This is a genomic window from Rhodococcus zopfii NBRC 100606 = JCM 9919 (genome assembly GCF_001895025.1).
Lineage (GTDB): Bacteria > Actinomycetota > Actinomycetes > Mycobacteriales > Mycobacteriaceae > Rhodococcus > Rhodococcus zopfii.
The window spans coordinates 56,452-113,417 of record NZ_BCXI01000018.1 but is presented as its reverse complement, the minus strand read 5'-3'; the positions used below and the strand labels follow the sequence as shown (position 1 = coordinate 113,417).

The 56,966-nt window shown below is 68.9% G+C and carries 56 protein-coding genes (2 of these 56 only partly in view); 10 read left to right on the top strand and 46 right to left on the bottom strand.

The window, feature by feature from the left end; translation table 11 throughout:
* Positions 1-263 carry the 3' portion of a polyphosphate kinase 2 gene (gene ppk2 / locus RZ1_RS13990; RefSeq protein WP_072812730.1) on the top strand. It extends 628 nt beyond the left edge of the window, so only the last 263 of its 891 coding nucleotides appear in the window; its start codon lies beyond the left edge, outside the window; the stop codon is at positions 261-263.
* A 78-nt stretch (positions 264-341) separates the two neighbouring features.
* Entirely contained in the window at positions 342-1,193 is an 852-nt protein-coding gene (locus tag RZ1_RS13985; RefSeq protein ID WP_072812728.1) for a universal stress protein, read from the top strand.
* 31 nt (positions 1,194-1,224) lie between these two features.
* Here the strand turns inward: RZ1_RS13985 and RZ1_RS13980 are convergent, their stop codons facing one another.
* The 6 genes from RZ1_RS13980 to RZ1_RS13960 all read right to left on the bottom strand — a co-directional run bounded on the left by RZ1_RS13980 (position 1,225) and on the right by RZ1_RS13960 (position 5,595).
* A complete protein-coding gene (locus tag RZ1_RS13980) occupies positions 1,225-2,238 on the bottom strand; it encodes a sulfate/molybdate ABC transporter ATP-binding protein (RefSeq protein WP_072812726.1) in 1,014 nt (337 codons plus the stop codon).
* Positions 2,235-3,044 carry a sulfate ABC transporter permease subunit CysW gene (cysW, locus tag RZ1_RS13975; protein WP_072812725.1) on the bottom strand — a complete coding sequence of 270 codons (810 nt, stop codon included), beginning with the start codon at positions 3,042-3,044 and terminating at the stop codon, positions 2,235-2,237. The genes RZ1_RS13980 and cysW overlap by 4 nt, the downstream gene beginning before the upstream one ends.
* On the bottom strand, positions 3,041-3,916 hold the full coding sequence (cysT, locus tag RZ1_RS13970) for a sulfate ABC transporter permease subunit CysT (RefSeq protein WP_072812723.1): 876 nt from the start codon (positions 3,914-3,916) through the stop codon (positions 3,041-3,043). Before cysT ends, cysW begins: the two co-directional genes overlap by 4 nt.
* Before the next feature lie 10 nt (positions 3,917-3,926).
* A complete protein-coding gene (locus RZ1_RS13965) occupies positions 3,927-4,958 on the bottom strand; it encodes a sulfate ABC transporter substrate-binding protein (protein WP_072812721.1) in 1,032 nt (343 codons plus the stop codon).
* Between the two features lie 180 nt (positions 4,959-5,138).
* Positions 5,139-5,231: an Ms4533A family Cys-rich leader peptide gene (locus RZ1_RS31865; protein ID WP_371306323.1), complete on the bottom strand. Its 93-nt coding sequence runs from the start codon at positions 5,229-5,231 to the stop codon at positions 5,139-5,141.
* 142 nt (positions 5,232-5,373) lie between these two features.
* Entirely contained in the window at positions 5,374-5,595 is a 222-nt protein-coding gene (locus RZ1_RS13960) for a hypothetical protein (protein ID WP_072812719.1), read from the bottom strand.
* Positions 5,596-5,682: 87 nt separating this feature from the next.
* Between RZ1_RS13960 and RZ1_RS13955 the strand changes: the two genes are divergently transcribed.
* Positions 5,683-7,650 carry a glycoside hydrolase family 15 protein gene (locus tag RZ1_RS13955; protein WP_072812718.1) on the top strand — a complete coding sequence of 656 codons (1,968 nt, stop codon included), beginning with the start codon at positions 5,683-5,685 and terminating at the stop codon, positions 7,648-7,650.
* Between the two features lie 19 nt (positions 7,651-7,669).
* Here the strand turns inward: RZ1_RS13955 and RZ1_RS13950 are convergent, their stop codons facing one another.
* The 3 genes from RZ1_RS13950 to RZ1_RS13940 all read right to left on the bottom strand — a co-directional run bounded on the left by RZ1_RS13950 (position 7,670) and on the right by RZ1_RS13940 (position 11,141).
* A complete protein-coding gene (locus tag RZ1_RS13950; RefSeq protein WP_072812717.1) occupies positions 7,670-8,602 on the bottom strand; it encodes an NAD(P)H-dependent flavin oxidoreductase in 933 nt (310 codons plus the stop codon).
* Between the two features lie 23 nt (positions 8,603-8,625).
* Positions 8,626-10,470: a translation elongation factor 4 gene (lepA, locus tag RZ1_RS13945; RefSeq protein ID WP_072812715.1), complete on the bottom strand. Its 1,845-nt coding sequence runs from the start codon at positions 10,468-10,470 to the stop codon at positions 8,626-8,628.
* A 161-nt stretch (positions 10,471-10,631) separates the two neighbouring features.
* Positions 10,632-11,141, bottom strand: a complete 510-nt coding sequence (locus RZ1_RS13940) for a winged helix-turn-helix transcriptional regulator (RefSeq protein WP_072812714.1) — start codon at positions 11,139-11,141, stop codon at positions 10,632-10,634.
* Between the two features lie 137 nt (positions 11,142-11,278).
* On the opposite strand from RZ1_RS13940, the gene RZ1_RS13935 reads away from it, so the two are divergent.
* Entirely contained in the window at positions 11,279-12,448 is a 1,170-nt protein-coding gene (locus tag RZ1_RS13935; RefSeq protein ID WP_072812713.1) for an acetyl-CoA C-acyltransferase, read from the top strand.
* Positions 12,449-12,526: 78 nt separating this feature from the next.
* On the opposite strand, the gene RZ1_RS13930 is transcribed toward RZ1_RS13935, so the two are convergent.
* Positions 12,527-12,820 carry an antibiotic biosynthesis monooxygenase family protein gene (locus tag RZ1_RS13930; RefSeq protein WP_072812711.1) on the bottom strand — a complete coding sequence of 98 codons (294 nt, stop codon included), beginning with the start codon at positions 12,818-12,820 and terminating at the stop codon, positions 12,527-12,529.
* A 68-nt stretch (positions 12,821-12,888) separates the two neighbouring features.
* On the opposite strand from RZ1_RS13930, the gene RZ1_RS13925 reads away from it, so the two are divergent.
* Complete coding sequence (locus RZ1_RS13925) at positions 12,889-13,458, top strand: type II toxin-antitoxin system PemK/MazF family toxin (RefSeq protein ID WP_072812710.1); 570 nt, start codon at positions 12,889-12,891, stop codon at positions 13,456-13,458.
* Between the two features lie 37 nt (positions 13,459-13,495).
* On the opposite strand, the gene RZ1_RS13920 is transcribed toward RZ1_RS13925, so the two are convergent.
* The 4 genes from RZ1_RS13920 to RZ1_RS13905 form a co-directional block, all read right to left on the bottom strand.
* Complete coding sequence (locus RZ1_RS13920; protein WP_072812709.1) at positions 13,496-14,278, bottom strand: aquaporin; 783 nt, start codon at positions 14,276-14,278, stop codon at positions 13,496-13,498.
* Between the two features lie 73 nt (positions 14,279-14,351).
* On the bottom strand, positions 14,352-15,182 hold the full coding sequence (locus tag RZ1_RS13915; protein WP_072812708.1) for a transglutaminase family protein: 831 nt from the start codon (positions 15,180-15,182) through the stop codon (positions 14,352-14,354).
* Between the two features lie 8 nt (positions 15,183-15,190).
* Entirely contained in the window at positions 15,191-16,165 is a 975-nt protein-coding gene (locus RZ1_RS13910) for an alpha-E domain-containing protein (RefSeq protein WP_072812706.1), read from the bottom strand.
* Entirely contained in the window at positions 16,165-17,814 is a 1,650-nt protein-coding gene (locus RZ1_RS13905; RefSeq protein ID WP_072812705.1) for a circularly permuted type 2 ATP-grasp protein, read from the bottom strand. Before RZ1_RS13905 ends, RZ1_RS13910 begins: the two co-directional genes overlap by 1 nt.
* Positions 17,815-18,005: 191 nt before the next feature.
* On the opposite strand from RZ1_RS13905, the gene rpsT reads away from it, so the two are divergent.
* On the top strand, positions 18,006-18,266 hold the full coding sequence (gene rpsT / locus RZ1_RS13900; RefSeq protein ID WP_072812704.1) for a 30S ribosomal protein S20: 261 nt from the start codon (positions 18,006-18,008) through the stop codon (positions 18,264-18,266).
* Positions 18,267-18,347: 81 nt separating this feature from the next.
* Here rpsT and holA read toward each other — a convergent pair whose 3' ends face one another.
* The 23 genes from holA to nadD form a co-directional block, all read right to left on the bottom strand.
* The gene (holA, locus tag RZ1_RS13895; RefSeq protein WP_072812703.1) at positions 18,348-19,310 is read right to left on the bottom strand and encodes a DNA polymerase III subunit delta; all 963 of its coding nucleotides are present in this window, start codon (positions 19,308-19,310) and stop codon (positions 18,348-18,350) included.
* Positions 19,307-21,655 (bottom strand): ComEC/Rec2 family competence protein, encoded by a 2,349-nt coding sequence (locus RZ1_RS13890; protein WP_083583683.1) that lies wholly within the window; start codon positions 21,653-21,655, stop codon positions 19,307-19,309. The genes holA and RZ1_RS13890 overlap by 4 nt, the downstream gene beginning before the upstream one ends.
* A complete protein-coding gene (locus RZ1_RS13885; protein WP_072812700.1) occupies positions 21,652-22,515 on the bottom strand; it encodes a ComEA family DNA-binding protein in 864 nt (287 codons plus the stop codon). The genes RZ1_RS13890 and RZ1_RS13885 overlap by 4 nt, the downstream gene beginning before the upstream one ends.
* A gap of 139 nt (positions 22,516-22,654) precedes the next feature.
* Complete coding sequence (gene nuoN, locus RZ1_RS13880; protein WP_238071750.1) at positions 22,655-24,178, bottom strand: NADH-quinone oxidoreductase subunit NuoN; 1,524 nt, start codon at positions 24,176-24,178, stop codon at positions 22,655-22,657.
* 44 nt (positions 24,179-24,222) lie between these two features.
* A complete protein-coding gene (locus tag RZ1_RS13875; protein ID WP_072812697.1) occupies positions 24,223-25,860 on the bottom strand; it encodes an NADH-quinone oxidoreductase subunit M in 1,638 nt (545 codons plus the stop codon).
* Between the two features lie 7 nt (positions 25,861-25,867).
* Complete coding sequence (nuoL, locus tag RZ1_RS13870) at positions 25,868-27,781, bottom strand: NADH-quinone oxidoreductase subunit L (RefSeq protein WP_072812695.1); 1,914 nt, start codon at positions 27,779-27,781, stop codon at positions 25,868-25,870.
* 48 nt (positions 27,782-27,829) lie between these two features.
* The gene (nuoK, locus tag RZ1_RS13865; RefSeq protein ID WP_072812694.1) at positions 27,830-28,129 is read right to left on the bottom strand and encodes an NADH-quinone oxidoreductase subunit NuoK; all 300 of its coding nucleotides are present in this window, start codon (positions 28,127-28,129) and stop codon (positions 27,830-27,832) included.
* Positions 28,126-28,935, bottom strand: a complete 810-nt coding sequence (locus RZ1_RS13860; RefSeq protein WP_072812787.1) for an NADH-quinone oxidoreductase subunit J — start codon at positions 28,933-28,935, stop codon at positions 28,126-28,128. Before RZ1_RS13860 ends, nuoK begins: the two co-directional genes overlap by 4 nt.
* Positions 28,936-28,937: 2 nt before the next feature.
* Positions 28,938-29,471: an NADH-quinone oxidoreductase subunit NuoI gene (gene nuoI, locus RZ1_RS13855; protein ID WP_169917956.1), complete on the bottom strand. Its 534-nt coding sequence runs from the start codon at positions 29,469-29,471 to the stop codon at positions 28,938-28,940.
* Positions 29,472-29,473: 2 nt separating this feature from the next.
* Positions 29,474-30,736, bottom strand: coding sequence for an NADH-quinone oxidoreductase subunit NuoH (gene nuoH, locus RZ1_RS13850; RefSeq protein WP_072812691.1), 1,263 nt, complete (start codon positions 30,734-30,736; stop codon positions 29,474-29,476).
* Positions 30,736-33,150: an NADH-quinone oxidoreductase subunit G gene (locus tag RZ1_RS13845; protein WP_072812689.1), complete on the bottom strand. Its 2,415-nt coding sequence runs from the start codon at positions 33,148-33,150 to the stop codon at positions 30,736-30,738. The genes nuoH and RZ1_RS13845 overlap by 1 nt, the downstream gene beginning before the upstream one ends.
* Complete coding sequence (gene nuoF, locus RZ1_RS13840; RefSeq protein ID WP_072812687.1) at positions 33,147-34,460, bottom strand: NADH-quinone oxidoreductase subunit NuoF; 1,314 nt, start codon at positions 34,458-34,460, stop codon at positions 33,147-33,149. The genes RZ1_RS13845 and nuoF overlap by 4 nt, the downstream gene beginning before the upstream one ends.
* Before the next feature lies 1 nt (position 34,461).
* The gene (gene nuoE, locus RZ1_RS13835; RefSeq protein ID WP_072812685.1) at positions 34,462-35,283 is read right to left on the bottom strand and encodes an NADH-quinone oxidoreductase subunit NuoE; all 822 of its coding nucleotides are present in this window, start codon (positions 35,281-35,283) and stop codon (positions 34,462-34,464) included.
* Positions 35,280-36,620, bottom strand: coding sequence for an NADH dehydrogenase (quinone) subunit D (gene nuoD / locus RZ1_RS13830; protein ID WP_072812684.1), 1,341 nt, complete (start codon positions 36,618-36,620; stop codon positions 35,280-35,282). Before nuoD ends, nuoE begins: the two co-directional genes overlap by 4 nt.
* Positions 36,620-37,318, bottom strand: a complete 699-nt coding sequence (locus RZ1_RS13825; RefSeq protein ID WP_072812682.1) for an NADH-quinone oxidoreductase subunit C — start codon at positions 37,316-37,318, stop codon at positions 36,620-36,622. The genes nuoD and RZ1_RS13825 overlap by 1 nt, the downstream gene beginning before the upstream one ends.
* Positions 37,315-37,869 carry a NuoB/complex I 20 kDa subunit family protein gene (locus RZ1_RS13820; protein ID WP_072812681.1) on the bottom strand — a complete coding sequence of 185 codons (555 nt, stop codon included), beginning with the start codon at positions 37,867-37,869 and terminating at the stop codon, positions 37,315-37,317. The genes RZ1_RS13825 and RZ1_RS13820 overlap by 4 nt, the downstream gene beginning before the upstream one ends.
* A gap of 69 nt (positions 37,870-37,938) precedes the next feature.
* Positions 37,939-38,298 (bottom strand): NADH-quinone oxidoreductase subunit A, encoded by a 360-nt coding sequence (locus tag RZ1_RS13815; protein WP_072812680.1) that lies wholly within the window; start codon positions 38,296-38,298, stop codon positions 37,939-37,941.
* Positions 38,299-38,544: 246 nt separating this feature from the next.
* The gene (locus tag RZ1_RS13810; protein ID WP_072812678.1) at positions 38,545-38,949 is read right to left on the bottom strand and encodes an Rv3143 family two-component system response regulator; all 405 of its coding nucleotides are present in this window, start codon (positions 38,947-38,949) and stop codon (positions 38,545-38,547) included.
* A 101-nt stretch (positions 38,950-39,050) separates the two neighbouring features.
* Positions 39,051-39,884, bottom strand: coding sequence for a DegV family protein (locus RZ1_RS13805; protein WP_072812677.1), 834 nt, complete (start codon positions 39,882-39,884; stop codon positions 39,051-39,053).
* Positions 39,885-39,889: 5 nt separating this feature from the next.
* The gene (octT, locus tag RZ1_RS13800) at positions 39,890-40,675 is read right to left on the bottom strand and encodes a diglucosylglycerate octanoyltransferase (RefSeq protein ID WP_072812676.1); all 786 of its coding nucleotides are present in this window, start codon (positions 40,673-40,675) and stop codon (positions 39,890-39,892) included.
* Positions 40,662-41,309 carry a histidine phosphatase family protein gene (locus tag RZ1_RS13795; RefSeq protein ID WP_072812674.1) on the bottom strand — a complete coding sequence of 216 codons (648 nt, stop codon included), beginning with the start codon at positions 41,307-41,309 and terminating at the stop codon, positions 40,662-40,664. Before RZ1_RS13795 ends, octT begins: the two co-directional genes overlap by 14 nt.
* Positions 41,306-41,731: a ribosome silencing factor gene (rsfS, locus tag RZ1_RS13790; RefSeq protein WP_072812673.1), complete on the bottom strand. Its 426-nt coding sequence runs from the start codon at positions 41,729-41,731 to the stop codon at positions 41,306-41,308. The genes RZ1_RS13795 and rsfS overlap by 4 nt, the downstream gene beginning before the upstream one ends.
* The gene (nadD, locus tag RZ1_RS13785; protein ID WP_083583682.1) at positions 41,728-42,423 is read right to left on the bottom strand and encodes a nicotinate-nucleotide adenylyltransferase; all 696 of its coding nucleotides are present in this window, start codon (positions 42,421-42,423) and stop codon (positions 41,728-41,730) included. The genes rsfS and nadD overlap by 4 nt, the downstream gene beginning before the upstream one ends.
* 145 nt (positions 42,424-42,568) lie before the next feature.
* Here nadD and RZ1_RS13780 point away from each other — a divergent pair, with 145 nt between their 5' ends.
* Complete coding sequence (locus RZ1_RS13780) at positions 42,569-43,042, top strand: hotdog fold domain-containing protein (RefSeq protein WP_072812670.1); 474 nt, start codon at positions 42,569-42,571, stop codon at positions 43,040-43,042.
* A 43-nt stretch (positions 43,043-43,085) separates the two neighbouring features.
* On the opposite strand, the gene RZ1_RS13775 is transcribed toward RZ1_RS13780, so the two are convergent.
* From RZ1_RS13775 to RZ1_RS13750, 6 genes are read right to left on the bottom strand one after another with little or no spacing between them, the layout of a single operon-like run.
* Positions 43,086-44,567: a vWA domain-containing protein gene (locus RZ1_RS13775; RefSeq protein ID WP_072812669.1), complete on the bottom strand. Its 1,482-nt coding sequence runs from the start codon at positions 44,565-44,567 to the stop codon at positions 43,086-43,088.
* A gap of 1 nt (position 44,568) precedes the next feature.
* Positions 44,569-45,471 carry an AAA family ATPase gene (locus RZ1_RS13770; protein WP_072812667.1) on the bottom strand — a complete coding sequence of 301 codons (903 nt, stop codon included), beginning with the start codon at positions 45,469-45,471 and terminating at the stop codon, positions 44,569-44,571.
* Positions 45,472-45,486: 15 nt separating this feature from the next.
* A complete protein-coding gene (locus RZ1_RS13765) occupies positions 45,487-46,782 on the bottom strand; it encodes a glutamate-5-semialdehyde dehydrogenase (RefSeq protein ID WP_072812666.1) in 1,296 nt (431 codons plus the stop codon).
* Positions 46,783-46,834: 52 nt separating this feature from the next.
* Positions 46,835-47,941 (bottom strand): D-alanine--D-alanine ligase family protein, encoded by a 1,107-nt coding sequence (locus tag RZ1_RS13760; RefSeq protein ID WP_072812664.1) that lies wholly within the window; start codon positions 47,939-47,941, stop codon positions 46,835-46,837.
* Positions 47,942-47,989: 48 nt separating this feature from the next.
* Positions 47,990-49,114, bottom strand: a complete 1,125-nt coding sequence (locus RZ1_RS13755) for a cystathionine gamma-lyase (RefSeq protein WP_072812785.1) — start codon at positions 49,112-49,114, stop codon at positions 47,990-47,992.
* Positions 49,115-49,174: 60 nt separating this feature from the next.
* The gene (locus RZ1_RS13750; protein ID WP_072812663.1) at positions 49,175-50,173 is read right to left on the bottom strand and encodes an NAD(P)H-dependent glycerol-3-phosphate dehydrogenase; all 999 of its coding nucleotides are present in this window, start codon (positions 50,171-50,173) and stop codon (positions 49,175-49,177) included.
* Positions 50,174-50,335: 162 nt separating this feature from the next.
* Between RZ1_RS13750 and cofC the strand changes: the two genes are divergently transcribed.
* Genes cofC through RZ1_RS13735 form a run of 3 tightly spaced genes read left to right on the top strand, consistent with a single transcriptional unit; the run spans position 50,336 to position 54,173 of the window.
* Positions 50,336-51,031 carry a 2-phospho-L-lactate guanylyltransferase gene (gene cofC / locus RZ1_RS13745; RefSeq protein WP_072812662.1) on the top strand — a complete coding sequence of 232 codons (696 nt, stop codon included), beginning with the start codon at positions 50,336-50,338 and terminating at the stop codon, positions 51,029-51,031.
* Positions 51,032-51,090: 59 nt separating this feature from the next.
* The gene (locus tag RZ1_RS13740; RefSeq protein WP_238071945.1) at positions 51,091-53,226 is read left to right on the top strand and encodes an RNA degradosome polyphosphate kinase; all 2,136 of its coding nucleotides are present in this window, start codon (positions 51,091-51,093) and stop codon (positions 53,224-53,226) included.
* A gap of 17 nt (positions 53,227-53,243) precedes the next feature.
* Complete coding sequence (locus RZ1_RS13735) at positions 53,244-54,173, top strand: NUDIX hydrolase (protein ID WP_280522825.1); 930 nt, start codon at positions 53,244-53,246, stop codon at positions 54,171-54,173.
* 99 nt (positions 54,174-54,272) lie between these two features.
* On the opposite strand, the gene RZ1_RS13730 is transcribed toward RZ1_RS13735, so the two are convergent.
* The 3 genes from RZ1_RS13730 to leuC all read right to left on the bottom strand — a co-directional run.
* Positions 54,273-54,995 carry an HU family DNA-binding protein gene (locus RZ1_RS13730; protein WP_072812657.1) on the bottom strand — a complete coding sequence of 241 codons (723 nt, stop codon included), beginning with the start codon at positions 54,993-54,995 and terminating at the stop codon, positions 54,273-54,275.
* A 171-nt stretch (positions 54,996-55,166) separates the two neighbouring features.
* A complete protein-coding gene (leuD, locus tag RZ1_RS13725) occupies positions 55,167-55,763 on the bottom strand; it encodes a 3-isopropylmalate dehydratase small subunit (RefSeq protein WP_072812655.1) in 597 nt (198 codons plus the stop codon).
* Positions 55,764-55,789: 26 nt separating this feature from the next.
* Positions 55,790-56,966 carry the 3' portion of a 3-isopropylmalate dehydratase large subunit gene (leuC, locus tag RZ1_RS13720; protein WP_072812653.1) on the bottom strand. The gene runs 251 nt beyond the window's last position, so only the last 1,177 of its 1,428 coding nucleotides appear in the window; the start codon falls outside the window, past its right edge; its stop codon occupies positions 55,790-55,792.

Here is a 56,966-nt window from a genome sequence, read left to right as displayed (position 1 = left end):
GCCGCTGGAAACTGTCGAGCATGGACCTCGAGTCGCTGGACAAGTGGGACCGGTACACCGAGGCGAAGGAAGAGATGTTCCGCCGTACCGACACCGACCACGCGCCGTGGACGACGATCAAGTCCAACGACAAGAAGCGCGCTCGCATCAACGCGATGCGGCATTTCCTGAACCGGTTCGACTACGACGACAAGGACACACAGGTGGTGTTCGATCCCGACCCGAAGATCGTGCGACGCGGCAAGGAGGCCGTCGGCGACTGAGCGGACCTCCGCCGCGCGAATGCTGACAAGATCGTGAGATCTGGCTCACACTGAATGGGAGGCCAAGGAGTCACCACCATGAGCACAGCATCGAACGGACGCGGAATCGTGGCGGGCATCGACGGGTCGGCCAGCGCGCTGGGGGCAGCACGCTGGGCCGCATCCGTCGCGCAACGGTTCGGCGAACCTCTCCACCTGCTCCACGTGCAGACGAACGGACGATCCGGGGACCGAAACGGCGACGCCGAAGGACTCCTCGACGCCGCCGAGACCGCGGTCCGGGCCGGACCGAGCGGAGTCGAGATCGAGCGCAGCATCGAACACGGCGATCCCCAGAAGGTGCTCGTCGAGAAGTCCGGAGCGGCACGGATGATCGTCCTCGGACACTTGACGACGAGCGAGATGCAGTCGATGTTCCGCGGCTCCGACGTCGTGTACACGTCCAATCACGCGAAGTGCCCGGTCGTGTCGTGGCGGGGCGAGCCGGCCCCCGAAGCCGTCAACGGCCGTCCCGTCGCCGTCGGGGTGGACGGCAGCGAACTCAGCAACAAGGCGATCGAGCACGCCTTCGAGTTCGCCTCGTTCGTCGGCGCTCCCCTGGTTGCGGTTCACAGCTGGACCGAGCAGTCCACCCTGACGTACGGAGAGGGTTCCCGGTTCATCGAGTGGGACGACCACGTGAAACAGCAGACCGCGCTGGTGAGCGAAAGCCTCGCCGGATGGCAGAGCCGCTACCCCGATGTCGAGGTCACGCACAGTGTCGAGCGCGGCAAACCGGAGGAGGCGCTGCTCGAGCATTCGTCGCGGGCGCAACTGGTCGTCGTCGGCAGTCACGGCCGCAGCCCGATGACCGCCGCGGTGCTGGGATCCACCAGCCAGTCGTTGCTGCATCATGCGCTGTGCCCGGTCCTGATCGCCCGGGCGGTCTGAGGACGATCACCGCGCCGGCGGGCGGCGCGCGTCAGACACCGGACACGACGACCTCTTCCGGTAAGGCGGGTGCTCGGGTGGCGCGGGCGTAGACGGTTTCGCCTGCGCGCAGGCCCAGCGCCTGCGCGTCGCCACGGGTGACCTGCGCGGTGAACGATTCGCCGGTGGCCTCGTTGTGCAACTCCACCCGCACCTCGAATCCGAGGTGCACGACCCGTTCGACTGTCGCGCGGGTGATCCCGAGCCACTCGGCGGTGCCCTCGGTGCGGGCCTCCGCGAGTTCGGGGGTTCGCCCGAGCCGGATGTCGTGCGGTCGCACCAGCTGCCCGTTGAGCTTGGACACGTTGCCGAGGAACGACATCACGAAGTCGTTGTCGGGACGGTCGTAAAGATCCTCGGGCGTTCCGATCTGCTCGATCCGGCCGCGGTTCAGCACGGCGATGCGGTCGGCGATGTCGAGCGCTTCCTCCTGGTCGTGGGTGACCAGCACGGTCGTCACGTGCACCTCGTCGTGCAGCCGGCGCAGCCACGTCCGCAGGTCGGCGCGGACCTTCGCATCGAGCGCACCGAACGGCTCGTCGAGCAGCAGCACCTGCGGATCGACGGCGAGCGCGCGGGCAAGGGCCATGCGCTGACGCTGACCACCCGACAGCTGCGCCGGGTACCGCTGCTGGAATCCGTCGAGCCCGACGATCTCGAGCAGTTCCCCGACCTTCTTGTCGATCTCGGCCTTCGGGCGCTTGCGGATCTTCAGGCCGAACGCGACGTTCTCACGCACCGTCATGTGCTTGAACGCCGCGTAGTGCTGAAACACGAACCCGATGTCGCGCTTCTGCGGCGTCACCTCGGTCACGTCCTTGCCCGCGATGTGCACGGTGCCGGCATCGAGGGTCTCGAGACCGGCGATCGAGCGCAGCAGCGTCGATTTGCCGGAGCCCGACGGGCCGAGCAGCGCGGTCAGTGAGCCGGAGGGAATCTCGATGTCGACGTTGTCGAGCGCCGCGAAATCCCCGTAGTTCTTGTGGGCCCCGGTGACGGTGATCATTGGTCGGCACTCCTCTTGCGGTCGAGCAGGGTCATCAGCAGCAGCACGAGCACCGCGATGGCCATGAGCAGGGTCGCGGCACTGTAGGCGCCGAAGGTGTTGTGGTCGTCGATGTACCGGGCGTGAACCAGCAGCGTCAGCGTCTGGGAGACACCGGGGAACCCGGATGACACCATGATGACCGCACCGAATTCGCCGAGGGCACGAGCGACGGTGAGCACGATGCCGTAGGTCAGACCCCAGCGGATGGCCGGCAGCGTGATCCTCCAGAACGTCTGCCACGCATTCGCGCCGAGGGTCGCGGCGGCCTGTTCCTGTTCCTCACCGATCTCGTGGAGAACCGGTTCGACCTCGCGCACGACGAACGGCAGCGTCACGAAGATCGTGGCGAACACCATGCCGGGCAAACCGAAGATCACCGTGAAACCGAGGGACTCGAGGCCGCCGAACCAGCCGCCGGCACCCCACAACATGATCAGGGCAACACCGACGACGATCGGTGACACCGCGAACGGGAGGTCCACGACCGACTGAAGCAGGCTGCGACCCGGGAAACGGCCGCGCACGAGCGCGAGCGCGACGGCGATCCCGAACACGACATTCAGCGGCACCACGATCGCGACGATGAGCAGCGACAGGTTCAGTGCCGAGATCGCGGCCGGCGTGCTGATCGACTCGACGAACGCCATGATGCCGTTCTCGAACGTGCGGTACAGGATGACGCCGATCGGCACGAGCAGCAGGAGGAAGAGGTAACCCAACGCGACGGTGCGCAGCGAGATCCGGGTGAACGCGGAGAGTTTCACGCGTCGTTCTCCTCTCGGCGCCGGCCACGGCTCGCGGCCACCCGCAACACGAACAGTGCGACGAACGCGATCAGCAGCAGAGCGACCGACACGGCCGCCGCGTTGACGGGGCGGTCCATCTCGATCTGCTGCTGGATGTACTGCGATGCCACCTGCGTCTCGTACGGAATGTTGCCGCCGATGAGCACGATCGACCCGTATTCACCGATGGCGCGGGCGAACGCGAGGCCGGCACCGCCGAGGATCGCGGGCCGGAGCGTCGGCAGGACGACGGAACGGAAGATGGTGACGTTGTCGGCACCGAGCGACGCCGCGGCCTCCTCTACCTCCCGGTCGGTTTCGATCAGCACGGGTTGCACGGCACGCACCACGAACGGCAGCGTCACGAACGCCAGGGCAATGATCAGGCCGGGCTGAGTTGCGTTCAGGTGCAGGCCGATCGGGCTCATCGGCCCGTACAGCGACAGCAGCACGATGCTCGCAACGATCGTGGGCAGCGCGAACGGCAGGTCGATCAGAGCGTTGACGACCTTCTTGCCCGGGAAGTCGTCGCGGACCAGCACCCAGGCGATGAGGGTTCCCATCACCGCGTTGATCAATGCGACGATCACCGACACGACGACGGTGACCCGCAGGGTGGCGATCGCGGCCGGCGCCGTGACGGCGTCGACGAAGCCGGACAACCCGTCGTCGAACGCGTGGGTGGTCAGCGCCGCGAGGGGCAGCAGGACGATGATGCTCAGCCAGAGGGTAGCCACGCCGATGCCGAGAGGCCCAGCCGTTCCGGTGAAGGCGAACAGCGGCTTCCGGCGGCGCGCCCCCGGGGCGGGAGCCGCTGCTCCAGCCCCGGGGCGTGTCTCGGTGGTGCTCACGGGACGAGGCCTACTTCGTGGCGTTGTCGTAGATCACGGCGATGGAGCCGGTGCCCTGCTTGAACAGGTCGGCATCGACGGTGGACCAGCCGCCCAGGTCGGCGATGGTCCACAGCTTCTGTGGCTGCGGGAAGTCGGCAGCGAACTCCTCGGCGACGCCCGGGTCGACCGGACGGAACCCGGCCTGTGCCCACAGGCGCTGCCCTTCGGTGGTGTAGAGGAAGTCGTTGAACGCCTGGGCCTGCGCCGCGTTCGGCGAGTTCGTCAGCACCGCAGCCGGGTTCTCGATCTTGAACGTGATCGGCGGGGTGACATGCTCGACGGGATCTCCGTTGCGTTCGGCGAAGAGGGCCTCGTTCTCGTAGCTGAGCAGCACGTCTCCGGAACCCTGCAGGAACGCCTCGGTCGCCTCACGACCGGACTTCGGCTGGATCTTGACATGCTCGGTCACGAGCTGGTTCACGAAATCCAGACCGGCCTGCGGATCGGTCCCGCCTTCACTCTTCGCCGAGTACGGCGCGAGCAGGTTCCACTTGGCCGATCCGGAACTGAACGGGTTGGGGGTCACGACCTCGAGACCCGGCTGGAGCAGGTCGTCCCAATCCTGGATGTTCTTCGGGTTGCCCTCGCGGACCACGATGGTCACCACCGAACCGAAGGGGACGCCCTTGTAGGCGCCGGTGTTCCAGTCCGGGTCGACGAGGCCCGCGTCGACGAGGCGGGTGATGTCCGGTTCGACGGAGAAGTTGACGAAGTCCGCCGCCGCGCCGTCCTTGACCTTGCGGGACTGGTCGCCGGAGGCGCCGTAGGACTGCTGGAAGGCGACACCCTCACCCGGCTCGGTGGCGTTGAATGCGGGGATGAGCAGGTCGAAGCCGGGCTTCGGGACCGCGTAGGCGTACAGGTTGACGGTGCCGCCGGAGCCGTCGGCCGCGCTGTCGTCACCGCCGACGGTGTCGCTCGCGCCGCCCGAGCAGGCGGACAGCGCGGTCGCGGTGGCTGCCGCGAGGGCTGCGAACACGAGGGCAGAACGTTTCTTCATGGAACAGGGGCCTTCCTGCAGGAGCGGTGAAGCGGACGTGGGGACCCGCAGAAATCGGCACCGGAAGGCTCCGTGCGCGTCACGCGAGGCGCCCGGACCTGCCGGGGGACGAGGCACGGAGGATCGATCGCGATCTGCCCGGAAGCCGGTGCGGTGACGCCGCGGGTCGGGAAGGGTCGATCAGCGACAACAGCTGACGTCGGCAACCGCAAGGCTGCCCACAGCGATGAGCACCAGCTCATGGCGCACGCGGGGCAGGGCGGTTACGGACACGCCGCAGACTCTAGCAGAGCAACCGGCCGCCCCGGCCGCGCGTTCAGGGGGTCAGCCGTGCGGTCAGCGGGTCAGCAACCATGCCACGACGACGAGGGCGAGCAGCGCGATCAGCGCCAGGGTCACGCGTGAGCGCGGCATGTCAGCGTTCCTTCGTCGTAAGTTCGGTCGTGGCCGGTGCAGGTGTCTCCGGTTCACCGCGTCCGACGGCAGCGAACACCGCGGCGAGCAGGCGGTCGAGCAGCCAGGCCGCGCCGGCGCACAGCGGCACCATCACAAGCAGTACCAGTGCGGCCTGCGGCACGAACGACAGTCCGGCGAGCCACAGCTCGAATCCGTCCCACCACGTTGCCATCCGGTCCACGCACCCACCTTAGACGGCGGGCTCCGCGCCACCGAATCCTCGGCCGTTCTCCGTGCGGGCGGACCGGGCCGGGCCGATCATGGTGTGATGGGATCCACGTTCGACGTCGACACGCACGAACCCGCCGAGCGGCCGCTGGCGGTTCTCCACCGCAGCCCGTATCCACCGATCGACGACTACGCGTTTCTGTCGGATTGCGAGACGACCTGCCTGATCGCCCGCAACGGTGCCGTCGAGTGGATGTGCATTCCCCGACCCGATTCCCCGAGTGTGTTCGGGGCGATCCTCGACCGCAGCGCCGGGCATTTCCGGCTCGGCCCGCACGGGCACACCGTTCCCGCCGCGCGCCGCTATCTTCCCGGAGGATTGATCCTCGAGACCACGTGGCAGACCGAGACCGGCTGGATCGTGGTGCGCGATGCGCTGGTCATGGGTCCGTGGCACGCCGTCGACGAACGGTCGCGCACGCATCGGCGCACGCCGCCGGACTGGGATGCCGAGCACGTGCTGTTGCGCACGGTGCGCTGCGTGAGCGGCACCGTGGAGTTCGAGATGAGCTGCGAACCGGCGTTCGACTACAACCGGGAGTCGGCGGTCTGGGAGTACACCGGCAAGGTGTACGAGGAGGCGACCGCGCGGTGCCGCGCGACGGCCGCGGAAATCCATCCGGAGCTGCGGCTGACCACCGATCTGCGCCTGGGTCTCGAGGGACGTGAGGCACGCGCCCGTACCCGGATGTACAAGGGCGACAGCGTGTTCGTGGCTCTGTCGTGGTCGGACAATCCGGCTCCGGCCACGTTCGCGGAGGCGGCCGCGAAAATGGCTGCGACCGCGGACTTCTGGCGGGAGTGGATCACCACGGGACGGTTCCCGGATCATCCGTGGCGCGGCTATCTGCAGCACAGCGCGCTGACGTTGAAGGGCCTGACGTACGCGCCGACCGGGGCACTGCTCGCAGCCTCGACCACCTCGCTGCCGGAAACTCCGCGCGGCGAACGCAACTGGGACTACCGCTACGCATGGGTGCGCGATTCGACGTTTGCCCTGTGGGGTCTGTACACGCTGGGACTCGACCGTGAGGCCGACGACTTCTTCTCGTTCATCGCCGACGCGAGCCGGGACGAGCACGGCGTTGCCCGCCCACTGCAGGTGATGTACGGGGTCGGCGGGGAACGCACGCTCGAGGAGTCCGAGCTCCCCCATCTGTGCGGCTACGACGAGGCCAAACCGGTGCGGATCGGCAACGGCGCGTACCACCAGTCCCAGCACGACATCTGGGGCACCATGCTCGATTCGGTATACCTCCACGTCAAGTCACGCGAGCACGTCCCCGATTCGCTGTGGCCGCTGCTCAAACGCCAGGTGGAGGAGGCGCTGAAACACTGGCGGCAACCGGACCGCGGAATCTGGGAGGTGCGCGGCGATCCCCAGCACTTCGTCTCGTCCAAGGTGATGTGCTGGGTCGCGCTCGACCGCGGCGCCAAACTCGCCGCGATGCAGAACGAGAAGAGCTACGCGACGCAGTGGCAGAACATGGCCGACGAGATCAAGGCGGACATCCTTGCGCACGGTGTCGACGAACGCGGGGTGTTCACCCAGCGGTACGGGCATCCGTCGCTGGATGCGTCGGCGCTGCTGATTCCGCTGCTGCGGTTCCTGCCCGCCGACGATCCGCGGGTACGCGCGACCGTCCTGGCCATCGCCGACGAACTGACCGAGGACGGCCTGGTGTTGCGCTACCGGGTCGAGACGACGGACGACGGGATGTCCGGAGTGGAGGGCACCTTCACGATCTGTTCGTTCTGGCTGGTGTCGGCATTGGTCGAGATCGGCGAGGTGCATCGTGCCCGCGCGCTGTGCGATCGGCTCCTCGGCTTCGCCAGCCCGCTCAAGCTCTACGCCGAGGAGATCGATCCGCACACCGGCCGGCACCTGGGCAACTTCCCGCAGGCGTTCACGCATCTCGCACAGATCAACGCGGTGGTGCACGTCATCCGGGCCGAGGAGCAGATCCAGACCGGCGCGTTCCATCCGGCGCACCTGCACCCGTCCTGATCCGGCCTCCCCCGCGGAGCTACCGGAAGCGCGTGAGCAGCGATTCCGCCTGCGCTGCGATATCCCGGATCACGTCCCCGGCCGGCCGCTGTTCCCGCACCAGGCCCGCCGCCTCTCCCGCGTACACGACCCCGATGTCCGGATCGTCGCCGACATACGCGTCGGCGATCGTCTGCTCGTCCGCACCGCGACCGTGCCAGCTCGCGGTGAAGTCGTTGGCGAGCGCCCGCCCGCCCCACCGCGCCGGCCACGGCTGATGCCGCGCCTTGTCGAAGACGTCGGTGTAGACGGTGTCGGCGCTGCCTGCGGCGATCAACTTGTCCCGGGCGTAGGCCGGGCCGACCGTCTCCGGACTGGCCAGCAGCGCGGTGCCCACGAACGCGCCCTCGGCACCGGCCGCGAGCACCGCCGCCAGTCCGCGACCAGACGCGATGCCGCCCGCGGCGAGGACCGGGAGCGACGTCGACTCGAGAACCTCCTGCAGCAGCGGCAGCGTCCCGACCCGGCCGGTGTGGCCGCCCGCCTCATGTCCCTGCGCAACGACCGCGTCGACGCCCGCGGCCTCGACGACTCGCAGGTCGTCGATCGTGTTGATCTGCGAGATCGCCAGCGCGCCGGCCTCGTGCACACGTTCGACGTAGGGCGCGGGGTCGCCGAACGACAGGGACACCACCCGCGGTCGCAGGGCGAGCACCGCACCGAGCAGCGAGTCGTCGTCGGCCAGCGACCACGTCATCAGGCCGAACCCGAGCAGTCCCCCGCCGATCTCCCGCGCGGTGCGGGCCTCGGCCTCGAGCCACTCGGGGGTGTTGTAGCGGGCCGCGCCGATCAGGCCGAGACCCCCGGCGCGGGTGACCTCCCCGGCCAGGGTCCCCCCGGCTCGCCCACCCATCGGTGCTCCGACCAGCGGGACGGTGATGCCGAGTTCACGGGTTAGCCAGGTGTCGAGCACGGGGATCCTTCCGGTGGGTGGACCTATTTCTTCGGCTTGTCGGAGGCAGCCTCCGACGACAGCGCCGCGACGAACGCCTCCTGCGGCACGTCGACGCGACCGATCGTCTTCATGCGCTTCTTGCCTTCCTTCTGCTTCTCGAGCAGCTTGCGCTTACGACTGATGTCACCGCCGTAGCACTTGGCGAGCACGTCCTTGCGGATGGCGCGGATGTTCTCGCGCGCGATGATCTTCGATCCGATCGCTGCCTGGATCGGCACCTCGAACTGCTGCCGCGGGATCAGCTCCCGCAACTTGGTGGTCATCTTGTTGCCGTACGCGGCGGCAGCGTCCTTGTGCACGATCGCACTGAACGCGTCGACGGCCTCGCCCTGCAGCAGGATGTCGACCTTCACCAGCGCCGCTTCCTGCTCGCCGGCCTCCTCGTAGTCGAGGCTCGCGTAGCCGCGGGTCCGGGACTTGAGCGAATCGAAGAAGTCGAAGATGATCTCGGCCATCGGCAGCGTGTAGCGCAGTTCGACGCGGGTCTCGGACAGATAGTCCATGCCGCCGAGCTCGCCGCGGCGGCTCTGGCACAACTCCATGATCGAGCCGATGAACTCGCTAGGCGAGATGATCGTGCACTTGACGATCGGCTCGTAGATCTCGCGGGCCTTGCCCTCCGGCCAGTACGAGGGGTTGGTCACGATGTGTTCCTGGCCGCCCTCGAGGACCACCCGGTACACGACGTTGGGTGCCGTCGAGATCAGGTCGAGACCGAACTCGCGCTCGAGGCGTTCGCGGGTGATCTCCATGTGCAGCAGACCGAGGAAGCCGCACCGGAATCCGAAGCCGAGCGCGACGGACGTCTCCGGCTCGTAGGTCAGCGCGGCGTCGTTGAGTTGCAGCTTGTCGAGGGCGTCGCGCAGGTCCGGATAGTCCGAGCCGTCCACCGGGTACAGGCCGGAGTAGACCATCGGCCGCGGCTCGCGGTAGCCGGTGAGCGGTTCGGTCGCGCCGCCGCGCGCCGTGGTCACGGTGTCGCCGACCTTCGACTGGCGCACGTCCTTCACGCCGGTGATGAGGTAGCCCACCTCGCCGACGCCGAGGCCGGCCGTCGCCTTCGGTTCCGGCGAGACGATGCCGACCTCGAGCAGTTCGTGGGTCGCGCCGGTCGACATCATCTTGATCTTCTCGCGCGGCACGATCTTGCCGTCGACGACACGGACGTAGGTGACGACGCCGCGGTAGGTGTCGTACACCGAGTCGAAGATCATGGCGCGGGCCGGCGCGTCCGGGTCGCCGACGGGCGGCGGCACCTGACGGATCACCTCGTCGAGCAGTTCCGCCACACCCACACCGGTCTTGCCGGACACGCGCAGCACGTCGTCGGGTTCGCACCCGATGATGTTGGCGATCTCCGCGGCGTAGCGGTCGGGATCGGCGGCGGGCAGGTCGATCTTGTTGAGGACCGGGATGATGGTCAGATCCTTGTCGAGCGCGAGATACAGGTTCGCGAGAGTCTGCGCCTCGATGCCCTGCGCCGCGTCGACGAGCAGCACCGCGCCCTCGCACGCCTCGAGCGCGCGGGACACCTCGTAGGTGAAGTCGACGTGACCGGGCGTGTCGATCAGGTGCATGACGAATTCGTCGTCGCCGACCTTCCAGGGGAGCCGCACGTTCTGCGCCTTGATGGTGATGCCGCGCTCACGCTCGATGTCCATCCGGTCGAGGTACTGCGCACGCATCGCGCGTTCCTCGACGACACCGGTGAGCTGCAGCATCCGGTCGGCGAGGGTGGACTTGCCGTGGTCGATGTGCGCGATGATGCAGAAGTTCCGGATCTTCGACGGATCCGTGAACGTCTTCTCCGCAAAGTTGCTGGTCAAGCCCTATTCCCTCGTCTCACTCGCACACCGACACCGACCGTGTCGTCGCGACCGGTCCCGTTCTCGTCCCGTTCCAGGATCGCATCCGCCGCAACCCGTGGCCTTCCATCATCCCCTGGACCCTGCTCGGCCGGCACATCCAGGGTCTCGGCCGGGCTCGCTCAGGACGGAGACTGCTCCGTTCCCGCCCGAATTCGTTGCCGGTTGATGCGCACCCGCAGATCGTCGAGCCCGACCTCGTTGCCGTCTTCACTGCGGATCTGCACCCGAACCGGTGTGCTCGTGGCGTCCTCGACCAGCTGCAGCGGTCCGCCGCCACGGTGCAGGTACTTGTCGCCCCACTGCATGAGCGCGAGCACCGCGGGCAGTAGATCACGTCCCATGTCGGTGAGCACGTACTCGTAACGGGTGCGCTGCCCGGGCTCACGGTACGGGCTCCTGGCGAGCAATCCGGCCTCGACGAGTTCCTTCAGGCGCGCCGAGGCGACGGCGTCGGTGATGCCCACGCGGTGCGCGAAGTCGTCGAACCGCGTGGTGCCGTAGTACGCCTCGCGCAGGAGCAGCATCGCGGATCGGGTTCCGACGATCCGCATCGCGCGGCTGATCGAACACTGCTCGCCGGCCTCCCACGCCGACCGGTCCGCGAGGGGTCCTTCGAGCTTCAGCGCCATGACCCAAGACTACTGACTTGAAATGGGCATAGCCAGATGCGCGCCATCTGAGTATGGTTTTGCATAGTTAGAGGGTTTCTCCCATCGAACCGAGCATCGGGGTCCGATCCGACGCTCACGAACGAGAAGGGCACGCAATGAGAGACGCAGTGATCGTCGAGGCCGTCCGCACCCCCCTCGGCCGCGGCAAGGAGACCGGCGCGCTGCACGACGTGCACCCGGTGGACCTGATGGCCCACAGCCTCCGCGCGGTCGTCGACCGCAGCGGCGTGGACCCGGACCTGATCGACGACGTCATCGGCGGCGTCGTCAGCACCGTCGGCGAGCAGGGCGCCAATGTCACCCGCCGCGCTACGCTGGCAGCCGGATACCCCGAATCGGTGCCGGCGACCACCGTCGACCGGCAGTGCGGCAGCAGCCAGCAGGCGCTGCACTTCGCGGCGCAAGGCGTGATCTCCGGTGCGTACGACATCGCCGTCGCGACCGGGGTCGAGTCGATGAGCCGGGTCCCGATGGGCTCGAGCATGCTGGGCACGACCGATCCGAGCGGCGTCGCCTTCGCCGAGCGTTACCCCGACGGCCTGGTCCCGCAGGGCATCAGCGCCGAGCTGATCGCCGCACGCTGGGGCATCTCCCGCACGCAGATGGACGAGTTCGCACTCGCCAGCCACGCGAAGGCGGCAGCCGCGACGAAGAACGGGCTGTTCGACGCGGAGATCAGTCCCGTCGGCGAGGTCCGCACCGACGAGGGCATCCGCGTCGGCAGCACCGTGGAGACCCTGGCCGGTCTACGCTCCGCCTACTTCGACGAGGCGGCGGCGCGGCGATTCCCGCAGATCGGGTGGAACGTGACGGCGGCCAACGCGAGCCAGGTCACCGACGGCAGCGCGGCGCTGCTGGTCACCACGAGCGACAAGGCGCGCCGACTCGGGCTCACTCCCCTCGCCCGGGTCCACAGCGTCGCGGTCGCCGGGGACGACCCGCTCCTCATGCTGACCGCCGTCATCCCCGCCACCCGCAAGGTGCTGGCCCGCGCGGGCCTGACCCTCGACGACATCGACCTGTTCGAGGTCAACGAGGCCTTCGCGTCGGTGGTGCTCGCCTGGGCACAGGAGACCGGAGCCGACCTGAGCAGGGTGAACGTCCACGGCGGCGCCATCGCGCTCGGACATCCGCTCGGAGCCAGCGGCGCCCGCCTGGCGACCACGCTGGTCCACGCACTCGGTGAGCACGGCGGCCGATTCGGACTCCAGACCATGTGCGAGGCAGGCGGATTGGCGAACGCCACCGTCATCGAACGGCTGTGAACCCGTTGGGCGCCGGCCGAGACGACGGTTGGCGTACCGTTTTTCGGTACGCCAACCGTCAGGCCGGGAGCTTCTGCGTCAGCCGTCGACCTGCTCGTAGTGTTCGACGGTGGGGAACGGGTCGTAGAAGTGGTGCAGCAGCCGACGCCACTGCTGATAGTCCGCCGATCCGCGGAATCCCTCGGTGTGGTCCTCGAGGGTGTCCCATTCGACGAGCAGCAGGTACGCGCCGGGCCGTTCGAGGCACCGGGACAGGCTCACGCGGCGGAAGCCGGGCATCCGGGAGACGATCTGCCTGGCCTGGGCGAAGGCCGCTTCGAACTCCGTGGACATGCCCGGTTTCACCTGTAGCGGTGCGTGTTCGATGATCATCGACGAAGCGTAGTGCGCCCGAGCTCGGCGGCGCCCATCGCAGGCCCGCGGCGCTAAGCTCGGGGACCGTGGCGGGCACGTGGAAGAAATTCGGAAAGCAACTGGGCAAGCTGGCGGTCGAGCAGGGTCCCCGGCTGCTCGACCAACTGCAGCGATCCGGCGCTGTGGAGAAGGCCCGCACCGCACTCGGCAGCGGCTCGACGCAAACCCGTCGGCCCTCCCCCACACCCGGCCGGCCGGTGACTTCGCACAGCGCGCCGACCGCGCACCGGGCCCGGCGCCTCGACTATGCGCCCGACCTCGATGGCCGCGCCGATCCCGGCGAGATCGTGTGGACCTGGGTCGCCTACGAGGAGGACGCGAGCCAGGGCAAGGACCGGCCCGTTCTCGTCGTCGGACGCAACGGCTCCGCCTTGCTCGGGCTGATGCTCTCGACGAACAGCGACCGCGACGGGCACCGGGACTGGCTGGCATTGGGGCCGGGCCCGTGGGACGCCGAGAACCGGCCGAGCTGGGTTCGGCTCGACAGAGTTCTCGACGTCCCGGAGGAAGGCATCCGGCGCGAGGGCGCGATCCTGGACCGGAAGCGGTTCGACACGGTCGCCGCCCGCCTGCGCGCCGACTTCGGCTGGCGGTGACATCGGACGGCGGTGATCACCGGGCGGGAGTAGCCCGCTACGCGCGCAACCCGCGAGTGGTCCCGAACAGCAGGCGGTAGACCAGCGCGCCGAGTGCGCCGCCGACGAGCGGGAACACGATGAACACCCACAGTTGACCGAGCGCCCCGACCTGGTAGGGCGCGACCGCGAGGCTGCGGGCCGGGTTGACCGAGGTGTTGTCGATCGGGATCGCGATCAGGTGGATCACCGTGAGGGTGAATCCGATCGCGACACCGGCCATGAGCACATCCGCCACCTGATCGGTCGCCGAGAGCACCACGAACACGAGCAGCGCGGTGAGCAGCACCTCGATCAGAATCGTGGCACCGAGGCCGTAGCCGTTTTCGAGTACGCCCCCGAGCGGACCCTTGATCGCCGAGGGACTGTGCGCACCCCACCCGTTGGCACCGAGGCCGTCCACGGTCCGGTCGTATGCGGGAAGCGACTGCGCGATCGTGTAGATCACGACGCCGGCGAGCAGACCGCCGACGAACTGAGCGATCCAGTAGCCGACGGCGCGGGCAGCGGTGATGTGGCCGACGATCAACTGCCCCACGGTGACCGCGGGATTGACGTGGCAGCCCGAGATCGGGCCGATCGTGTAGACGAGAAACAACAGCGTGAGGCCGAAGGCCAGCGCAACACCGAGGTTGCCGACCTTCGCTCCGGCGAAGACCGCGGTGCCGACGGCGGAGAACACCAGCACGAACGTGCCGATCGCCTCCGCCACAAACTTCCCGATGTCCGAGAATTCTTCCTTCTCGGCGAATTCTTGAGCAGTTTCGTGTTCGAAAGTCATGCGACCACCTGGCGGGTTCGCGGCCCCGCAGGGCCGATCCGAGTCGATCCGACTTCCCCCTGCGTTCGGCACCTTACGCAAGCCGGGTGACCTCCACAACAACCTCGTGTGCCGTGGCGCCGACGCCGGTGTAGATACCTTTGAGCGGCGGCACGTCCGCATAATCCCGTCCCACCCCGACCGAAACGTGCTGTTCACCGACGAGCGCCAGATTGGTCGGGTCGTAACCCCACCACGCACCGGTCCACGCTTCGATCCACGCGTGGGACTCTCCGGCAGCGGTCACGCCGATCTCGGCGTGCGCCTGCGGATGCAGGTATCCCGAGACGTAACGCGCGGGAATACCCATGGCTCGCAACAACAGCAGCGTCAGGTGCGCGTAGTCCTGGCACACCCCGCTGCGATCGGCGTATGCCTCCACCGCCGAGGTGTGCACACCGGTGGAGCCGGGCACGTAGTTCATCTCCTCGTGCACCCATCGCGCGGCGGCAAACACCGCCGAGACCGGGTCGAGTGTGCGGGCCAGGTCTCGCGCGACCTTCGCGAGGTTCTTGTCCGACGGCACGAACACCGTCGGCACCACCAGTTCGTCGAACCGGTCGCGGATCGGTTCCGAACGCAGATCGGCCCAGTCGACAATCGCGTCGGGTGGTCCCGACACGTCGGTTTCGACGACGGACAGGCCGGTGACGTCGAGCGAGGTGTGCGGAGCGTGCAGGTCGAACGCGGTGACCGCGCTGCCCCAGTAATCGGTGTAGCGGTAGGCCCGTGTCGCCGGGACGGTGTCGACGCGGGACAGCACCACCGTCTGCCGGCCGTCCGACCGCGGCGTGAGGCGAGCCTCGTTGAACGACGAGGTGACCGGCCCTTCGTATCCGTATCCCGTGGTGTGCACCACGCGCATCCGCCAGCTCACAGTTCTCCTTCCACCGGCACGCGGTCGAGTTCCACGGCGCCCGCATCGATCCACGCCACCCAGGGGGTGGAGTGGAAGAACTGACGCGCGATCGCGTCGCCGACCTTCCGGCACATGTCCTGCAGGGTCAGCAGGCGCTCGGCCAATTCCTCCACGAGGACCCCCGGCTCGAGGAATTCCAGTTCGCTGCGGGCCCGTCCCAGCAGGCGCTGCGCCTCGTTGCCGGATCCGAGCCGGTTGTCCGACGCATCGTCGAGTTCGGCCAGGCAGCGTTCCGCCTCACCGATCGCACTGAACACCGACCGCGGAAACAGCCGGTCGAGCAGCATGAACTCGACGATGCGGCCGGCGTCGAGCGCACCCCGATAGGTGCGCAGGTAGGTGTCGTGGCCGCCCGCCGATCGCAGCACCGTCACCCACGTCGGCGATGTGGGCCGGTCACCGGCCCGCGACAGCAGCAGCCGCACGGTCATGTCGACGCGTTCGATGGACCGGCCCAGCAGCAGAAACCGGTAGCCGTCGTCGCGGCACAGCGTGCTGTCGGCCAGGCCCGCGAACATCGCGGCGCGTTCCTCGATGTAGCGGAAGAACTCGTGGGGACCGAGACGTTTCGATGCACGCTCGCGTTCCGCAAGACCGTGGTAGGTGGTGTTCAGGCACTGCCACATCTCGGTCGAGGTGACCTCGCGGGCACCGCGCGCATTCTCCCGCGCGCCGGCGATCGTCGACGCGATCGACGTGACACCGTCACGTCCGAACGCGACGAGGTCGACGACCGTCTGCACGTCCAGTGCCCCGGCGGGTTCGGCGAATCCGAGAACCCGCAGCAGCCGACGGCACGTCTCGTCGGGGTCGACCGTCGAATCCTCGAGCAATTGGTGGACCGCGACGTCCATGATGCGGGCCGTGTCGTCGGCCCGTTCGACGTAGCGGCCGATCCAGAACAACGATTCCGCGTTGCGAGCCAGCATCAACGACCCCTCCCGTTCTGTTGCTGTTGCTGCTGTTGCTGCTGTTGGGTGTCGCTCAGTTCCGGTCCGCGATCCACGGACCCGACATGCACCGGTTCCGCGACGACGCGATCGCCGCCGAGTTCGCGCTCCTCACCCGAGCTGCGGGCGGCGAGCACCCAGGTGTCCTTGCTGCCGCCGCCCTGACTGGAGTTGACGACCAGCGATCCCTCGGGGAGAGCGACCCGTGTCAGCCCACCCGGCAGGACCCACACGTCCTCGCCGTCGTTGACCGCGAACGGCCGCAGATCCACGTGGCGCGGGGCGAGGACGTCGCCGGCGCGGGTCGGGACGGTCGAGAGCTGCACGACGGGCTGCGCGATCCAGCTGCGCGGGTCGGCGCGAATCTTGCGGGCCATCGTCTTCAGCTCGGTGGCCGAGGCATCCGGACCGAACACGATGCCGTATCCGCCGGAACCCTCGACCGGTTTGATCACCAGTTCGCCGATGCGGTCGAGGACCTCCTCGCGTTCCTCGTCGAGCCAGCAACGCAGGGTGTCGACGTTCGGGAGCAGCGGTTTCTCGCCGAGGTAGTAGTCGATGATGTCCGGCACGTAGGTGTAGATCAGCTTGTCGTCGCCGACGCCGTTGCCGACGGCGCTGGAGATGACGACGTTGCCGGCGCGGGCCGCGTTGAGGATCCCGGCGACCCCGAGCACCGAGTCGGGCCGGAAGTGCATCGGGTCGAGATAGGCGTCGTCGATGCGGCGATAGACGACGTCGACCTGCTGTTCGCCCTCGGTGGTGCGCATGTAGACGATGTTGTCGCGGCAGAACAGGTCGCGGCCCTCGACGAGTTCGACACCCATCTGCCGGGCCAGCAGGGAGTGCTCGAAGTAGGCGGAGTTCGCGATCCCGGGCGTGAGCACCACGACGGTCGGATCGGCGGCGTTCGGGGCCGCCGCGGCACGCAGCGCGTGCAGCAGGCGCAGCGCGTATTCGCCGACCGGCCGGACCTTGTGTTCGAGGAACAGGTCGGGGGCCACCCGGGCCATCGCCCGCCGGTTCTCCATGACGTAGGACACTCCCGACGGGGACCGCAGGTTGTCCTCGAGTACGCGGAAGGTGCCGGTCTCGTCACGGATCAGGTCGATCCCGGCGACGTGGATGCGCACCCCGTTCGGTGGCACGATGCCTGCCGCTTCGCGGTGGAAGTGCTCGCACGAGGTCACCAGCCGTTTCGGCACGACGCGGTCGCGGAGGATGTGCTGCTCGCCGTACACGTCGTGGAGGAACATCTCGAGCGCCCGCACCCGCTGGGTGACGCCGCGTTCGAGCTTGGACCATTCCGCGGCGGCGATCACCCGTGGAACGAGGTCGAGCGGGAAGGGCCGTTCCTGGCCGGACAGGGAGAAGGTCACACCCTGGTCGGTGAACGCCCGGCCGAGCGCCTCGGTGCGGGCGGTGAGGTCCTCCGGCCCCTTCGATTCGAGGATCCTGGACAGCCGCCGGTACGGCGCGCGGACGCGGCCGTCGGCGTCGAACATCTCGTCGTACGCCGCGCCGGCCGCGGCCGCGTCCGGGTAACCGTCGAAGACGTCGATGGTCGTCGACCGGCGCCGCGATCCGGGTCGGGCGGCAGCGTCGAGGGAGGGGTTTCGGCGGCTCATGCCGGAATCCTTGTACACCGAAAGCGCAGGTGCAGAGTCGGAAACCAACTTGTCACAGGGAGGTAATCTCCGGTGCCCGACGCGGCCGCTTTGGTATTGCGCCGGCCCGCTGGTATCGTCGTACGTCGGTGCGCATTGGTGCACCCAGAGCTTTCCGACCAGCTACCCAGCAAAACGACAGGATTTTACGCGTGGCCAACATCAAGTCCCAGGTGAAGCGGATCCGCACCAACGAGCGCAACCGACTCCGCAACCAGTCGGTGAAGTCCTCGCTGCGCACGGCGATCCGTTCGTTCCGCGAGGCCGCGGCCGCCGGCGACAAGGACAAGGCCACCGAGCTCCTCGTCTCCACCAGCCGCAAGCTCGACAAGGCCGCCAGCGCGGGTGTCATCCACCCGAACCAGGCCGCCAACAAGAAGTCGGCCCTGGCGAAGGTTGCCAACCAGCTCTGAGGTAGAACGCAAGCTCTGGCTCCGACAAGACCGCCCTCCTCGAGGGCGGTCTTTCGTCGTCGGTCCCGGCCGGACGGGTGATCAGCGGCCGGGCAGCGCAGCGATCCGGCGGACCGCTCGCTCGACCGCGTAGTCGGCGTCGGCGGCGATGCCCTTGACCTCGCCGTTGAGTGCGGCCACGATCGCCAGCCCGGACGCGACCGAGTCCGGATTCCACGCGCGGGCCTGCGCCTGCGCCTTCTTCACCTTCCACGGCGGCATCCCCAGATCCGACGCCATCGCGAACGGATCCCCGCGGCCGGCAGACCCGACCCGCGCGATGGTGTGCACCGCATCGGCCAGCGCGTCGGCGAGCAGCACGTGCGCGACACCGCGGTGCATCGCCCAGCGCAACGCCTCGAGCGCCCCCGCGGTGTCCCCCGCGACAGCCTTCTCCGCCACCTCGAACCCGGTGACCTCGGCCTTGCCGGAGTAGTAGCGAGTCACCGCGGAGACATCGACCTTCCCGCCGGTGTCCGCGCACAGCTGACCGCACGCGGCGGCCAGTTCCCGCAGATCCGAGCCCACCGCGTCGAGCACCATCTGCACGACGTCGGGCGCCACCCGCACTCCGGCCGCCCGGAACTCGGCGCGGACGAAGTCGACGCGTTCGCTCGCCTTGGTGACCTTCGGGCATTCGTGGGTTTCGGCGCCGCACTTCTGCAGCGACCCGACCATCGCCTTGGCGCGACCACCGCCGGTGTGCAGGATCACCAGCGTGACGCCCTCGGGCGGCGCGGCCGCCGCATCGAGGATCAACGCGACCGCGTCCTTCCCGGCCTCGGCGGCGGCTTCGAGCACCACCACGCGATCCTCGGCGAACAGCGACGGGCTCAGCAGCTCGGCGAGTTCCGGGGCGCCGGCATCGCCCGCGCGCAGCCGGGACACCGGCAGTTGGGCGCCCGCGCCGCTGGATTCGCGCACGGCGGCGACTATCCCGGCGACCGCGCGTTCGACGAGCAGTTCTTCCTCGCCCAGGACCAGGTGCAGTTGCGTCGCGCTCACGGACCGATCGTGCCACGGTGGTCGGACACAACGGCAAGGGCCCCGGAGCCGGCCCGCAGCACGGCGATGTCCCCCAGCACGTCGGTACTCAGCACCCGCGTGCCCAGTTCGTGCAGAGTCGACAGGGTCTCCGGGTGCGGATGCCCGAACGGGTTGTCGCGTCCCACCCCGACCAACGCGACGCGCGGCCGCACCGCCGCGAGGAACCTCGGCGACGATGTCCGTGAGCCGTGATGCGGAACCTTGAGCACATCGGCCCGTACGTCGGCGCCCGACCGCAGCAGTGCCTCCTGCGCGCCGGCTTCGGCGTCACCGGTCAAGAGCACCGATCCGATCGGGGTGTCGGCCCGCGCGACCAGCGACCGGTCGTTCTCCTCACCGCCGCCCGGGCCGGCGCCGAGCACCCGGACGGTGATCGTCCCGACCGTGAACAGCTCGCCCCGGTTCGTTTCCCGCGTCGGCACCGCGAACCGTCGCGCGGTCGCGACCAGGTCGGCTCCCCCGGGTCGGCCGGTCGCGCCCGGGCCGGTGACGACGACCCCCACCGACCGATCCGCGAGCACCCCGTCGAGACCACCGACGTGATCGGCATGCAGGTGCGTGATCATCAGCATCGGGATGCGGGTCACCCGCAGCCGGCGCAGGCACCGGTCGACGGTCGCCGGGTCCGGCCCGGTGTCCACGACGACCGCGCCGCCGTCGCCCGTGGACAGCACGAAACTGTCGCCCTGTCCCACGTCGCACGCGACGATCACCCAGCCCGTCCCGGGCCAGCCCGGCTGCCGGATCCACATCGGCACGCACACCGCCGCCGCGGCCAGCGCCGCGACCGCGACGATCCGCCGGAGCCGGCGGTGCCGCACCACCACCCACCCGCACACGATCGCCGCGACGACGCTCACGGCACCGGCCGCGCCCGCCGGCACCGCCAGTTCGGCCGTGGGCAACGACGCCGATCGTTCGGCCACTTCGAGTAGCCACCACAGCATCGGGGCGGCGCCGCGCGCGAGCAGTTCCGCTGCCGGCGGCCACACGGCGCCGCAGACGACGATCAGCGATCCGAGCACCGTGAGCGGCGGAAGCACCGGCGCCACAGCCACATTCGCAACGATCGCGACGACGCTGACCGTGCCGGACAGGGCCGCGACGATCGGGGCGGTGACCACGAACGCCGCCGCGGACACCGCGCACACCTCGGCGACGGCCCGCGGGCAGCCACGTGCCCGCATACGTGTCACCCAGCCCGGTGCCACCGCGATCAGCCCGGCCGTCGCGACGACCGACAACGCGAAACCCGCATCGGCCGCGAGGTCCGGTGCGGCGATCAGCAGCACCCCGATCGACGCGGCGAGCGCCGGCATCGCCTGTCTGCGTCGCCCCACCACCAGCGCGAGCAGCGCGACCGACCCCATCGCGGCGGCGCGTAGCACGCTCGGTGACGGTCGCACCACGACGACGAATGCGACGAGCGCCAACACGGCGAGGGCGGTGCCCGTGCGCGGCCCGATTCCCAGTGCCCGCACGAGCAGCAGCACCGCGCCGAGCACGATGCTCACGTTCGCCCCGGAAACCGCGGTCAGGTGGGTCAGGCCCGCGACCCGGAACTCCTCGCGCACGTCGTCCGGGAGGTTCGAGGTGTCCCCGACGATCAGCCCCGGAAGCAGACCGGCGGCATCGGGCGACAGCACGGTGTGCGCCGCAGACACGAGTCGTTCCCGTACGGTCGCGGCCCACCGCTGGTGCAGCGGCGGCGGCGCGACCGCGCGCGGTGGGCCCTCCGCCCGCACCAGCGCGACCTCGAGTCCCGGGCCGTCCGCGACGGCCAGCGTGCCGCGCACCGTGATCCGTTGTCCCGGAACGAGTGCCGCCCAGGTATCGGCCGCAGCGAACAGGACCAGGGACCCACCCGCGTCGATCCGCTCCCGCCCGAGCTGCGCGGACCGCAACGACGCCGGAACCCGAACCTGCGGAGCGCCGCCGAAATGATTCTGCCGTAACGGTTTCGGATCGCCGTCGAGTACCACCTCGGCGGTGACGCTCGCCCCGCGTGCCGCCGCGATCGCGAGCGGATGCGTCTCGGCGACACCGGCTCTCACCCCGACGGCGACGCCGTAGCCGGCGCCGATCAGGAATGTCGCGAGCAGTGGTCCCGCGACCGCCCGGACGGCCCGGGAACCCCGCACCCGGGCGGTGGCGGCGACGCCCGCCAGCAGAATCGCCATCACCGAGACGGCCAGGGCTGCCCGCTCTCCCGCATACAGACCGACGAGCGTGACGGCCCACGCCGCGGCCGCGCAGGGCACGAGCCGGGCATCGAGCCGAGCGTTCACACGATCGCCTGTCACACCATCACCAGTGGCCGCAGTCGCGCGAGCCGGGCCGGGCCGATGCCGTCGACCTCGCCGAGTTGCTCGACGTCGGTGAACGGCCCGTTCGCGTCGCGCCACGCGATGATGGCCGCGGCGGTCACCGGGCCGACCCCGGGCAGCGCGTCGAGCGCCGTCTCGTCGGCGGTGTTCAGATTCACCGGTCCTGCACCGTCTCCCGACGGCGAGGCGGGTGATCCCGCCCCGATGCCTGCGTTCGACACGCCGCTCGCGGGTGGCGGTGGATCCGGCGGCACGGCACCGACGACGATCTGGTCCCCGTCGGCGACCCGTTGGGCCAGGTTGATGCCCGCGAGGTCGGCACCGGGCAACGCTCCCCCGGCCGCGGTCAGCGCATCGGCGACCCGCGCGCCCGGCGCCAACGTCACGAGCCCCGGCGCGCCGACCAGTCCGACGACGCTGGCGACCAGTTCCGCGGGCTCGGCAGCCTCCGTCGCCGTGCCGCTCGGCGCGGAAACACGCGGCTCGGAAGGGAGCGGTTCGGATACCGTCGACACGGACGGTAGTGGCGGAACAGGCTGCGGGACAGGCTGATCACGCCACACCACGATGAATGCGACGAGTGCCGCGGCGACGCCGACCACACCGAGGGCCGCGGTACTGCCGCGTCCGGTCTGCCAGCGCGCCGCGCGCAATCGGTCGATCAGCCGCAGCGGTTCCGCCTCGCCGGCGAGCCCGTATCCGTCGTCGCGGCCGTCGCGATCGCCGGCCGCCGATGATGCTTCCCTGTAATCACCGGCCGCCCCGTGGTCACCGGCAGCGCGGGCGATCGCGTCCAGCCTCGACCGGACCCGTTCTCCGTCGTCACCGCTCCCCATGCCGCGACGTTAACCACGGCGGCTCCGGCTCGGGGCCGGGCGGCGACGGATCGGGCAGATCTGTGGATGGATCGGGCGCCTGTGGACAACTCGGCACACGGCCGGTCACCGAAAGAACACCATCACCGAAAGAACACCGTCACTGGAAGAAGCCCGCTGCCCGGTCCGCGAGATCGAGTACCGGCTGCGGAACGATTCCGAGCACCACGGTCACCAGCGCGGACACCGCGACGACCACGCCGGTCACCCCACCGGGCGCGACGACCGTCGCCGCGTCATCGTGGGCCTCGGTGAAGAACATCAGGACGATCACCCGCACGTAGAAGTACGCGGCGATCGCGCTGCACACGACACCGACGACGACGAGCGGCGCGGCACCACCCTCGATCGCGGCGCCGAACACTGCGAACTTGCTGACGAAACCACTGGTCAGCGGGATACCGGCGAACGCGAGCAGAAACAGGGCGAACGCCGCGGCCACGACCGGGGATCGCCGGCCCAAACCCGCCCAGGCAGACAGATCGCCTGCTTCCCCACTGCGGTCGCGGACGAGGCCGACGATCGCGAACGCCCCGACCGTGCTGATCCCGTAGGCGAGCAGATAGAACATCGTCGACGCGACGCCCGCGTGGTTCGCCGCGACCAGGCCGGTGAGGACGAAACCGACGTGGGCGACGGACGAATACGCGAGCATCCTCTTGACGTCGCGCTGGGTCACCGCAACCACCGACGCGACGACCATCGTGAGGACCGCGACGGCCCCGAGCACCGGCTGCCAGTTCGCGCTCAGCCCGGGCACCGCGACGTAGAACACCCGCAGCAGCGCCCCGAAGGCGGCGATCTTCGTCGCCGACGCCATGAACGCGGTGACCGGCGTCGGGGCGCCCTGGTAGACGTCGGGGATCCACGACTGGAACGGCACCGCACCGACCTTGAACAGCAATCCCACCGCCAGCAGCGCCACCCCGATCAGGGCGAGCGTGTCGTCACCGGATCCGTCGGCGACCGCCGCCGCGATGCCGGACAATCGCACCGTACCCGCGTACCCGTACAGCAAGGCCATGCCGTAGAGGAAGAACGCCGACGAGAACGCGCCGAGCAGAAGGTACTTCAGTGCTGCCTCCTGCGACAGCAGCCGGCGGTGACGGGCGAGGCCGCACAGCAGGTACAGCGGCAGTGACAGCACCTCCAGGGCCACGAACATGCTGAGCAGGTCGTCCGATGCGGGGAACAGCATCATCCCGCCGACCGCGAACATCGCGAGCGGGAACACCTCGGTGGTGGTCGCTCCCCGGTCTGCCGCCGCGCGTTCGGCGGCGCTGCCGGGCGGTACGGACGGTTCCGGCGCGAACGCGTCGACAGAAGATCGAGCCCCCGCGGCGGCCGGGACGGTCTCCGCGACTGCCGGGTGCCGTTGCGCGATCAGTCCGACCGCGAGGATCGAAGTCAGCAGGATCGCGCCTTGCAGGAACAGCGCCGGGCCGTCGATCACCACTGCGCCGAGCACCGCCGACCTGCTGGTCCCTGCGAGCGATACGACCGCCACGAACGCCGCGACGAGCCCGGCGACCGCGAGCCCGAACTGTGTCGAATGCCGGGCCCGGTGGGGCACGAACGCCTCGACGAGCACCCCCGCGACCGCGACACCGAACACGATGAGCATCGGCGAGAGCAGACCGTATTCGATCGACGGTGCGCTGATCTCGTTCACTCGGATTCACCTCCCTGCTGGGGCATCTCGGCATCCGGATCGGCGCCCACCACCGTTCCGGCCAGTGCCGGACCGGGCACGGTGGGCGCCGGGTCGGTCTGCCCGATCGTGGTCATCGTGTGGTTCACCGCCGGGTCGATCACGTCGAGCGCCGGTTTCGGGAACAGGCCGAGCACGATCAGCAACGCGATGAGCGGCGCCACGACGACCAGCTCGCGCGGCACCAGATCGCGCATCTTCTCGGTGCCGGAGGCGAGCGGCCCGGTCATCATCCGCTGGTACAGCCACAGCACGTAGACCGCGGAGAGCACGAGCGCGCCGGTCGCGAACACCGCGGCGATCCCGTACCGCGGGAAGGTACCGATCAGGACGAGGAATTCGCTGATGAACGGGGCGAGTCCGGGCAGCGACAACGTCGCCAGGCCCGCGACGAGGAACGTGCCGGCCGCGATCGGCGCGGCCTTCCGCACCCCGCCGAACGAGGCGATCATGCGGGAACCCCTGCGGGAGACCAGGAATCCCGCGATGAGGAACAATGCCGCCGTCGACAGCCCGTGGTTGACCATGTACAGCGTCGATCCGGTCTGTGATTGGCTGGTCATCGCGAAGATCCCCAGCACGATGAACCCGAAGTGCGAGATCGAGGTGTAGGCGATCAGCCGCATCACATCGGTCTGCCCGATGGCCGCGATCGCGCCGTACAGAATGCCGATCACCGACAGGGTGACGATCAGCGGCGCGAACGTCGCCGACGCCTCCGGAAACAGCTGCAGGCAGTATCGCAGCATCGCGAACGTGCCGACCTTGTCGACGATCGCCATCATCAGCACGGCACTGGCCGGGGTCGCTTCCACGGCGGCGCCGGGCAGCCAGCTGTGGAACGGCCACAGCGGCGCCTTGACCGCGAACGCGAACATGAATCCGAGGAACAGCGCGTTCAGCAGGCCCGGGGAGGCACCGAGATCGCCGGCGGTCGCGGACGCGACCACCTCGCGGAAGTCGAACGTCCCCGCACCCTGATCGACGGTCAGGATGTACAGGCCGATGACCGCGGCGAGCATCATCAGGCCGCCGAACAGGTTGTAGAGCAGGAACTTCACCGCCGCGGCGGATCGGGTGGCCCGGTCCTGCGCGCGACCGAACCCCCCGATGAGGAAGTACATCGGGATGAGCATCGCTTCGAAGAACACGTAGAACAGCAGGATGTCGAGGGCGGTGAACGCCAGCAGCACCATCGCCTCGACCACCAGGATCAGCGCGACGTACGCGTGCGGCGTCTTGCCCGCGATCCCGTTCCCGCCCTCGGCCGCCCGGGTGTCGTTCCAGCCGGCCAGCAGCAGCAACGGCACCAGCACCGCGGTGAGCAGCACCAGCACCAGTGCGATGCCGTCGACGCCGAGCGTGTATCCGGCGCCGAAAGCGGGGATCCACTCGTGGGCTTCCACGAACTGGTACTGCGCTCCCCCGGGCTCGAATCGCACCGCCACGACGATCGCGAGCACCGCGACCACCAGCGACACGGCCAGCGCACCGGCCTTGGCGAGGTCGGGTCTGCGCGCGGGCACCATCCACACGAGCAGCGCGCCGGCCGACGGCACCAGCCAGAGCGCGCTCAGCCACGGGAACTGGTTCATCGCATCCTCACCAGAGCACCATCGTGGCGACCACCAGGGCCGCGCCTACAAGCATGGACAGGGCATAGGACCGGGCGAATCCGGTCTGCAGGGTGCGCAGTCGCGCCGACGCGGCGGCGATCAGCGCGGCGATCCCACCGACGGCACCGTCGACGGCGCGGACGTCGACGTCGACGAGGGCGCGGGTCGCGTGCTGTCCCGGTCGCATGAACACCGCTTCGTTGACCGCGTCCCCGTACAGGTCGCGGCGCGCGGCGCGGGTCAGGCCGGACACGTCGTCCGGTGCATCGACCGGGATCGCGCGGGTCGCATACTGCCGGTAGGCGACGGCGACCCCGACGAGCACCACCGCGAGGGTCACGACGGTGAGCACCCACACCGGGACCGGAAGTTCACCGTGGTGTTCCCCGACGACCGGTTCGAGCCAGTTCACCAGCGCCCCACCGTAGGCCAGGAGTGCACCGCCGGCGACTGATCCGATCGCCAGCACCACCATCGGCGCGGTCATCACCCCGGGTGACTCGTGCGGGTGCACGTCGACCGTCCATCGCCGCTGCCCGAAGAACGTCATGAGCATCACGCGGGTCATGTAGAACGCGGTGATGCCGGCGCCGAGCAGTGCGGCCGCGCCGAGGACGAAGCCTTCGGCGCCGCCGGATCCGAACGCCGCCTCGATGATCAGGTCCTTCGAGAAGAACCCGGCGAAGGGCGGTATCCCGATGATCGCCAGATATGCGAGGCCGAACGTGACGAAGGTGACGGGCATGACGGCGCGCAGTCCACCGAAGCGGCGCATGTCGGTTTCGTCGTTCATGCCGTGCATCACCGATCCGGCGCCGAGGAACAGCCCCGCCTTGAAGAAGCCGTGGGTGAGCAGGTGCATGATCGCGAACGCGTAGCCGGCCGGTCCGAGTCCCGCGGCGAGCACCATGTAGCCGATCTGACTCATCGTCGACGCAGCCAGCGCCTTCTTGATGTCGTCCTTCGCACAGCCGATGATCGCGCCGAACAGTAAGGTCACCGCACCGACGATCACCACGGCCAGCTGCGCGCCCGGCGCGGCGTCGAAAATCGGCCCGGAGCGGACGATCAGGTAGACACCGGCGGTGACCATCGTCGCCGCGTGGATCAGCGCGGACACCGGGGTGGGACCTTCCATCGCGTCCCCGAGCCACGACTGCAACGGCACCTGCGCGGATTTACCGCACGCCGCCAGCAGCAGCGTCAGGCCGATCGCCGTCGACACCGTCTCGCTCGCACCCGGAACTGCGGGGAAGACGTCGGCGAACCCGATCGTGCCGAACGAGGCGAACATGATCATCATCGCGACGACCAGGCCCATGTCGCCGACCCGGTTGACGACGAACGCCTTCTTCGCCGCGGTCGCCGCGGTCGGCTTGTACTGCCAGAACCCGATCAACAGGTACGACGCGAGACCGACACCCTCCCACCCGAGGTACAGGCCCAGGTAGTTGTCGGCGAGCACCAGCAACAGCATCGCGGCGAGGAACAGGTTGAGGTATGCGAAGAACAGCCGTCGCCCGGGCGCCCGTCCCGCCGTGTTGCCCGACGGGTCCGGACCGTGCGCCATGTATCCGACCGAGTAGATGTGGATCAACGATCCGACGCCGGTGATGAGCAGCACGAAGCACATCGACAACTGGTCCAGGTGCAGACCGAAGCCGACCTGCAGCCCACCGGCGGGGACCCACGAGAACAGGTCCTGCTGCACGGCCCGGTCGGCGGCGTCACGGCCGAGCATCTGCACGAACAGCACCAGGCCGAGAACGAACGACGCGAGCGCGGTCGCGCAGCCGAGCAGATGTCCCCACGCGTCGCCGCGCCGCCCGGTCAGCAGCAGTATCGCGGCGCCGGCGAGCGGCAGCGCCGGCAGCAGCCACACGGCCGAGGTTCCGCCCATCCCGGTCTCCTCTCAGTGCATCCGCACAGGCTCGGTGCTTCGACAGGCTCAGTACTTCAGCAGGTTGTTGTCGTCGACCGAGACCGAACGCCGGGCACGGAAGATGGTCATGATGATGGCCAAGCCGACCACCACCTCGGCGGCGGCGACGACCATCGTGAAGAACGCGAACACCTGGCCGTCGAGGTTTCCGTGCATCCGCGCGAACGTCACGAACGACAGGTTCGTGGCGTTGAGCATGAGCTCGACGCACATGAATACGATCAGCGCGTTGCGTCGGACGAGAACACCGGCGGCACCGATGGTGAACAGCAATGCGGAAAGGTACAGGTAGTTCGCCGGATTCATCGGGTTTCCTCCTCGCCCGGCCCCTCGACCACCGCGCCCCGGGCCTCGAGCACCCGGCTCACCGACAGCGGCGAGTAGGTGCCGTCCGGCAGCCGGGCCGGAACGTCGACGGCGTTGCGTCGTGCATACACACCGGGACTGGGCAGCGGCGTCACGCGCACCTCCGGCTCCCCGGGCGCGGTCGGCGCACCCCAGTCACGGAACCGCTTGCGGGCCAGTTCCTTCTGGCCGAGGCGCTCACCCACCCGTTCACGATGGGTCAGCACCATCGCGCCGATGGTCGCGGTGACGAGCAGTGCCCCGGTGAGTTCGAACGCCCACACATACCGCACGAACAGCAGCTCCGCGAGACCGGCGACATGCCCGTCGCCGGTGTCCGTCAAACCCGCGAACGGCGGCAGTTCGGTGTCGGCGAGGAACCCGATGATCAACGCCCCGAAGCCGATTCCGGCCACGACTGCGGCGATACGGTGCCCGCGAAGTGTTTCGGTGAGCGACTCGGACGTGTCGACACCGACGAGCATCACTACGAACAGGAACAGCATCATGACTGCGCCGGTGTACACGACGATCTGGACGACGCCGAGGAACTGGGCATCCTGCGCAATGTAGAAGGCGGCCAGCACGATCATGGTCAGCGCCAGGAAGATCGCCGAGTACACGGCCTTGGTCGAGACGACCACCCCGATCCCCCCGACCACGGCGACGACGGCCAGGATCCAGAACTGCACCGCTTCACCGGTGGACGTGCGCTCGACGACGTCCTGGGCGAGGACCGCTGGGTCGAGGACTACGGTGGTGAGCATGTTCATTGTTCCGGTGCTCCTTCCGGATCGGCGCCCGGTACCAGTCCCCGGTAGTAGTCCTCGTCGGTGGTGCCCGGGTACATCGCGTGCGGCGGCGCCTCCATCCCTGGTTGCAGCGGTGCCAGCAGCCGCGACCGGTCGTAGATGAGGTCGGCACGGTTGTCGTCGGCCATCTCGTAGTCGGAGGTCATGGTCAGCGCGCGTGTCGGGCACGCCTCGACGCACAGACCGCAACCGATGCACCGCAGATAGTTGATCTGGTAGACCCGGCCGTACCGCTCCCCCGGCGAATATCGTTCGGTGTCGGTGTTGTCCGCGGCTTCGACGAAGATGGCGTCGGCCGGGCACGCCCACGCGCACAGTTCGCAGCCGATGCACTTCTCGAGGCCGTCCGGGTGCCGGTTGAGCTGGTGACGGCCGTGATATCCCGGTGCCGGCGGGCGCTTCTGCTCGGGGTACTGCTCGGTGATCGGCTTCTTGAACATCGCCGCGAACGTGGTGCCGAAACCGGCGATCGGATCGAGGAATTCGGGCATCGTCATCCCTCCCCGGGAGTGCGCTGCGCGGGCACCGTGCCCGGCATCGGCGGGACCGGGAAGCCCCCGGCCCTCGGATCGAACGGTTCGTCCACTTCCGGTGCGATGCGGTCGGGTTCACCGCTGCCGGATCCACGTCGCATCCGCATGAGCACGAGGAACACCAGGACGCACGCCGCGCCGACGGCGGCGAGCGTGCCCTGCCCGGCCGCATATCCTTCATTGCCGAGCGCCCGGATCACGGCGACCACCACGACCCACAGCAGCGACGCCGGAATGAGGATCTTCCAGCCGAGGTTCATGAACTGGTCGTAGCGCAGCCGGGGCAGCGTGGCGCGCAGCCACACGAACAAGAACAGGAACGCCCACACCTTGACGACGAACCACAGCACCGGCCACCACCCGGAGTCGGCGCCGTCCCACACGTTCAGCGGCCACGGAGCATGCCAGCCGCCGAGGAACAGCGTGGTGGCCAGCGCGGACACGGTCGTCATGTTGACGTACTCGGCGAGCATGAACATCGCGAAGCGCAGCGACGAGTACTCGGTGTGGAATCCGCCGACGAGTTCACCTTCGGCTTCGGGCAGATCAAACGGGGCGCGGTTGGTTTCGCCGACCATCGCCGTGACGTAGATGAGGAACGAGGGCAACAGCAGGAAGACGTACCACGTCCCGATCTGCCCGGACACGATCCCGGACGTGGACATCGTGCCGGAGAGCAGGAACACCGCAGCGAACGACAAACCCATCGCGATCTCGTACGAGATCACCTGCGCGGTCGACCGCAGACCACCGAGCAGCGGGTACGTCGATCCGGACGACCAGCCGGCGAGCACGATGCCGTACACACCGATGGAGGTGACCGCCAGGATGTACAGCACCGCGACCGGAAGATCGGTGAGCTGCAAGGGCGTGCGCTGCCCGAACGCCGAGACCACCGGTCCGAACGGGATCACCGCGAACGCCATGAACGCCGGCACCGTCGCGATGATCGGGGCGAGCAGATAGACGGGACGGTCCACCCCGGACGGGACGATGCCCTCCTTCAGCGCCAGTTTGACGCCGTCGGCGAGGCTCTGCAGGATGCCTTGCGGCCCCAGACGATTCGGTCCGACCCGCATCTGCATGCGGGCCAGGACCCGCCGTTCCGCGTAGATCGCCACGAGAACGGTGAGCACCAGGAACGCGAACACCGCCACGGCCTTGACGAGGATCAGCCACCACGGATCGTGGCCGAACGCCGCCAGGTCGGTGTATCCGGACATCACCGCACCTCCCCGGCCCGGATCCGCACGAGTGCGCCGGGCCCGATGCCAAGCCGCCGATGGACGGCGGACCCGGGCGAGTCGAGCGGGAGCCACACGACGCGGTCGGGCAACTCGGTGATCTCGAGCGGCAGCGTCACGGTGCCGCGGTCGGTGCCGACCGTCACGGCGTCCCCGTCGGATACGCCGATCTCGGTGGCGGTCGCGGTGGACAGCCGGACCACGGGTCGCCGGGCGGTCGCGGCCAGGTACGGTTCGCCGTCCTGCATCCGCCCGGCATCGAGCAGCATCCGCCATCCTGCGAGGACCGCCTCGCCGGGACCGGCGCGGGGCGGCTCCACCGCACCGATTTCGGGAGCGGCCGGATACTCGCCTTCCCAGAGGCCAAGGAGGTCCAGTTCCCGCCGCACGGACGCGGTATCGGGTATGCCGAGCCGGGTACCCATCTCGGCGGCGAGCGCGTCGAGGACCCGCCGGTCGGGCAGGGTGTCGATGCCGCGCAGCGCGATCTCGAACTCGCGGACACGTCCCTCCCAATCGAGGAAGGCACCGGACTTCTCCGCGACGGCGGCAACCGGGAACACCACGTCCGCGAGATCGGTGACGGCACTGCGACGCAGGTCGAGGCTCACGACGAATCCGGCCGATTCGACCACGGACCGCGCCGCCTGCGGGTCCGGCAGGTCGTCGAGGTCGACACCGCCGATGACGAGCGCCCCCAGGTCACCGGCCGCGGCCGCGGCGAGGATGCCCGCGGTGTCCCGGCCGGGATTCGCGGGCAGTTCCACGGCGCCCCCGACGGGGTCGGACCACACCTGCGAAACCTCCCTGCGCGCCTGCGGGTCGGTGACGTCCCGCCCACCCGGCAGCAGCGTCGGCAATGCCCCGGCTTCGAGCGCGCCGCGTTCACCGGCCCGCCGGGGCACCCACGCGAGCCGCGCGCCGGTGTCGTCGGCGAGCCGGATCGCCGCGGACAACGCGCCGGGCATCGACGCGCACCGCTCCCCGACGACGATCACCGATCCGGGCCGGCGGAGCAGGTCCGCGACGTCCCCTGCCTGCTCGCCCGACCGGATCCCGTCCAGCACCGCGGCTTCGGCACCGGGCACGGCCTGCACCAGTTCGCCCGACATCTTCGTCAGGCCGCGGCTCGCGTACGGCGCGATCGACCGGATCGCGGCCCCACCGCGTGCCGCCCGGCGCAACCGGAGGAAGACGATCGGCGATTCCTCCTCGGGTTCGAACCCGACGAGCAGCACCGCCGGCGCCCGATCCAGATCCTCGTACGTGACGGTGAGAGGCCGGCCCGCGATGCGCGCCGCCAGGAACTGCGCCTCCTCCTCGGAGTGCGCCCGCGCCCGGAAGTCGATGTCGTTGGTGCCCAGGACGACCCGCGCGAACTTCGCGTAGGCGTACGCATCCTCGACGGTGAGGCGTCCCCCGACGAGCAGGCCCGTACCGCGCGCGGCGGCCAGTCCCCGGGCGGCGATCGCGAGGGCGGCCGGCCAGGATCTCGGCGCGAGGGTCCCGTCGTCGTCGCGGACCAGCGGGGTGGTGAGCCGGTCGGGTTCGGTGGCATAGGTGAACGCCCATCTGCCCTTGTCGCAATTCCATTCGGCGTTGACCTGCGGATCGTCGCCCGCGAGGCGTCGCATCACGGTGCCGCGCCGATGATCGGTGCGTTGCGCGCAGCCACTGGCACAGTGTTCGCAGGCGCTCGGGCTGGACACCAGGTCGAACGGGCGCGCCCGGAACCGGTAGGCCGTTCCGGTCAGTGCTCCGACCGGGCAGATCTGGACGGTGTTACCGGAAAAGTAGGACTCGAAGGGTTCCTCGGCGTAGATCCCGACCTGTTGCCCCGCCCCGCGCTCGAGCAGATCGATGAACGGGTCGCCCGCGATCTGCTGCGAGAAACGGGTGCAGCGAGCGCAGTTCACGCACCGTTCCCGGTCCAGCAGCACCTGTGCGGAGATCGCAATCGGCTTCGGGAAGGTCCGTTTGACACCCTCGAAGCGGGAATCGCCGCGGCCGTTGGACATCGCCTGGTTCTGCAGCGGGCATTCCCCGCCCTTGTCGCACACGGGGCAGTCCAGGGGGTGGTTGATGAGCAGCAGTTCCATCACGCCCTGCTGCGCCTTGTCGGCCACCGGGGAGGTGAGCTGAGTTCGGACGATCATGCCGTCGGTGACCGTGGTGGTGCACGAGGCGAGCGGTTTGCGCTGGCCTTCGACCTCGACGAGGCACTGGCGGCACGCCCCGGCCGGCTCGAGCAACGGGTGGTCGCAGAACCTCGGGATACGGATGCCGAGTTGCTCGGCGGCGCGGATCACGAGAGTGCCCGGCGGCACGGAGATCTCGATGCCGTCGATCGTGACGCGGGGGTTCCGGACTGCAGCATCCTTGTCGGCGGTCATGAGCGGCCCCCTGACGTGAGGATGGACAGGCGCGGATCGAACGGGCATCCGCCGTGGGTGAGGTGCGCGATGTACTCGTCGCGGAACAGTGCGATCGAGGAGGTGATGGGGCTGGTCGCGGCATCCCCGAGGGCGCAGAACGCGCGCCCGAGGATGTTGTCGGAGATGTCGAGCAGCTTGTCGAGATCGCCCTCGGTTCCGGTGCCGGCCTCGAGGCGTTCGAGGATCTGCACGAGCCACCAGGTGCCTTCGCGGCAGGGCGTGCATTTCCCGCACGATTCGTGTTTGTAGAACTGCGACCAGCGCAGCACCGCGCGCACCACGCAGGTCGTCTCGTCGAAGATCTGCAGGGCCTTGGTGCCGAGCATCGACCCGGCGGCCGCGACCCCTTCGTAGTCGAGGGGAACGTCGAGTTGCTCAGCGGTGAACAGCGGTGTCGACGACCCGCCGGGAGTCCAGAACTTGAGCCGGTGCCCGGCGCGGATGCCACCGGCGTAATCGAGAAGTTCGCGCAGGGTGATACCGAGCGGCGCCTCGTATTGGCCGGGCCGGGTGACATGACCGGACAGCGAGTACAGCGTGAACCCGGGGGATTTCTCGGTGCCCATGGCGTGGAACCAGTCGACACCGTTGAGGAGGATCGACGGCACGCTCGCGATGGATTCGACGTTGTTGACGACGGTCGGGCACGCATAGAGACCGGCCACCGCGGGGAACGGCGGGCGCAGACGCGGCTGTCCGCGGCGGCCTTCGAGCGAGTCGAGCAGTGCGGTCTCCTCGCCGCAGATGTAGGCGCCGGCGCCGGCGTGCACGACGACGTCCAGGTCGAAGCCCGATCCGAGGATGTCGCGACCGAGATATCCGGCGGCGTAGGCCTCGGCGACCGCGGTCTGCAACCGCCGAAGGACGGGAACGACCTCCCCGCGCAGGTAGATGAACGCGTGCGAGGCCCGGATGGCGTAGGCCGCAATGATGACGCCTTCGACGAGCGCGTGCGGCGTTGCCAGCATCAGCGGCATGTCCTTGCAGGTGCCCGGCTCGGATTCGTCGGCGTTGACGACGAGATAGTGCGGCTTCGCGCCGGCGGGGGTGCTGGGGTCCTGTGGGATGAACGACCATTTGGTGCCGGTCGGGAATCCCGCGCCGCCGCGGCCGCGCAGCCCGGAATCCTTGACGGTGGCGATGACCTCGTCCGGACCGGTGCGCAGGGCACGTTCGAGGGCCCGGTAGCCGTCGTGACTCCGGTAGGTGTCGAGGGTCCACGACCGGGGTTGATCCCAGTACCGGCTCAGGACGGGGCTCAGCGGCATGTCACTCCCCTTTCGTTCCGGTCGGGTCGGGTGCTCGCATGTCGCGTTCGCGGGCGATCCGCAGTCCGGCGAGGGTCGCGTCGCCCGGGGGCGCACCGTCGTTCGCACCGGGACGTTCGTCGGGGAATCCGGCGAGGATGCGGGCGGTCTCGCGGAAAGTGCACAGCGACGCACCGCGGGTCGGGGTGATGCGCTTGCCGGCGCGCAGGGCGTCGACGAGCGCGGTCGCCGACTCCGGGGTCTGGTTGTCGAAGAACTCCCAGTTGACCATGACCACCGGCGCGAGGTCGCAGGCCGCGTTGCATTCGATGTGGTCGAGGGTGATCTTCCCGTCGGGGGTCGTATCGGTTCGGGGGGTGTCCGAGGCCGCACCGGGCCCGAGGCCCAGATGCTGTTCCAGGGCCGCGAGGATCGCGTCCCCGCCCATGATCGCGCACAGCGTGTTGGTGCAGACGCCGACGTGGTAGTCGCCGGTCGGGCGACGGCGGTACATCGAGTAGAAGGTCGCCACGGCAGCGACCTCGGCGCCGGTGAGCGCGAGTTGCGCTGCGCAGAACTCGATTCCGGCAGGGGTGATGTAGCCGTCCTCGGCCTGGACGAGGTGCAGCAGCGGTATCAGCGCCGACCGCGCCACCGGGTAGCGGCCGATGATCGCGGCGGCGTCCGCATCGAGACGATCCCGCACGTCCGGCGGATATGTTCTGGGTGCGCCGGGACGTTCGATACGGTCGGTTTCGGCTGCGGTGCGGCCCAATTCGACGAACACCGGCCCGGGCCGGTCCCGGGGGGCCGTCGGTTCAGCGGTAGGTCGTGCCCGGGTCATCGGTCGACCCCTCCCATCACCGGATCGATGCTGGCGACCGCGGCGATGACGTCGGCGACCATGCCGCCCTCGCACATCGCCGCGACCGCTTGCAGGTTCGTGAACGACGGATCCCGGTAGTGCACCCGATAGGGACGGGTGCCACCGTCACTGACCATGTGTACGCCGAGTTCGCCACGGGGGGATTCCACGGCCACGTACACCTGTCCGGCCGGGACGCGGAATCCCTCGGTGACCAGCTTGAAATGGTGGATGAGCGCTTCCATCGAGGTGCCCATGATCTTGCGGATGTACTCCGGCGAGTTGCCGAGCCCGTCGTCGCGGACCGCCAGGTCGGCCGGCCACGCGACCTTCGGGTCGTCGACCATGACCGGCCCTGGCCGCAGCCGATCGAGGCACTGTTCGACGATCTTCAGCGATTCCTTCATCTCGCCGACACGGATCAGGTAGCGACCGTAGCAGTCGCAACCGGTGTCGGTGACGACGTCGAATTCGTAGGTCCCGTAACCGCAGTAGGGCTGCGTCTTGCGTAGATCGTGCGGCAGTCCCGTGGACCGTAGTACCGGGCCGGTGATGCCGAGGGCCATGCAGCCCATCAGATCCAGGTAGCCGACGTCCTTCGTGCGGGCTTTCCAGATGGCGTTCTCGTCGAGCAGGTCCTCGAGGTCGCGCAGGCGGCGCGGCACGACGTCGAGGACCTCACGGACCTTCTCGAGCGCACCGCGGGGCAGGTCCTGTGCGAGACCACCCGGCCGGATGTAGGCGTTGTTCATGCGCAGCCCGGTGACGGCCTCGAACGCGTCGAGTATCAGTTCCCGTTCCCGGAACCCGAGGAACATCGACGTCATGGCCCCGAGTTCCATGCCGCCGGTGGCCAGCGCCACCAGATGCGAGGAGACGCGGTTGAGCTCCATGAGCATCACGCGCACGACGGTGGCTCGTTCGGGCACGAGATCGGTGATGCCGAGGAGCTTCTCGACGCCCAGGCAGTAGGCGGTCTCGTTGAAGAACGAGGACAGATAGTCCATGCGCGTGACGAACGTGACACCCTGTGTCCACGTGCGGAATTCGAGGTTCTTCTCGATTCCGGTGTGCAGGTATCCGATACCGCAGCGGGCCTCGGTGACGGTCTCACCGTCCATCTCGAGGATCAGCCGCAGTACGCCGTGCGTCGACGGGTGCTGCGGACCCATGTTGACGACGATGCGTTCCTCGGCGAGTTCGGCGTCCGGTCCCGCCGATGCGCGGACCGCCTCGACGATCTCGTCCCAGTCCTGACCCGCGACGGTGTAGACGGTGCCCTCGGCGTCTCGGCCGGTCGAATAGGGATCGCTCATCAGTGGTACGCCCTCCGTTCGTCGGGTGGCGGTGTCCGCGCGCCCTTGTACTCGACGGGGATTCCTCCGAGCGGGTAGTCCTTGCGTTGCGGGTGTCCCACCCAGTCGTCGGGCATCTCGATGCGGGTGAGCGCCGGGTGCCCGTCGAACACGATCCCGAAGAAGTCGTAGGTTTCCCGCTCGTGCCAGTCGACGGTCGGGTACACCGCGTACAGCGACGGAACGTGGGGGTCGGCATCGGGAACCGACACCTCGAGCCGGATCCGCCGGTTGTGGGTGATCGACATCAGGTGGTAGACCGCGTGCAGCTCGCGGCCGGTTTCGTGCGGGTAGTGCACCCCGCTGACGCCGAGGCACAGTTCGAACCGCAGGCCGGGTTCGTCGCGCAGGGACCGGGTGACCTGCGTCAGGTGTTCGGCGCGGACGTGGACGGTCATCTCGCCGCGGTCGACGACGACACGTTCGACGGCCTCCTCCGGTGTCACCGAGGCCCGTGTCAGCGCGGCGTCGAGACCGTCGGCCACCTCGTCGAACCAGCCGCCGTACGGGCGGGATGCCGCACCGGGCAGCATGATCGGCTGGACGAGCCCGCCGTATCCGGAGGTGTCGCCGGTGCCGGTCGGACCGAACATCCCGCGGCGCACCTCGATCATCTCGGGCCCGGCCGGTTCCCGCCCGGCCGGTTCCTGCCCGGTCACCGCAGCAGGCCCTTCAGTTCGAGGGTGGTCGGGGACGCGAGCGCCGCCTTCTCGGTTTCGCGGATCACTTCGTCGCGGTTGACGCCGAGCGGCATCTGCTGGATCTTCTCGTGCAGCATCAGAATCGCGTGGAGCAGCATCTCCGGCCGGGGCGGACAGCCGGGCAGGTAGATGTCGACGGGGACGACATGGTCGACGCCCTGCACGATCGCGTAGTTGTTGAACATGCCGCCGGAGGAGGCGCATACCCCCATCGCGAGCACCCATTTCGGTTCGACCATCTGGTCGTAGACCTGCCGCAGCACCGGCGCCATCTTCTGGCTCACCCGTCCGGCGACGATCATGAGGTCTGCCTGCCGGGGCGAGGCGCGGAAGGCTTCCATCCCGAAGCGGGCGATGTCGAAGCGACCGGAGACGGTGGTCATCATCTCGATCGCACAGCACGCCAGGCCGAAGGTCGCGGGCCACAGCGAGCCCTTGCGGGCGTACCCGGCGGCGACCTCGACCGTGCTCAACAGGAAACCGCTCGGTACCTTCTCTTCGATTCCCATATCCGACTCATCTCGCTTCCGATGTCGGTGCGGCGACGCACCGGCCCGGTGCGGACCGGGGAACATCCGTCAGTCCCATCCGAGACCCCCGCGTCGCCACTCGTAGACGTAGGCCACGGACACGTTGAACAGGAACAGCGCCATGGCGCCGAAACCGAACAGTCCGAGGCTGTCGAAATGCACCGCCCACGGGTAGAGAAAGACGATCTCGATGTCGAAGATGATGAACAGCATCGCGGTCAGGTAGTACTTGACCGGGAACCGTCCGCCGCCCGTGGGCTGCGGCGTCGGGTCGACTCCGCATTCGTAGGCCTCGAGTTTCGCTCGGTTGTATCGCCGGGGGCCGACCAGGCCGGCCACTCCCACGGAGAACACCGCGAAGGCGACGGCGATCGCCCCGAGCACGAGAATCGGCACATAGAGGTTCACGTTTGCTGATCCCCCCTCCTTCTCGTGATCCCGGCCGCCACGAACCGAACGGTCTCACCGATCCCGTCGAGGCTCGATACATAACCGGAATCACTCCTTCCGTTCCGGTGTGATATGCGACTCACCCTACAAGGGTTGTCCCCGGCCTTGTCCCGATTTTCACGGTGCCGAAATTCGGTGGGATCGAACGGATCCGTGACGAACCGTGGCGCGATTCACCGCTGTCACAGTGCGGTCACGGGAAGGTCACGCTCGGCGGAGCAGCGGCAGCGCTTCCTCGGCGAGCCGGAACGGATCGACCGGGTGGACCACGGCGGCGTCGGCCCGCGACCAGGAGGCCAGCCAGGCATCGTCGGGACGCCCCAGCAGCAGCAGCAGCGGCGGGCAGGGATCGACTTCGTCGCGCAGTTGTTTCGCCAGACCCATGCCGCCGACCGGCGCCGCTTCTCCGTCGAGGACAGCCAGGGCGATGTCGCCCTCCTCCACCTGCCGGATCACGACCGGTGCGGTGGCCACCTCGATGTACTCGAGATCCGGGAGATCCGGGTGCGGTCGCGTTCCCAGGGCGCGCACGACCTGCGCGCGGGTGTTCGCGTCGTGGCTGTAGACGAGCACACGCAGCGGGGCTCTACTGCCGGACGAGTCGGTCACGGACCCGATGCTAGGGCAACCACCGCACCGACGCCCGAATCCGACCGAATTCGGCGCGTGGTGAAATCACGGGTCCGCGTGGACGATCCGATCCGGGCCGGTCAGTCCCGCGAGACGACGATCCCGATCGCGCCGGGACCGACGTGCGCGCCCAGCACGGCGTCGAGTTCGGAGACTCTCAGTTCCGTGCCCTCGGGGAGCCGACCGGAGAGTTCCTCGGCGAGGGACTTCGCGCGGTCGGGCGCGTCGCGGTGGTGCACGGCGACCTTCGGGTCGGCGATCGTCGCGAGCTCGGCGCACTGGTCGACGACGGCGTCGACGAGTTTGGCGAGCGCCTTGGACATGGTCCGGGTCTTCTCCCGCAGGACGAGCTTGCCGTCGACGAGATGCAGGACGGGCTTCATCGACAGGGCCGTACCGAGCAGCGCGGTCGCGGTGCCGATCCGACCGCCGCGGCGCAGATGGTCGAGCCGGTCGACGACGAGCAGGGCACGGCCGGCCGCCGCGACGTCGACGGCGCGGGTGTAGACCTCGTCGAGTGTCGCGCCGGACTCGGCGAGCCGGGCAGCGGCGAGTGCGGAGAACCCCAATCCCATTGCGGTGTTTCGGGAATCGACGAGGCGCACGCGTCCCCCGAATGCGTCGGCCGCGTACCGGGCGGCCTCCCATGTCCCGGACAGCTGCCGCGAAATGTGCACGGCGACGACGCCGTCACCGTCGCTGTCGGCGAGCGCCTCGGCGTAGACGTCGGTGAGTTCAGCGGGCGCCGGCCCCGAGGTGGTGACCTTCGAAAGGTCCTCGGGCAGTTCGTCGACGCCCTCACGGAGCTCACGACCGTCGGAGATCACGTGCAGCGGCACGACCCGGATGCCGTACCGCTCCACCGTTTCCCGATCCAGGCAGCACGAGGAATCGGTCACCACCACAACAGACACGTCGACTACCGTATGCCGTCTGCCGCCGTGTCCGCATTTCGGTGCACCATCCGCACGGCGTCGACCATCGCGGCTGCGACCTTTCGGTGCGCGTCCCAGCCCCAGTGGATGCCGTCGGGGTTCGCGTCGTCCGATTCGATGTTCTCGCGGACCGCCTCGGCCAAATCGACCAGAGGAACGGACTTTTCGGCCGCCCACTCGGCGATCGCACGTGCCGCCGCCGGACGGCCCTTGTGCACGGACGCATACTGGTCGCTGCGGTGCACGGACGGGAGGGTGCCGATGACCGGCAATTCCGGGCGCATGTAGGCGAGCGCGTCACGGATCGTCTCGAGGTATTCGACGCTCACGCGTGCCGGAAGCGCGACCGGCCAGCCGAGCGGCGAAAGCCGCGGCTGGAGCCAGCCGTACGCGGTGCGGGCGACGCGGCGCAGCGACGCGGGCCGCACATAACGCAACTGTTCTCGCAACGCGGTCGGCAGGGGTGACGGCAGCGTGTCCATGCCACCGACGGCGAGGACGACGGCGCCCGCGCGCGGAATCGACGCCCACACACGGGGATCCTGCGTCATCGCCCACCACGCGTCGCGGGTGGTCCAGCCGATCCGGGCGACCAGCTCGACGTCCCAGCCGAGTTCGGCCGCAACGATGTTCGGCCAGATCCGCGGATCGTTCGCGGGCAGGCCACCTTCGGGACCGTAGTAGCTGAGCGAGTCGGCGATGACGAGCAGGGTCGGGCGGGGCGAGCCGCCCGAGGTGACCGGAACGCCCGGTGCGTCAGAGGACGTCATCGGCCACCACGCTCGCCGTCGCGTTCCACACATCGAGCCGCCATGCGGGTTCCTCTCCGTAGCCGCTGAGCCGTACCCATCCGGTGTTGCCGAGACCGCCGAGGATCGGCCAGCGATCCACAGGCAGGTCCAGGAGGGCGGCGGTAAGCGCTGCGATCAGCCCGCCGTGCGCGACCAGTACGATCGGCCGTTGCCCCCACTGTTCGTACTTGTCGAGCAGTTCCCGCACGACCGGGACGCTGCGGCGGGCCACGTCGACCCGGCTCTCCCCCTGCGGCGGCGCCCACCTCGCGTCGGCGCGCCACGCGGCACGGGCACCGGGTGCGACCGAGTCGACGTCGTGGTGTGTCAGTCCCTGCCACTGCCCGAGGTGCGTCTCCCGCAGGCGCGGGTCGATCTCCACGGGAAGGCCGGCGCTGTCACCGAGCGCGACCGCGGTGTCGTACGCGCGCCGCAGGTCGGACGAGACGACCGCGAGCGGCTCGAGCGCCGCGATCTCCCGTGCCGCGGCGAGCGCCTGGCGCCGGCCCAGCTCGGACAGCTCGGTGTCGAGCTGGCCCTGCATGCGGCTGGTCGCGTTGTACTCGGTCTGTCCGTGACGGAGCAGGATCAGCCGGCGGACGAAGTCCGTCACCGGTTGTCCGGGGATTCCGGCAGCGCGTCGTCGTCCGGCGCGCCGAGGTTCCGGCTCGACGGTTCGATGCCGTCGACCGGGACGGTCGGGCAGTCCTTCCACAGTCGCTCGAGGGCGTAGAAGTTGCGTTCCTCGTCGTGCTGGATGTGCACGACGACGTCGATGTAGTCGAGCAGCGTCCAGCGGCCCTCCCGGGTGCCCTCGCGGCGCACCGGCTTGTGGCCGGCTTCGCGCAGCTTCTCCTCGACGTTGTCGACGATGGCATTGACCTGCCGCTCGTTCGCCGCGGAGGCGATCACGAAGCAGTCGGTGATCACGAGCTGCTCGGAGACGTCGAGCACCACGACGTCGGATGCCAGTTTCTCGTCGGCCGCCAGGGCTGCGATTCGTGCCATCTCGATGGCTTCTGCCGATGCGCTCACTGCGTGCTCTTTCTCTCGGTTGCGGTGCAGGGCCGTTCGGGTGCGGCCCCGCTGCGGACCGCCTGCGGGTCGGTCACCGCGGCGGCGCCGTCCGGCCGCCGCGAATCCTGCGGACGATACAGATTTCGTTTGCTGATGTACTGCACCACCCCGTCCGGGACGAGGTACCACACCGGGCGGTTCGCGCTGACCCGCGCGCGGCAGTCCGTCGACGATATCGCCAGAGCCGGGATCTCGACGAGGCTCACGGCGTCGGCGGGCAAGCCCTCGAGGTGTCCGGCGAGGTGCTCGACATGGAGGTCGTAGCCGGGGCGGGAGACACCGACGAAGCGGGCGCGGTCGAACAGCCCCTGCCAATCCTGCCAGGACAGGATCGACGCGAGCGCGTCCGCTCCGGTGATGAAGTAGAGCTCGGCGTCGGGAAGCCGGTCGTGCAGGTCCCGCAGGGTGTCCACGGTATAGGTCGGTTTGCCGCGGTCGATGTCGACGCGGCTGACGGAGAACCGCGGATTCGACGCGGTCGCGATGACCGTCATCAGGTAGCGGTCCTCGGCGGAGCTGACGTGACGATCGGACTTCTGCCACGGCTGACCGGTCGGCACGAAGATCACTTCGTCGAGACCGAAACGGTCGGCGACCTCACTGGCCGCCACGAGGTGACCGTGGTGGATCGGGTCGAAGGTGCCGCCCATGACACCCACGCGCCGGCGGAGCGCGGGTTGCTGGTCGGATGGCTGTTGCACGGTTGCCCAGCTTACGGGTTCACCGCCGAGTGGCTGTCCGCGCGTGTTCACGCCGCGACACCCGAACGAACTTACTCAAGAGTAAGATGCGGGTATGACGACCACCCCGACCTACCGTGCTTGGACCCGGCTACCCGAAGGTCGGCTCGGTTCCACACTGTTCTCTCTGGGCATGTGCGCCCGGGTGCCGTTCTTCGCGACCGTGCTGCCGCGCGTCACCCGCCTCGAACCCGGCCTCTGCGAAGTGCACGCCCCGAAATGGTGGGGAGTGCACAACCACCTGGGCACCTTCCACGCGATCGCCGCCTGCAACCTCGCCGAGGCCGCGATGGGAATGCTCGCGGAGGCAACCGTGCCCACCTCGCACCGCTGGATCCCCAAAGCGATGACCACCCGCTATCTCGCGAAGGCGACGACCGGTCTGCAGGCGGTCGCCGCGCTGGCGGAGCTGCCGGACTTCGACATGATCGGCGACGGATCCGAACTGACGATCCCCGTCATCGTCCGCGACAAGCACGGCACCGAGGTCGTGCACGCCGACATCACCGTGTGGATCACGCCGCGCTGACAGGCGTGCGCCGCACAGCGCCGAATCGGATCGGCAGTCGAGATCAGATCGGCAGGAGCGTCGACACCACGGTCGCGAGCTGTTGCGCGGACCGGCACTCGTGCATCGTTATGACCTCGCTGTACACCTTCGCCGCCGAGTCGCCGGCACCCCACTGTCCGCGCGGCTCCGGGTTGAGCCAGTGCGCGTGCCGCGCGACCGTCACCAGATGTTCGAGTGCCTCACGGTTCGGGTTGCGGTAGTTGGTGCGCCCGTCGCCGAGGATCAGCAGCGAACTGCGGCTGGTGAGGCTGTGCGCGTACTTCTCGGCGAACACCCCGATCGCGTTGCCGTAGTCCGAGTGCCCGTCGTACGCGATGAGATCGGCCTCGCGCAGCATCCGCGACATCGACGTTCCCAGATCGGCACCCGCCGAGAAATAGTCCGTGACCTCGTCGGTGGTGTCGATGAACGCGAACACCCGGACCCGGGTGAACTGCTCGCGCAGCGCGTGCACCAGCAGCAGCGTGAAGTGTGAGAATCCGGCGACGGACCCGGAGACGTCGCACAGCACCACCAGTTCCGGGCGGGCAGGCCGCGGTTTGCGGTTCACCAGGTCGATGGGCACTCCGCCGGTCGACATCGACTTGCGCAGGGTGCGGCGCAGGTCGATGGCACCGGCGCGAGCACGGCGTCGGCGTGCCGCGAGCCGGCTCGCCAGCAACCGGGCCAGCGGGGTCACGCTGCGGCGCAACGCCGTCAGTTCGGCGTCCGAGGCGCGCAGGAAGTCGACCTCCTCGGCGAGCTTCGGCACGCCGTACTTCTCGACGCGCTCGCGACCGACCTGTTCGGCGGTGCGCCGCCGCGTCTCACGCTCGACCATCGCCCGGAAATCCGCGACCCGCCGTGCGGCGGTGCGGCGCGCGACCTCGGTCTCGTAGTCGCCGGCCGGTTCGTGCTCGTTCGACGACCCGTTGCCCAGCAGTCCCTCGAGGATGCGGTTCACGAGCGTTTCGGGTTTGACGTCCCGCAGTGCCTGGTAAGCGGAGAACGACGGGCCGTTACCGGACGCGTACTGGCCGAGCTCCTCGACGAGCTGGGCGGTGAGCAGCTCCGTGAGCTCCAACGCCTCGGGCGACTCGTCGGACAGCAGTTCGGCGATCAGATCGCGCAGCGCCTCGAGATCGATGTCGCCGTCCGGTGTGCGCGGCAGCGACGGCTCGATCCCACCGGATTCACGCTGCCCGACCGCGGCGGGGAACCACAGGTCGAACAGTGCGTCGAAGGTCGCACGATGGGTGGACCGGCGTAAGAGCGTGCACGCGAGCCCTTCCCGCAGCGCCTCACGATCGAGCAGGTCCAGCACCGTCATGACCTGACCGGCGTCGACGGTTTCCGACGGCCCGACCGCGATACCGCGCCGGCGCAGCGCCTCGACGAACCCGACGAGATGCCCGGGCAGGCCGTGCGGAGCCCCGGGCCCTCGCCTCTGCCCGTGCGGAGCGGACGGTCCCGGGGTCTGCCCGGGCGGGCGTGCGCCGGCCATGTCAGTTCAGCCGCAGCTCGGCAGCAGCACGCTGCTGATCGGACTGGTGTTTGAGTACGACTCCGAGCGTGGTGCGGACCGCCGCGTCGTCGAGCGTGTCGAGCCCGAGCGCCAGCAGCGTCCGGCCCCAGTCGATCGTCTCGGCGACCGACGGAAGCTTCTTGAGCTGCATGCCACGCAGCACCCGCACGGTGCGCACGAGCTGTTCGGCGACGGCCTCGGGCAGCTCCGGGACGCGACTCGCCAGGATCCGGCGCTCGAGTTCCGCGTCCGGGAAGTCCAGGTGCAGGAACAAGCAGCGTCGCTTGAGCGCCTCGGACAGTTCCCGCGCGGCGTTCGAGGTGAGCACAGCGAACGGCTTGCGCACCGCGCGGATCGTTCCGAGCTCGGGGACGGTGACCGCGAAATCGCTGAGCACCTCGAGCAGCAGGCCCTCGATCTCCACGTCCGCCTTGTCGACCTCGTCGACGAGCAACACCGTCGGATCCTCCCGGCGGATCGCCGTCAGCAGCGGACGCGAGAGCAGGAACTCCTCCGAGAACACGTCCTGCTTCGTCGAATCCCACGACTCGCTCGTTCCCGCGGCGGCACTCGCGCCCGCCGACTGGATCCGCAGGATCTGCTTGGCGTGGTTCCACTCGTACAACGCGCGGGATTCGTCGACGCCCTCGTAACACTGCAGTCGCACCAGTTCGGCGCCGGAGGTCTGCGCGACGGCACGCGCCAGTTCGGTCTTACCGACACCGGCCGGTCCCTCGATGAGCAGTGGTTTGCCCAGCCGGTCGGCGAGGAACACGGCGGTCGCGGTCGCCTTGTCGGCGAGATAGCCCGTCTCCGCGAGACGCGCGATCACATCGTCGACGTCGGCGAAGATCGGCGGAGTGGTCGGCAGCGCACGATCCACGCTGGATCCTTTCGATCAGGCCGGGCGGGTGTGGCCATCGCCCCACACCACCCACTTGGTGGAGGTCAGCTCCGGCAAGCCCATCGGGCCGCGGGCGTGCAGCTTCTGGGTGGAGATGCCGATCTCGGCACCGAACCCGAACTGCTCGCCGTCGGTGAAGGCAGTCGAAGCGTTGACCATAACCGCTGCGGCATCGACCCGCGCGGTGAACTCCCGGGCCGCCGCCAGATCCGAGGTGACGATCGCCTCGGTGTGGCCGGTGCCGTAGCGGTCGATGTGCTCGACCGCGGCATCGAGATCGTCGACGACGGCCAGCGCCACGTCGAGCGTCAGGTACTCCTCGGACCAGTCCGCCTCCGTCGCCGGGACCAGTCCGGGCAGGTCGCCGTGCACGACGACGCTGTGGGCCTGCAGCACCGACAGCAACTGCGGCACCGCGGTGTCGGCGATCGCCTTGTCCACGAGCACGGTCTCGACGGTGTTGCACACGCTCGGCCGGCGCGTCTTGGCGTTGACGACGATCTTCTCGGCCATCTCGAGATCCGCGGCCGCGTGCACGTACACGTGGCAGTTGCCGACCCCGGTCTCGATGGTCGGCACCGTCGCATCGCGCACGACCGCGGCGATCAGGCCTGCGCCGCCGCGCGGGACGACCACGTCGACCAGGCCGCGCGCCTGGATGAGGTGGGTGACCGAGGAGCGGTCCTCACTCGGCAGCAACTGCACCGCGTCCGCAGGCAGACCCTGTGCCCCGAGCGCGCCGCGCAGCGCCTCGACGAGCGCCGCGTTGGACCGTGCCGCCGACGACGAGCCGCGCAACAGCGCCGCATTACCGGACTTGAGGGCGAGACCGAACGCATCGACGGTGACGTTGGGCCGGGCCTCGTACACCATGCCGACGACGCCGAGGGGCACCCGCAGCTGCCGGATCTCGAGTCCGTTCGGCAGCGTCGAGCCGCGGACCACCTCACCGACCGGATCCGGCAGGCCGGCGACCTGACGCAGCCCGGACGCGATGCCCTCGACCCGGGCCTGTGTCAGCCGCAGGCGATCCAGGATCGAATCCTCGGTTCCGGATTCGCGGGCGGCGTCGACATCCGCGCTGTTCGCGGCGAGAACCACGTCCGAGGCGGCGAGGACCGCGTCGGCCGCGGCGTGCAGCGCAGCGTCCTTCTCGGCGGTGGTCAGCAGTGCAAGACGACGGGACGCGACGCGGGCGCGGCGGGCCGCGGCGTGCACGGCCTCGCGAGTGTTCGCGCTGTCCGTTGCAGCAGCGTCCGATGCGGCGGTGTCGGGAGTCACGGCAGTCATGGTTGACAGAGTAGTCGCCGCCGCTCCACAGCTGTCAGCCCAGCCCGGCCTGTCAGCGCAGCCCGGTACCCCGGGCGAGGGCGGTCTGCACGAGGATCGAGACGAGTTCGCTGTAGCCGATCCCCGTCGCCTCCCACATCCGCGGATACATCGAGATAGACGTGAATCCGGGCATCGTGTTGATCTCGTTGATCACCGGGCCGTTGGCGGTGACGAAGAAGTCGACGCGTGAGAGTCCCTGGCAGTCGAGGGCGCGGAACGCGCGGACCGCAAGGGCGCGCAGTTCCTCGCTGACGTCGTCGTCCAGCTTGGCGGGCACGTCGAACTCGCACACGTCGTCGAGGTACTTGGTGTCGAAGTCGTAGAACGCCTCGTGGTCGCCGGCGTTGTCGGGCATGCGGATCTCGGCGACCACACTGGCCCGCACGTCGCCGTCCGGGAACTCGAGCACCCCGCACTCGACCTCGCGTCCGACGATCGCGGATTCCACGATGACCTTCGGATCGTGCCCGCGCGCCTTCTCGAGCGCCGCGTCGAACGACTCCCAGCCGGCGACCCGGCTGATGCCGATGGACGAACCGCCGCGGGCGGGCTTGACGAACACCGGCAGACCCAGCTGCTGCTTCTGTTCCTCGGTGAGCGAATCGACTCCCGGGCGCAGGACGATCTGGAAACCGACCGGCAATCCCTCGGCGGCCAACAGCTTCTTCGTGAACTCCTTGTCCATGCCCGCGGCACTGGCGAGCACGCCCGGACCGACGTACGGGATACCGGCGAGTTCCAGCAGACCCTGGATGGTGCCGTCCTCGCCGTACGCTCCGTGCAGCACCGGGAACACCACGTCGACCGACGCGAGGACCTTGCCGAACTCCCCTTCGTCGAGTGCGACGATGTCACCGCTGCGAGTCGGATCGGCAGTGAGCACCAGCGCCGAGCCGTCCGCCGCGACCTTCGGCAGCTCGCGCCCGGCTTTCGCCAGCTGGGCGGGGTCGGAGTCGCCGAGCACCCATGCGCCGTCGGTGGTGATTCCGATCGGCACGATCTCGTACAGCTCCGGATCGAGGTTGCGCAGGATGCTGCCCGCGGACACGCAGGACACGGAATGTTCGTTGCTGCGGCCGCCGAACACGACAGCCACCCGGATGCGGGGAGTACTCACGTACAAACCGTACCGGCACGGGCGCCGGCCGACATACCCGAGTCGGGCTCAGACGGCGCTCAGAGCGGCGTGGAGGTCGGCGAGGAGGTCCTCGGCGTCCTCGATGCCGCAGGAGAGCCGGACGAACCCGGCGGGAACCCGATCGCCCCAGCGGGCGCGCCGGTCGGCCGTGGTGTGGATCCCCCCGAAGCTCGTCGCCGATCCGATGAGATCCGACGCGGCGACGAACCGGTGGAAGGCCTGCTCGTCGGCGAGACGGAACGTGACCAGCGGCCCGTACCTGCGCATCTGCGCGGATGCGACCGCGTGTGCCGGATCGTCCGGCAGGCCCGGATAACGCACGCCCGAGACGGCCGGATGGGACCGCAGCAGTTCCGCGACCGCGAGCGCGTTGGCGCACTGCCGCTCGAACCGCAACCCCGCGGTCCCGAGGCTGCGGTGCGCGAGCCACGTCTCGAACGGTCCGAGGACGGTGCCGGAGAGCAGTCGTTCCCGGTCGATGCGCGGCAGCAGCGCCGGATCGGCGACGGCGAGGTACCCGAACAGCAGGTCGCTGTGGCCGCTGAGCGATTTGGTGCCGCTCGCGACCACGACGTCCGCGCCGAGGGACAGCGGCTGCTGACCGAGTGGGGTGGCCGTCGTGTTGTCGACGAGCAGCAGTGCGTCACACATGTGGCACACGGTCGCGATGGCGCGCACGTCGACGGTGTCGAGGCCGGGATTCGACGGCGTCTCGGCCAGCACCACGGCGCCGCCGGGCGCATCCACGAGCACGTCGGTCAGGGTTCCGTTCCCGAACTCCGCAGCGGACAGTTCGACGATGCTCACCCCGTGCGGTGCCAGGAACTCCTGGGCGAATGCGCGCACCTGGTAGTAGCCGTCGGACGGGACGACGACGGTGCCGCCCGGTTGCGCCAGCGACCGCAACGCGACGGTGACAGCGGACATTCCGGATCCGACGACGCGCGCCGCGGCCGCGCCCTCCAGTTCCGCGAGCGCGGATTCGAGTGCCCGCCAACCGGGATTCGATGCCCGCGCATAGCTGTCCAGGGTCGGGTCCTCGTCCGGACCGAGCTGATAGGGCGCCGCGAATACCGGTCCCGGCTGCATCGGCGCACCCGGTACATGTTCGGCCGCAACCGCTTTCACACAGCGCGTCGAACTACCCGGCACCACCGGATCACCCCGCATATCCGAATCGCCCCGCATCACCGAATCGCCCGCATGTTCGGTTCACTCCGGCTTGGTGCGGCGGCCGAGCAACAGGCCGATCGCCTCGTGCACCGACATGCCCTCGTAGCAGACCTTGTGCACCGCGTCGGTGAGCGGCATCTCGACGTCGTAGTTGGCCGCCAGCGCACGCACCGAGGTGCACGACTTGACGCCTTCGGCGACCTGACCGTGCGTCGCCTCCTGGGCGCTCTCCAGCGAACCGCCCTGCCCGAGACGTTCACCGAACGACCGGTTCCGCGACAGCGGCGAGGTACACGTCGCCACGAGATCCCCGACACCGGCGAGCCCGGCGAGCGTCGCGGGCTTGGCGCCGAGCGCCGTCCCGAGCCGGGTGACCTCGGCGAGACCGCGCGTGATGATCGTGGCAATCGTGTTGTCGCCCAGACCAACACCGGCCGCCATCCCACACGCCAGCGCGATGACGTTCTTGCACGCGCCGCCGATCTCGCAGCCGATCACGTCGGAATTCGTATAGGGGCGGAAATAGCCTGTGGCACAAGACTTCTGGATCTGCATGGCCCGCGCGGAGTCGCTGCAGGCGATCACGGTCGCGGTGGGCTGGCACTGGGCGATCTCGCGGGCGAGGTTCGGGCCGGACAGCACCGCGATGCGGTCGTGCTCCGCGCCGGTGACCTGACCGATCACCTGGCTCATCCGCAGCAGGGTGTCCTGCTCGATCCCCTTGGCGAGGCTGACGAGCGTGACGTCCGGGCCGATGTCGTCGCGCCACACCTCGAGGTTGGCGCGCAGCGACTGCGACGGCACCGCGAGCACCACGAAATCCGCACCCTCGAGCGCGAGCCGGTGATCCGATGTCGCGCGCAACGATTCGGGCAGCACGACACCGGGCAGGTATCCGGGATTCTCGTGCCGCGTCTCGATCGCCTCGGCGACCTCCGCGCGGCGTGCCCAGATCGTCACATCGGTTCCGGCTTCGGCCAGCACCTTCGCGAACGCCGTCCCCCACGAGCCCGCCCCCAACACCGTCGCCTTGCTCACGCAGTCCCCTTCGCTCGTACCACCACTGCCGGCGAATCACCGGCCACTCGTCGTCACAGTATTGCCCAGGCGGTGATCGGCAGCCGCCCGAACACGAGTACGCCCGGACGCGGCGGGACACCGAACCGCCTCGCCGCGTCCGGACTGGCAGAATCGACAACCATGACCGCCCCGCACGTGCTGATCCCTGTCAAGGCCCTCGGCCTTGCGAAGACGCGGCTGGCGCGGATCTACACCCCCGGACAGCGGGCCGATCTGGCACTGGCGATGTTCGAGGACACGCTGGCCGCCGCACTGCACCTCGAGGACGTCACCGTCACGGTCGTCACCGGAGATCCGGACGTCGCCCGAGCAGCGCGAGCGCGCGGCGCCCGAGTCCTGGCCGACCCCCCTGCTTCGTCCGTGACGACCGGAACCGGACCCCTCAACGCGGCGCTGTCCTGTGCCGCGGCGCACGTACGGGCGTCGTCGCCGGACGCCACGCTTGTCGTACTGCAGGCAGATCTGCCGGCCGTGCGCCCCCCGGAACTCGCCGAGGCACTCGCGCAGGCGCGGCAGGTCGGCCTGGCGGTCGTCGTCGATCACACCGGGTCCGGCACGTCCGCGCTCGTCCACTCTCTCCCTGATCGACCGTTCGAGCCGCGGTTCGGACCCGATTCCGCCGCTCGGCACATCGCGGGCGGCGCCCGCGCGCTGGACGGTGATTGGCCCGGGCTCCGGCTCGACGTCGATACCGGTGCCGATCTCGAGGGCGCCGCGGCTCTGGGCGTGGGCCCCGCAACCGCCGCGGCGCTCACCCGGATCGGACTTCCTCTCGGCTCCCTGCGTCAGCCGGTTCCTGCCACAATGAACCCGTGAACAACGGTGACAGCACGGATCGACTGCCCGACCCCGAAACTCCCGACCGCCCCACATCGATCGGCGTCGCGACTGCGACGACGCCGCGGGTCGGTTCCACCCCGGCAGCGCCACCCGCCGCCGCAGCGCTGCCGGCACTCACCGACGGCCTGCCCGAAGGCCGGTACCTCAACCGCGAATTGAGCTGGCTCGATTTCAATGCGCGGGTTCTCGCACTCGCCGAGGACACGTCGCTGCCGCTTCTCGAACGCGCCAAGTTCCTCGCGATCTTCGCGTCGAATCTCGACGAGTTCTACATGGTTCGCGTCGCGGGCCTGAAACGCCGCGCGGAAACCGGCTTGTCGGTACGTTCCGCGGACGGGCTGTCGCCGCGCGCCCAGCTCGCGCTGATCGCCTCCTCCACGAGGGAACTCGCCAACCGGCACTCCCGGGTGTTCCTCGACATGGTCCAACCCGATCTCGCGGCCGAGGGCATCTCGATCATCCGGTGGTCCGAGTTGTCCGACGTCGAGAAGGCGCGTCTGACCGACCATTTCGCCGAGCAGGTGTTTCCGGTGCTCACCCCGCTCGCCGTCGATCCCGCACACCCGTTCCCCTACATCAGCGGACTGAGCCTCAATCTCGCCGTGACCGTGAAGGATCTGCAGTCCGGCGGGGAACACTTCGCGCGCGTGAAGGTTCCGGACAACGTCGACCGGTTCGTCCGTGTCGACCGCCCCGGCAGCCGCGACGGCATCCCCGCGTTCCTGCCGCTCGAGGAACTCATCGCGGCCCACCTCGACGTCCTGTTCCCCGGCATGGAGGTCGTCGAACACCACGCGTTCCGCGTCACCCGCAACGCCGATTTCGAGGTCGAGGAGGACCGCGACGAGGATCTGCTGCAGGCGCTCGAACGCGAACTGGCCCGACGCCGTTTCGGTTCGCCGGTGCGGCTCGAGGTTTCCGACGACATGACCGAGCACATGCTCGACCTACTGCTGCGCGAACTCGACGTCGACCCCGCCGACGTCGTGCAGCTGCCGGGCCTGCTCGATCTGTCGAGCCTGTGGCAGGTGCACTCCGTCGATCGGCCGGATCTGAAGGACGCACCGTTCGTCCCGGCGACGCACCCGGCGTTCGGTGAGCGGGAGACCCCGAAGAGCGTGTTCTCCACGCTCCGGGAAGGCGATGTGCTCGTGCACCACCCGTACGACTCGTTCTCCACGAGCGTGCAGCGCTTCATCGAGCAGGCCGCCGCGGACAGCCAGGTTCTCGCGATCAAGCAGACCCTCTATCGCACCTCCGGCGACTCTCCCATCGTCAACGCCCTCGTCGCCGCCGCCGAGGCAGGCAAGCAGGTGGTGGCGCTCGTCGAGATCAAGGCGCGGTTCGACGAGCAGGCGAACATCAAGTGGGCGCGCAAGCTCGAACAGGCCGGGGTGCACGTGGTGTACGGCCTCGTCGGCCTCAAGACGCACTGCAAGACGTGTCTGGTGGTGCGGCGCGAGGGTTCGACGATCCGTCGCTACTGCCACATCGGAACGGGCAACTACAACCCGAAGACCGCGCGCCTGTACGAGGACGTGGGCCTGCTCACCTCCGATCCCGAGATCGGTTCGGACCTCACGGATCTGTTCAACACGCTCACCGGATACTCACGGAAGGCGAAGTACCGCAATCTGCTGGTCGCTCCGCACGGCGTGCGAGCCGGGATCATCGAACGCATCGACCGCGAGATCGAGCACGCCGCCGCCGGCCGCGCCGCGGGAATCCGATTGAAGGCGAACGCTCTGGTCGACGAGCAGGTCATCGACGCGCTGTACCGTGCGTCCCGCGCCGGCGTGCCGGTCGAGATCGTGGTGCGCGGCATCTGTGCGCTCAAACCGGGCGTTCCTGGGCTCAGCGAGAACATCATCGTGCGATCGATTCTGGGCCGGTTCCTCGAGCATTCGCGGATCCTGCAGTTCCGCGGTGCCGACGAGTTCTGGATCGGCAGCGCGGACATGATGCACCGCAACCTCGATCGCCGCGTCGAAGTGATGGTACAGGTGAAGGATTCGCGGCTGACCAAGCAGCTGGGTTCGATCTTCGACTCGGCTCTGGACCCCGCCACCCGATGCTGGACACTGGAGAGTGACGGCACCTGGGCGGCGTCGCCCGCACCGGGAACCGCCGCATGCGACCACCAGGTCGAGCTCATGCGCAGCCGGGCCTGAGAATCGGAAGGACTTCGGTGACTTCCTTCGACAGGCCGGTGAAGGCCAACATCTTCGCCGCAGGCGCTGTGCTGTGGCGACCGAATCCCACCGATCCCACCCGGGTCGAGGTCGCGCTCGTTCACCGTCCGCGCTACGACGACTGGAGCTTCCCCAAGGGCAAGCTCGATGCCGGAGAGACTGCGATCGTCGCGGCGGTGCGCGAGATCGAGGAGGAGACCGGTTTCCGGGCGCAGCTCGGCCGCCACCTCGGCAAGATCACGTATCCGGTTCCGGGACACCGCAAACTCAAACGGGTCGACTACTGGGCGGCGCGTGCCGTCGGCGGCACGTTCGTACCGAACCACGAGGTCGACGAGTTGCGCTGGGAGGACCCGGACACCGCGTTCGATCAATTGTCGTATCCGATGGATCGCACGGTGCTGCGCCGATTCCGGGCCCTTCCGGCCGATACGACGACCGTTCTGATCGTGCGGCACGCGAAGGCGGGCAGCCGCAGAGAGCACCGCGGCGACGACCGGCTCCGGCCGCTGGACTCGGTCGGCAAGGCACAGTCCGAGGCTCTGGTCGCGCAATTGCGCGCATTCGGTGCGGACAGCGTCACCGCCGCGGATCGGGTGCGCTGCATCCAGACGGTCGAACCCCTCGCCGAGCACCTCGGTGTCGAGATCGCGATCGAACCGTCACTCACCGAGGAGGACTACGCAGCCGACCCGCAACTCGGCCGCAAACGGACCCTCGAGATCGCCCTGCGCAGCCGATCACCGGTGATCTGCAGTCAGGGCAAGGTGATTCCGGACCTCGTTCGGTGGTGGGCCGAACGGGACGCCGTCGTCGTGCCGGCGGCCCGCAATCGCAAGGGCAGCACGTGGGTGCTGTCGCTGCACGGAGACCGGATCATCGCGATCGACCACATCGAGAGCGCTCTGCCCGCCCCACCGCGGTAGAAGGCCCTGGAATACGTTTCGGCGGTCACCGGATTCGATCCGGTGACCGCCGAAACGGTTGCACTCAGCAGTGGTGGCCCCCAGGGGCCCGCACGCCGACTACTTCTTGGCTGCACCCCGGCGGGCCGGAGCCTTCTTCGCAGCCGTGGTCTTCTTGGCCGCCGTGGTCTTCTTGGCCGCGGTGGTCTTCTTGGCCGCTGCCGCCGTGGTCTTGGCCGGAGCCTTCTTGGCCGCGGTGGTCTTCTTGGCCGCTGCCGCCGTGGTCTTGGCCGGAGCCTTCTTGGCCGCGGTGGTCTTCTTGGCCGCTGCCGCCGTGGTCTTGGCCGCGGTGGTCTTCTTGGCCGCTGCCGCCGTGGTCTTCTTGGCCGCGGTGGTCTTCTTGGCCGCTGCCGCCGTGGTCTTCTTGGCGGCGGTGGTCTTCTTGGCCGCTGCCGCCGTGGTCTTCTTGGCAGCGGTCTTCTTCGCGGCGGTCTTCTTCGCGGCCGCCTTCTTCACCGGAGCAGCCACACCGCGCTTGACGGCGGGACCGGACGAGGGAAGCTTCTGGGTGCCGGCGATGACGGCCTTGAACTGCGCACCCGGGCGGAACGCCGGCACGGACGTCGGCTTAACCTTGACGGTCTCACCGGTGCGCGGGTTACGGGCGACACGAGCGGCGCGACGACGCTGCTCGAAGACACCGAAACCGGTGATGGTGACGCTGTTCCCGGCATGCACGGCGCGCACGATCGCGTCGACGATGTGCTCGACGGCTGCCGTTGCCGTACGCCTGTCCGAACCGAGCTTCTCGGTCAGAACGTCGATCAGCTCTGCCTTGTTCATTGATTTCCTCCGCACATCACGGTCCACCGTCAGACCGACTTGTAGTCCACGGTAGACCCGCAAACGGGCTAGAGTCTATGTGCCACGCCAATTCTCATGCAAATAGACCGGCGGGCCCGGGCCGGAGATCACCTCGGCCGGGCCCGCCGGACAGGGCGGGAAGACGCTCGATCAGGGCGTCGGGAGGGTCGTCGGTTTCCAAGAAGGCCTTGAGTTTTCGAACTCGGAAATCGCCTCTACCTGCCGCAATGTCAATCCGATGTCGTCCAGACCCTCGAGCAGACGCCACCGGGTGTAGTCGTCAATAGCGAACTGCACCACAGTTGTTCCGGCTGTCACAGTCCGCTTCCCGAGATCGACTTCCAACTCGAGGCCGGGCTGCTGTTCGATGAGTTTCCACAGCAGTTCGACATCCGACTGCTCGACCTGAGCGGCGAGCAGTCCGGCCTTTCCTGCGTTGCCGCGGAAGATGTCGGCGAACCGCGACGAGATCACGACGCGGAATCCGTAATCGGACAAAGCCCACACGGCATGCTCGCGCGAGGAGCCGGTGCCGAAGTCCGGTCCCGCAACGAGAACCGAGCCGCGGTCGAACGGCGGGGTGTTGAGGACGAACGACGAATCGGTGCGCCAGCCGGCGAACAGTCCGTCCTCGAATCCGCTGCGGGTGACGCGCTTCAGATACACCGCCGGGATGATCTGGTCGGTGTCGACGTTCGAGCGGCGCAGCGGAACACCGATGCCCTTGTGAGTAGTAAAGGCTTCCATCGAGAATTCTCCTTCGGTCCCTTGACCTAGTCCAGATCCGCCGGCGCGGAGAGCTTGCCGCGCACCGCGGTCGCCGCGGCGACCGCCGGCGACACGAGGTGGGTGCGGCCGCCCTTGCCCTGGCGTCCTTCGAAGTTGCGGTTCGACGTCGACGCCGAACGTTCACCCGGCGCGAGCTGATCCGGGTTCATTCCCAGGCACATCGAGCAACCGGCCTGACGCCATTCGGCGCCCGCCGCCGTGAAGATCTCACCGAGGCCCTCGGCCTCGGCCTGGGCACGCACCCGCATCGAACCGGGTACAACGAGCATCCGCACACCCTCGGCGACCTTGCGTCCCTTGAGAACATCTGCGACCGCGCGCAGGTCCTCGATGCGGCCGTTGGTGCACGAACCGACGAAGACGGTGTCGACGGCGATCTCACGCAGCGGCATGCCGGCGTCGAGATCCATGTAACGCAGCGCCTTCTCGGCGGCCACACGCTCGGTCTCGTCGGCGATCTGCTCCGGCACCGGCACGTTCGCACCGAGCGGGGCACCCTGGCCCGGGTTGGTTCCCCACGTGACGAACGGGGTCAGCGACGCACCGTCGATGTGGACCTCGGCGTCGAAAACGGCGTCGTCGTCGGTTCGCAACGCATCCCACGCGGCGACCGCCGCATCCCAGTCCGCACCCTGCGGCGCGTGCGGACGACCCCGGAGGTACTCGTAGGTGATCTCGTCGGGCGCGATCATGCCGGCGCGAGCCCCCGCCTCGATCGACATGTTGCAGATCGTCATCCGCGCTTCCATCGACAGCTTGCGGATCGCATCGCCGCGGTATTCGAGGACGTAGCCCTGTCCGCCGCCGGTGCCGATCTTGGCGATGACCGCGAGGATCAGGTCCTTGCCCGTGACCCCCTCGGGCAGTTCGCCGTCGACGGTGATCGCCATCGTCTTGAACGGGCGCAGCGACAGCGTCTGAGTCGCCATCACGTGCTCGACCTCGCTGGTGCCGATACCCATTGCCAGGGCACCGAATGCGCCGTGGGTGGAGGTGTGGCTGTCGCCGCACACCACCGTCATGCCGGGCTGGGTCAGTCCGAGCTGCGGGCCGACGACGTGCACGATGCCCTGGTCGATGTCGCCCATCGGATACAGCCGGACGCCGAATTCCTCACAGTTGCGGCGCAGCGTCTCGACCTGGGTGCGCGAGACGGGATCG

Excerpts from the sequence above, each read along its gene's own strand:
- cofC (WP_072812662.1), top strand. The coding sequence starts at position 50,336 with ATGACCGCCCCGCACGTGCTGATCCCTGTCAAGGCCCTCGGCCTTGCG.
- RZ1_RS13885 (WP_072812700.1), bottom strand. The coding sequence starts at position 22,515 with ATGGGGAGCGGTGACGACGGAGAACGGGTCCGGTCGAGGCTGGACGCG.
- nuoN (WP_238071750.1), bottom strand. The coding sequence starts at position 24,178 with ATGCTCATCGTGTTCGGTGTCGCGGTCGCGGGGGTGCTCGTCGAGGCG.
- RZ1_RS13845 (WP_072812689.1), bottom strand. The coding sequence starts at position 33,150 with ATGACCGCCGACAAGGATGCTGCAGTCCGGAACCCCCGCGTCACGATC.
- RZ1_RS13940 (WP_072812714.1), bottom strand. The coding sequence starts at position 11,141 with ATGGCGCTGAAGCTCGAAGGACCCCTCGCGGACCGGTCGGCGTGGGAG.
- nadD (WP_083583682.1), bottom strand. The coding sequence starts at position 42,423 with ATGGGCGGCACCTTCGACCCGATCCACCACGGTCACCTCGTGGCGGCC.
- RZ1_RS13935 (WP_072812713.1), top strand. The coding sequence starts at position 11,279 with ATGAGAGACGCAGTGATCGTCGAGGCCGTCCGCACCCCCCTCGGCCGC.
- RZ1_RS13820 (WP_072812681.1), bottom strand. The coding sequence starts at position 37,869 with ATGGGAATCGAAGAGAAGGTACCGAGCGGTTTCCTGTTGAGCACGGTC.
- RZ1_RS13910 (WP_072812706.1), bottom strand. The coding sequence starts at position 16,165 with ATGCTGGCTCGCAACGCGGAATCGTTGTTCTGGATCGGCCGCTACGTC.
- RZ1_RS13765 (WP_072812666.1), bottom strand. The coding sequence starts at position 46,782 with ATGACTGCCGTGACTCCCGACACCGCCGCATCGGACGCTGCTGCAACG.
- RZ1_RS13985 (WP_072812728.1), top strand. The coding sequence starts at position 342 with ATGAGCACAGCATCGAACGGACGCGGAATCGTGGCGGGCATCGACGGG.
- nuoI (WP_169917956.1), bottom strand. The coding sequence starts at position 29,471 with ATGCCCGAATTCCTCGATCCGATCGCCGGTTTCGGCACCACGTTCGCG.
- nuoD (WP_072812684.1), bottom strand. The coding sequence starts at position 36,620 with ATGAGCGATCCCTATTCGACCGGCCGAGACGCCGAGGGCACCGTCTAC.
- nuoL (WP_072812695.1), bottom strand. The coding sequence starts at position 27,781 with ATGGGCGGAACCTCGGCCGTGTGGCTGCTGCCGGCGCTGCCGCTCGCC.
- RZ1_RS13980 (WP_072812726.1), bottom strand. The coding sequence starts at position 2,238 with ATGATCACCGTCACCGGGGCCCACAAGAACTACGGGGATTTCGCGGCG.
- RZ1_RS13730 (WP_072812657.1), bottom strand. The coding sequence starts at position 54,995 with ATGAACAAGGCAGAGCTGATCGACGTTCTGACCGAGAAGCTCGGTTCG.
- leuD (WP_072812655.1), bottom strand. The coding sequence starts at position 55,763 with ATGGAAGCCTTTACTACTCACAAGGGCATCGGTGTTCCGCTGCGCCGC.
- nuoK (WP_072812694.1), bottom strand. The coding sequence starts at position 28,129 with ATGAATCCGGCGAACTACCTGTACCTTTCCGCATTGCTGTTCACCATC.
- RZ1_RS13905 (WP_072812705.1), bottom strand. The coding sequence starts at position 17,814 with ATGAGCCGCCGAAACCCCTCCCTCGACGCTGCCGCCCGACCCGGATCG.
- RZ1_RS13955 (WP_072812718.1), top strand. The coding sequence starts at position 5,683 with ATGGGATCCACGTTCGACGTCGACACGCACGAACCCGCCGAGCGGCCG.
- nuoF (WP_072812687.1), bottom strand. The coding sequence starts at position 34,460 with ATGCCGCTGAGCCCCGTCCTGAGCCGGTACTGGGATCAACCCCGGTCG.
- nuoE (WP_072812685.1), bottom strand. The coding sequence starts at position 35,283 with ATGACCCGGGCACGACCTACCGCTGAACCGACGGCCCCCCGGGACCGG.
- RZ1_RS13875 (WP_072812697.1), bottom strand. The coding sequence starts at position 25,860 with ATGAACCAGTTCCCGTGGCTGAGCGCGCTCTGGCTGGTGCCGTCGGCC.
- octT (WP_072812676.1), bottom strand. The coding sequence starts at position 40,675 with ATGACGTCCTCTGACGCACCGGGCGTTCCGGTCACCTCGGGCGGCTCG.
- RZ1_RS13965 (WP_072812721.1), bottom strand. The coding sequence starts at position 4,958 with ATGAAGAAACGTTCTGCCCTCGTGTTCGCAGCCCTCGCGGCAGCCACC.
- RZ1_RS13775 (WP_072812669.1), bottom strand. The coding sequence starts at position 44,567 with ATGGCCGGCGCACGCCCGCCCGGGCAGACCCCGGGACCGTCCGCTCCG.
- RZ1_RS13930 (WP_072812711.1), bottom strand. The coding sequence starts at position 12,820 with ATGATCATCGAACACGCACCGCTACAGGTGAAACCGGGCATGTCCACG.
- RZ1_RS13780 (WP_072812670.1), top strand. The coding sequence starts at position 42,569 with ATGACGACCACCCCGACCTACCGTGCTTGGACCCGGCTACCCGAAGGT.
- nuoH (WP_072812691.1), bottom strand. The coding sequence starts at position 30,736 with ATGTCCGGATACACCGACCTGGCGGCGTTCGGCCACGATCCGTGGTGG.
- RZ1_RS13920 (WP_072812709.1), bottom strand. The coding sequence starts at position 14,278 with ATGACTTTCGAACACGAAACTGCTCAAGAATTCGCCGAGAAGGAAGAA.
- RZ1_RS13915 (WP_072812708.1), bottom strand. The coding sequence starts at position 15,182 with ATGCGCGTGGTGCACACCACGGGATACGGATACGAAGGGCCGGTCACC.
- RZ1_RS13860 (WP_072812787.1), bottom strand. The coding sequence starts at position 28,935 with ATGCTCACCACCGTAGTCCTCGACCCAGCGGTCCTCGCCCAGGACGTC.